This is a genomic window from Planctomycetota bacterium, assembly GCA_016207825.1.
Taxonomy (GTDB): domain Bacteria; phylum Planctomycetota; class MHYJ01; order JACQXL01; family JACQZI01; genus JACQZI01.
This window is the reverse complement of the sequence record JACQZI010000027.1, coordinates 57,672-114,234: the sequence shown is the minus strand read 5'-3', so window position 1 is coordinate 114,234 and position 56,563 is coordinate 57,672. Positions and strand designations below refer to the sequence as shown.

Here is a 56,563-nt window from a genome sequence, read left to right as displayed (position 1 = left end):
CATGCTCGTCTCGGTTACGGAACGGACGCGCGAAATCGGGCTGCGCATGGCAGTCGGCGCACGCAGCAAGGATATCTTATTACAATTCCTGGTGGAAGCCATGGTCCTGGCCGGAATTGGGGGCATTTTCGGGATAATCCTTGGCGGCACTGCAGCGCAAATCATCGCTAATTCCAACGGCTGGCCCGTCCTGGTTTCGGCGCAATCGGCTGTCCTGGCTTTTGTTTTCTCTGCAGCAGTCGGGATATTCTTCGGTTTTTTCCCGGCATGGAGGGCATCCCGGCTTAATCCTATAGAAGCTTTAAGATACGAGTAACCAACCCGGCTTTATTCAAAATCCCTTGAGGCAAATGAAGGAAGCTGGTTCACCCCGATATTGACAATCAATCCCATGGCAATATAAGAAGAAAGAAGCGAAGAACCTCCGTAACTGACGAAAGGCATGGGCAAGCCCGTAATCGGCGCAAACCCTATCGTCATTCCGATATTGATAAAAGTCTGCGCCGTTAAATAGGTGACCAAACCGAGTATAGCAAGCCGCCCGAAAGGCTCCCTGGTATTATAAGCGATAAAAACCGCCCCCAGATACATTATCAGGTATAAAACAATCACCAGCGAGCTCCCGACGAAGCCCCATTCCTCGCTTATGGTGGTAAAGATAAAATCATTATGCCGTTCCGGAACGAAGAGTGAACCGGAAGAATCACCTTCTCCCCATCCGCGCCCGATGATGCTTCCCGAGCCAACTGCCACTTTGGATTGAATCAACTGGAAACCTTCGCTCGAAGGTATCGTTGATGGGGTAAGAAATCCGAGCAAACGGTAACGCTGGTAATCCTTAAGCACAAAGAAATACCCTATCGGGGCAATAATTGCGATAACGACAAACATAATAATAATATTCCTGGCAGGCGTTCCTGAAACAAAAACCATCACGACAAATGTAGGCAGAAACAAAAGGGCCGTCCCTAAACTGGGCTGGAGAAAAACCAGTCCGAAAGGAATGAGCGTAACAATCAAAGGGACAAATAAATCCCTGAAGCGTTCGACATTGCGCTTATGCATCATTATCCGGGCAAGCATAAGAACCAGCACGATTTTCATAAATTCTGATGGCTGCAAAGCAAAAGGCCCCAGCTGGAACCAGCGACGGGCTCCGTGCGATACCCGGCCCCAGGCTATCAGCAATAAAATCAAAACCAAAAGTCCGATGTATAACGCATAAGTATAATCCTTCAGTTTATAATAGTTGACCAGAAGTATTATCCCGAAAGCTAGAAGCGCAACGAGCGTAAAAGCAATCTGCTTAACCGCCTGATTGGCAAATATTCTGGACAGGCCGGTTAACTTATCAGAAACATCCGGCGCGGCGCTCCAGATGGCGATGATGCCTATTAATGTAAGTAGAAGCATCGGGATGATTACGACTGAATTTAAACTGCGCGGCATATGTTTTACAGTATATCAGAACATCAGAGAATCAGAATACCAGATTATCCCGACTTCGGTCGGGATCCCCCGGTTATCTAGTATTCTATTCCTCATCCTTCTCTTTTTCGGAGGAAGTTTCCACTCCGACAACGTTCAAAGCGGTCTCCATAAAACCGGCGGTAATGGGCACCGAGGTCGCGCTTCCTTTTCCGCCCTGTTCAATCATTACCACAAAGGCAAAGCGCGGCTTGCCGGTTCGTCCTGAGGAATCTGAAGGGTCGTAGGGCGCAAAACCGGTAAACCAGGCGTGCGGCAAACGCTCTATCGTCGCGGTCCCTGTTTCCGCGGTGCTTGTCTTTCCGGCAACCGGAAACGCATTCAATCCCAGGCCGTTTGCCGTTCCGCCTGGTGAATGGACCACTTCATATAAACCCCGCCTTATCAAAGAAAGCGCTTCGTTTGAAATATTAAGCTCTTCCCCCCTCTGCTGGGTTATTTCGCCGGATGGCTCGGATAGGAATAACGATTTAACATCATTCTTTATGATACGCGGAGTCAAAAGAAGCCCATCGTTGGCAACCGCCGCCATCATCCGCACGACCTGTATCGGCGTTACCATTAAATCACCCTGTCCAATGGATATATTAAGTGTATCGGCTACGGCCCATTTTTGCTTATATCGATGCAGTTTTTGTTCCGGAGAAGGGAGCAATCCTTCCACCTCGCCTTTAAGGTCAATGCCGCTCTTCTTGCCGTAGCCGTAACGGGCCGCCCAGCCGAGGATGTTTTCCTCTCCGGTAACCCTGCCCGTATTAAAGAAAAACACGTTGCAGGAATGCTGGAGCCCGCTTACCACATTCATAGAACCGTGCTCACGGTTATGCTCGGCTATCCAGCACTTGAAGTGTTTGGAGCTTCTCGAATAATACCCGTCACAATTAAAATAAGTGGAACTGCTTATCTTGTTTTCCTGCAACCCAGCCGTCGCCGTGACAATCTTAAAAAGCGAGCCCGGCGCGTATTGCCCGGCAATCACCCGGTTAAAAAGCGGCTGTTTGGGATGGTGGAAAATATAATCGACTGTTTCCTTGGAAACCGGGCTCTGCAAAAGATTCGGATTAAATCCGGGCGCACTCGCCATTGCCAGGATTTCTCCGTTGGTAACGTCCATCACGATAACTGAGCCGGCTTTGGTATTGCCCACTTTATCCTTAAGAAGCGTTTCTATCTGTTTCTGCAAGCCTGCATCTATCGTCAGGTAAATATCCTTCCCATCGGTCGGAGGGAAACGGCTGAGTTCTTTTTCCACCCGGTTGATAAAATCCATCTCCACCGTGCGCACGCCGTCTACACCGGTAAGCTCTTCCTGAAAGCTTTTCTCCACTCCGAACCTGCCGAACTGCTTGGCAATAAACTCGCCCTTATCCTCCAGTATCTGGCAGGTGGTATCATCCACCATCGGGTTCATGTGCTGGACGAAATAATCCTTTTTCTTCAGATACTGGTACTCTTCTGAGGAAATCTGCCCCATATAGCCGATGATATGGCATGCCAGGTCGTCATAAAGATAAGCTCGCTTGACTTTTTCCTCGACAAAGACTCCCGGATAGCGCGTTGGATTGGCTTCTATCTCCACCACCGTATCCAGGCTGACATTCACCCAGATTTTATAAGAACCGCGCATCTCTCGCGTGATGATTTTCTTGGCTTCGCGTTCGGTTTTGCCTTCCGCCTTACGGTTAATCTGGTTTATGATATCTTTGAACTTCTTTTCTACATCCTCTTTCTTCACCCCCAGCACTTTTGCCAACGCCGGAATCGTATCCGGCTTCTTATTAATCTGCGCCGGGACAATATACATATCAAAAGCGGTTTTATCCTCTGCTAATATTTTGCCATTACGGTCAAGAATCTTTCCGCGTAATGCCGGAATCAATTCTATCCGCATGCTCCGTTTCTGCGCTTCCACCTTGTAATACGAACCGTTAAGTATTTGGAGAGAAAACAATTTCACCTCCAGTAAGCCGAAAAGCAGGAAGATGACAATTAGTATGGCAGTAATTCTGCGCTGGGACATAAGCTCCTTGGTTTAAAAGTTCAAGGGTTTAAAAGTTTAAGAGTTATAATTTCTTTATTTCTTTTATAAATTCCGGGACGATTTTTCCGCTTGGGACTTTGCGTATTCTCTTGCCATGCTTGAAGAGGAAAGCGAAATCCTTTCCTCCGGCGATTCCGATATCCGCCTCCCTGGCCTCGCCCGGACCGTTTACCACACATCCCATTATCGCAATCTTTAATTTCGGATTTCGGATTTCGGATTTCGGATTTTTGATTAGTGATTCCACTTGCTTCACAATTTTCACAATATCAATCTCGCATCTGCCGCAGGTCGGGCAGGCGATTATTTCCGGTTTACGCCTTTTGGCTAACCCGAGCGATTCCAAAATCTCATGGCCAATGCGCACCTCGTCATGCGGCGTGCCGGTTATCGAAACCCTTATCGTATCTCCGATGCCGTCCGCCAGGAGCGAGCCGATTCCGATTGCGGATTTTATTATCGAACTGTTTAACGGCCCGGCCGCGGTCACGCCAAGATGTAAGGGATAATCAGTTTTCTGGGCGATTAATCTATAGGCGTTAATCGTGGAAACGACATCGGACGCCTTTAATGATACCATGATATCACGGAACTTGAGCGATTCCAGGAACCGGCTGAATTCTATCGCGCAGGCTACCAGTTTTTGCTCCATCGTGTTACCCGTTTTACCCTTATAACCCCACACCGAACCGGAATTAAGCCCTACCCGAATCGGTATTTCCCGCTTCTTGGCTTGAGCCACCACTTCCCTTATCGCATCTTTGTTTGTGGTATTTCCCGGATTCAGGCGGACGGAATTCACCCCCTGCTTTATTACTTCCAAAGCCAGTTCCGGATTAAAATGTATATCCGCCTCTATCGGTATATGAATTTGTTTCTTTATCTTGGAAATCGCCTGCGCCGAGCTCATCCGCGGGATTGCCAGGCGTATAATCTGGCATCCCAAATCCTCGAGTTCGCGGATTTGGCGGACCGTGGATTTTATATCCTCGGTTTTGGTCTTGGTCATGGACTGGACGGAGACCGGGACGCCGCCGCCGACTTTGACCTTGCCAATCCAGACTGCTCTTGTTTTATGGCGTTTTATCATAGAGAAGTCATTTTACTTTTATTCGGATCGATTGTCTATTAAAATTTGTTGCCTTTTACTGGGGGAATGATAGAATCAGTAAAGTAAATGGATTGAACTGATAATAGATATAGAAAAATCTGCGCCCATTCAAGTAATAATTGTTAATCGGGCGTCCCCGAATCCCGCGAAGCGGGAAGAGTGGGGCTGAATCGGCTTAATCCGCTTACTAAAGATTTATATTTTATGAAATATTTCTTTCTTATCCTCTTATCAACTTATTTACTCTTTGCCATCGGCTGCCAGGAAATCCGTCCCGGAATGCTGACCGAAGAGCTCCGGATTATGAAAGGCTGGGAAAGGCCTAAGGAGACCATGAAAATCCGGTACACCAAATACGAAATCTGGCTCTATGTTAATAACTATATTGATAATATCGTTTTTATCAAAGGCGAAAAAGTAATCGAACGCCGCAAATACAGCCCTTCGGACAATATCTGGGAAACGGTCAGGGAATGGGTGCTCTTTGCCGAACGCGACCCGATATACCGGCGCAATATTGACGAGAAGGTGGAAAACATCATCAATGAAAAACTGGTTCTCACCATGAAACCGGTTGAGGTAAAGATGGCGTGGGGCGTGCCGGTAAGCACCAAGACGGACTTAAGCAAATACGGCTCGACCGAGGAATGGACCTATCAAAGGAGCCCCTATCAAACGACTAAGGTGGTTTTCACCAACGGCATCCTTACCGAAATAAGCGAGGAATAAGAAGCAAGTTTAATATGGTATCTGAACTGCCAGAAAAAAATACACAAGCAGAACAGACTTCGGCTAAGCCGAGGAGAAAACGGCTTTGGGTTCTGTTGTCTTTATTGATTATAACTACGCTAATTGTAATCTTGTTATTTACACCAACCGCTTTGGAGAGAAACGAAGCCGCGGTGCTGAAACAATTCCAAGCGTTTATTTCTAGTGTTTTACCTTTTAGATGTACGTCGAGTAGCGGTACCGGTCAATTAGACTTTTGGACGGCGGATGTAGCAGGATATTATGCGATAAGGAATGGATATATTGATATCGAATTAGCGCAGGCTGATTTTGCACCGCTCAGAGAAGCATATTCATGGGTGCCGCCAGAGAAACCGATTCCAAAACAAGGTTACTATTATATGGCCATAACTCTGGATGAAAATGGGGTTCCTTACAGGCAGGATTACGATAACGACGGTAAAGATTACACAAATCTAAACAAGTTCGGATTCTGCGCCTTCCCTGCTGACTATGGAAAAGACGGGAAGATGACATTTATAGGGAGTTATCATCTGGGTTTTTGGAGAAAAGATACAGGGGGAAAACCTGTAACACGATGGCCTGATGAATATTCTTTGGCGACTGAGTGGGAATGTGGGAGCTATAATGAAAACAAATGGAGAAAGATTACTCCTCCTGTCCGGGAATCATATCCGGATGGTGTTTGGGTAATTAAAGTTTGTGTTGCGGCTCACCATTGGACGACAGAAAATTCATATAAAGACCAGCTAACATTTACAGAAACTAAGATGAGTTCCAAGGTGTTTGCATCCCAAGGATACGCTCCGACAGATTATTCAAATGTAAAATATCGTAATGAAACTAAATGGGAAGCCGTTCAGAAGAACAAAAATGGTGACACGTCAACTTGGCGCGGCCGTGCCTCTGGTTCCAACTACATATATGGAACTTTAATAATAAAACCCGCTAATGGAAATGAAGACGAGTTTTTCTTTGAGAGTATCAAAACCGGTCCGCCTATTCCAAAGAAAGCAAGCGAGGCAAATCCCAATGGAGGAACGGAAAAGAAGTAGAGCGAAACATTAGCTATCATGCCGTTTAATCGACTATTTATAACTTTTTAAAACCCCCGCCCCTCCCTACAAAGGCTCCCTACCTGCCGTATGAAGGGTATATCCATACCGTATAAACCATCCATCCCCACCCAATAGAGGATTACTCCCTGCCGTACGGAACACTGCTCCCCACCCTGCGGAATAACCATCCCGTCCGTACGGAGGGCACTACCCGTCCGTGCAGAACACCCCTCCCAACCGTACAGAATATTCTACCCCGTCCTACAGAACATCCTACCCTGCCGTCCGGAATAACCATCCCCACCATACAGACCGCCCCTCCCTACCGTAGAAATACCCCATAGGGAGGGTGGGGATGGGGGGGTAGTGGTCAGAGAGGTGGAAAATCGCCCCAATTTCTTATAAAACAAGGAGATACAGCCTGCAGAGTTCATAACACCCTTGTAAATATGGAGTTAGGCGTACTACAGCCCCCAGAAATTTATCCACCCCTTGCGGAAAAAAAGACAATGGAATTAAGTATGACAGCCCTGAAATATACGAAGACGGGTGGAATAAAAAAGGCGTCCCGACGCAATCGTCGGGACGCCTTATCTTCTATTGGATAGGAAATGCGGCTTAAACCGATTCGACTTTCTTGATTTCCGGAATGGCTTTTTTCAATGCCTGTTCAATCCCGTTTTTCAGGGTCATCTGGCTCATCGGGCAGCATCCGCAGGCGCCGACCAGCTTTACCTTTACCACGCCGCTCGCCGCATCCACGGAAACAAGGTCCACGTTACCGCCGTCCGCAGCTAACATCGGACGGATTTTATTTAACGCTGCTTCCACCTTGGTCATCAGTCCGCCGCAGGTTCCTTGGCATCCGCAAGCCTCTTTCTTTTCTGCCATAACTATCCTTTCTTTTATATTTACTTTAACTTATAAGAGTATTATTATAACATAAATTTCGGTTTTAGCAAGGTAATTATGGTGGCAAATTAGCCACGGAGGCACAGAGGGCACAGAGGAAATTGTAAATAAAATGTTTGGTCTCCGTGTTCTCTGAGCCTCTGTGGCTGATTTAAAAGATTTATTATGTTGTGTATATCGATTAAAGCGACATCGTTCAGTGGCCTGATGGAGAAACTCCAACTGGCTCTCAAGGAAAAGCCGGATTTTATCGAGCTCCGCGCGGATGGGATTCCTGATTTCGATATAAAGCGCATTCCCAAAACCGGCCGGACCAGGTTAATATTCACTTGCCGCTCCAAGAACAATATCCGCCTCCTCCAATCCGCCATTGATTCCGGACGCTTTGACTATGTGGATGTAGCGTTTGAAGACATGCCCCATATCAAGCGAGGACTGCCTAAGATAATCGCTTCTTACCATGATTTCAAGGAAACGCCCTCGTTGGCTTTCCTTAAACGGCTCCATAAGCAAATGGCTGAAACCAGGTCGGATGTTATTAAGATAGTCACTTATGCTAATGATATATTGGATAACCTTAAAATATTCAATTTACTGAAACACACCAAAGATACTATACCAACCACAGCCTTTTGTATGGGAGAGGCAGGATTATCAAGCCGTGTGCTCTACCGCCGGTTCGGGGGATGGATGTCTTACGCCTCGCTTAACAACGCCGAAGGGACCGCAGAGGGGCAACTGGATTACCACGAGATGAAATATAATTACCAGGCAGATAAGATAAACAATAAAACACGTGTTTTCGGCCTAATCGGTAATCCCGTAAAGTATTCCCTAAGCCCGGTATTATTCAACGGATTATTCAAGAGATACAAAATGAATGCGGTTTATCTGCCGTTCCTTATACATAATATAAAGGTTCTGCCTGAACTGATGCGTGCGCTGGATATCCGCGCGCTTAGCGTGACGATGCCATTCAAAGAGAAAGTGATAAGGAATTCCGTAGTTAACACTATTTACCGCGACAAGAAAGGCGGTTTTATCTGTACGAATACGGACGGCAGGGGCGCAATTCTGGCTTTAGGCGCTTCGACAGGCTCAGTGCAAGATAAGCAGATTTTAATCCTCGGAGCGGGCGGGGCGGGGCGGGCAATCGCCCATGAACTTATAAATAACGGAGCAAGGGTTACCATTGCCAATCGCCATTATGACAAAGCCGTAAAAGCGGCCCGTGACTTGGGATGCAAGGCTATTCAATGGCATAAGATAAAAGAAACAATGAAGCAAACTGATATTTTAATCAATGCCACGCCTGTCGGGATGATGCCGAAACCAAACGCCGCTCCAATCCCGGCAAAGCTCCTGCATAAAGGATTAGCGGTTATGGATACAATATACCGTCCGCCTGAAACTAAATTGCTGCGCCAGGCGCGGGCAAAAGTATGCCGCATCATAAGCGGGCTGGAGATGTTTATTAACCAAGCAGGTCTTCAATTCGCATTATTCCAAAAATTAGCCACGAAGGCACCAAGACACTAAGAATTAAATTATTAGTTTTTCCTATTTGTGCCTTTGTGTCTTAGTGGCAGAATTGATTAAATCTTATTTTGATTGACCCAAAGGCAAAAGTTACTATAATTCAGTTTTAACATTTACCCGGTATCCTTAATAAAAACTATGAACAAAACAAGACCGCTATTGGTATTAGCATTGGGCGGGAATGCGCTCCTGACCGAGAAGGAAAAAGGGACTATCAGCGAGCAGGAAGCCAACGCCGCGCGCACTGCCAAGGAGCTATTTCCTTTACTTAAGGCAGATTACGACCTGGTTATCACGCACGGCAACGGCCCGCAGGTTGGCAATATCCTAATACAAAATGAATCCGCCAGTGAGCAGGTTCCGTCAATGCCCATAGATGTCTGCGTCGCCAAGTCCGAAGGGAGCATCGGCTATATTTTGCAGCAGGCAATACTTAATGAACTGAGGCGGCATAAAATAAAACGCTATGTCGTCACGATGATTACGCAGGTGGTGGTCAATAAAGACGACCCGGCATTTAAGAATCCAACCAAGCCAATCGGCCCCTTCTTTGACAAGGAAAAAGCGGGCATCCTGGAAAAAGAGCGCAAGTGGCAGATGAAAGAAGACAGCGGCCGCGGATACCGCCGTGTGGTGGCATCCCCGATGCCGGTAAAGATAATCCAGCGCCCGATGATACACGACCTCGCCGTGGACGGGCACGTGGTCATTGCCTTAGGCGGCGGCGGAATCCCCATCTGGAAAAAAGCGGATAATGATTATGAAGGCATCGAAGCGGTAATTGACAAAGATGTTGCCTCGGCAATACTGGCAAGCGAGATGAAGGCGCAAACGCTTTTAATATTAACCACGATTCCGAAAGTATATCTAAATTACGGAAAACCAAACCAGAAAGCGATTGACAAGATGTCTTTAACCGAAGCAAAGGCATATTTAAAGGAAGGGCATTTCGGGAGCGGAAGCATGGGACCGAAAGTGAAAGCAGCGATAATGTACCTCGAACAGGTGGACGGAAAGGTCATCATAACCTCTGCCGACAACCTTAAAAGAGCTCTGGTTAAACCGGAAAACGGGACTTATATTTATTCGGATTTGGATTATAAAAAAGAAGGGGACAATCTTTTGATTGGATTCTCAAATGATAAGAAAAAAGATTTTGTTAGGTAGAGGATATAAATTCGAAAAGAATACCGAAGTCGGCTACCAACCGCAAAGGAAGATTGCGGATAGTTCGCTGGTTATCGGGAAAAACGCCAAGGTCAGGCGCGGGAGCATCGTATATCTGGGCTCGAAAATAGGCGATAACCTGGAGACCGGACATAACGTCATCATCAGGGAAGAAAACTCTATCGGGAACGATTTTAAGATATGGAATAATTCGGTGATTGATTACGGTTGCAAAATCGGGAATGACGTCAAAATCCATTCCAATTGTTACGTGGCGCAGTTTACCAGTATCGGGGACGGCGCGTTTATGGCGCCCGGAGTGACCATCGCCAATGATATGCATCCGGGATGCAAGTTTTCCAGGGAATGCATGAAAGGGCCGACCATCGGAAAAGGCGCGCAAATCGGGGCGGGTTCGACCATACTGCCATTCGTGAAAATAGGCGAATACGCTTTAATCGGGGCGGGCTCGGTCGTGACAAAGGATATTCCGGCGCGGGCGGTTGCTTACGGTAATCCGGCAAAAGCACGGCGGAATATAAAAGACCTGAGATGCGTTACCGGCTTAACCAAGAAACCTTATTAAGATACCCGGGAGCCGGGAGGCACTTCTTTATCAGGGGTTAAAATTGTAACCAATCCTTCTGCCGAAGCCGCCAGCACCATCCCCTGGCTTTCTACTCCGCGCAGTATTGCCGGCTGAAGGTTCACTACAACCGCGACATTCTTATTAAGCAATTCCTCGGGTTTTAAATACGGTTTTAATCCAGCGACAATCTGCCTGATTTCCCCGCCGATATCAACCTTCAGCACATATAATTTATCGGCGTTGGAGTGGTTTTCCACGGATATTATTTTACCGGTTTTCAATTCTATTTTCCTGAAGTCATCAATGGTTATCATTATATATCTCCTGTTGTAGTTACTTGAAATATTCTATGGTTTGTTTTAACCCTTCTTCAAATCCGACCAGCGGTTTATAACCCAAATGTTTATTGGCAAGCGAAATATCAGCCCAGCTGTGTTTAATATCCCCTTTACGGGAAGGCAAAAAAGCCGGTTTTATATTTTTTCCCATAAGCTTATTAAGAATCTTTATTAAATCTAATATGGTGTACGCATTATTACAAGCGACATTAAAAACCTTACCAAAGGAATGCGGCCTGGCTTTTATAGCAATAAGATTGGCTCGAACCACATTAACAACATAAGTAAAATCACGGGATTGCCTGCCATCACCATGAACAGGAGGCTTTTGATTATTTAACAATGACGAAATGAACTTTGGGATAACCACAGCATACTGGTCATCCAACCTCTGCCTGGGGCCGAAAACGTTGAAATAACGCAATACAACCGTAGGCAACCTGTAAGATTCCCAGAAAACACGGCAATAATATTCTCCGGTCAGTTTATTGGCAGCATATGGGGAAATGGGCTGAGGGAAAAAGAATTCTTTTTTCGGAAAGGTTTTATCATTGCCGTAGACTGAGCTTGAAGAAGCAAAGACAAACCGCTTAATATCGTATTCACGTGCCGCCATAAGAAGATTTAAAGTGCCGGTAACATTTACTTCATTAAACTCTCCAGGATTATCCAGTGATTTAGGAACAGAGCATAATGCGGCTTCATGGAAGATATATTTAACGCCCTTAACCGCATGCCTTACATCGGGTTTACTGCGGATATCACCCTTTATCAACTGTATTTTATCGAGAATTCCTTTGAGGTTTTCCATGCGGCCTTTAGAGAAATTATCCAGAATCCGCACCTTCTTGCCCTGCTTAACAAGAGCTTCCGCAATATGCGAACCGATAAAACCGGCGCCGCCCGTAACCAAATACATTATCTCGTTCCTCCCACAATATTATCCATCAGTTGATAATACCGATTCTTCATTTTATCCCAGCTTATTTCTTTATAACAATCCGAAGCGGTTTTTACCAGATTATTCAATCTTTCCGGATGCCGGTATAATTCAATAATTCTATCCGCCAGAGATTGCGGGTCGCCCGCCTCATAAAAGGCAATTGTATTATCATTAAAATATTGTTTAACGGTTTTTCGGTTAGCGGTTATCACCGGTATTCCCATGGCAATGTATTCAACCACTTTTGTCGGAAAAGCAATCTGAGTAAACTCGCTTTTATCCAACGGGACAATTCCGATATCAACATTATTAAGCAATGGAATAACTTTCTCCTGAGGCATATGCCCTTCAAAAGATACGACAGATTCCAGACCTAACTTACAAACGGCATTTTTATATTCCGGGCCTTGCGGGCCTTTACCGATAACTATAAACCTTAGATTTGGAATCTTCCCCCTAAGTATTTTTAAAGCGGTAAAAACAACGTTAAGGTCATATATACCCGATAACAATCCGTGATAAGCCAATGTAAAAACTTTTTGCTTAACCTGTGTCGTTACACGCGGCTTAAATAGTTTTTCATCCGCGACATTCATTATTATCGTTATTTTATGAGCGGGGACGCCGCGCAAAACCAGTATTTCTTTGAGCGTATCGCTTACCGTAATCACATGGTCGGCAAACATGATTGACAACTTCTCGGATAGCTGAATAATACGATTTGCCGGGTGTTCTTTCGGAATGCCATAACGGTAGGAAAAGAATTCCGGCATGACCTCATGCATATCCAGTATAACTCTGGCTCCGAATAATTTTGGAACCAAAGAACAAAATACCAGAAAATCCGGCAAGGTATGTATTTGGATTATTTTGTAGCGCTTTTCGATAAATAGTGAAGAGGTTTTTAATAAGGCTAAGAAGAAAAAAGTCAAATACTCGGTCAAATAGATAAAAAAACCGCTTCCCCTATGCCTTTTAACAGGCAGGCGGTGAACGCCTATTCCGTTTACGGTTTCATACCGCCGCTCGTTATTCTCCCGCAAACAAACGACATCAACCTCAAACCCTTTATCATGCAGCGCAACCGCTTCGCGTTTTACGCGCGGGTCCGAAGGGTAATACGAGTGAACAACCATTAAGACTTTTTGCATGCTTTTTTATATGCTTCTATAATTTGCTGGGCGATATTATTTATATCTAAATGACCGATATGTTCTCGACCGTCGCTGCGTTCGCCCGAATCAAAAATCTGTATAATTCGCTCCGCCATTTCTTTCGGATCTCGTGAAGTGATGAAACAGTTTTTCGTATCCTTGATTACCTCGCGGACATCACCTACATCAACCGAAACTATCGGAAGGTTACAGGCCATCGCCTCCTTAATTACATTCGGGGAGCCTTCGTGTAAAGACGTAAGAATCAGCGCGTCGCAGGCGTTCATGTATAAAGGCATCGCCTCGCGCGGATATTTATTTGTAACAACCAAATCTGTATTGGGACGTTTTTCTTTTACCACATCAAATACTTTCCTGGCCAAGTTAAATTGTTTTACCGGAATAGAGGAATCGTTGGCAAACAAAATCCGTTTCTTACCGGAATTTATCTTTAAGGCTGCGCAAACATCGTCTTTATTAGTAAGATTGAACAGGTTTAAATCAACCCCGAACGGAATGATAAACGCGTCAGGTTTCCCCAGGCGTTTTTTCATCTCTTCAGACTGGACAATAACCATGAATGCTTTATTGGCATTAATCTTGTTTAAGGCAACCAGCAAACTCGTTCTTGTTTTATAACGTCCTGTTTTATCCGGGGTACCTAAAACATCATCCCCCCAGAAAGTTATCGCGAAGGGCAACTTGGCTTGGCAACAGGCAATCAAACCAAGAGAGCCATAATGCGCATGTATAAAGTCGTATCTGTTTTGCCTTATCTTTTTGTTTAGTTTGACAATTGCCTTCAAATAAGCGCCGTATTTATCCTCTTTTCTGTCGTTAACGACCAGCGTATCTATCTCAACGCCTTTAACCCTAAGCGAATCAATCTGCTCTCTGACAAAAACGCCGGTGCGGGGGTTATTTGCGGTGGGGAGAGCCGCTACCAGATAAAGCGCTTTCATGGAGAGCAACTCCTTATACGAATTGTAAAATATCTTTTAATGTCTGTTCAAGCTTGATTGCCGGCTTCCATCCGGTATCTTTACGGAGCGCCGAATAATCGCCCTTGTGGACCGGGATATCTATCGCGCGAACCTTTCGCGGATCAGGTTTTATAACCAGCTTTTTCACGCGGGCGATTTTCCCCATCATTTTTATAATATCTTTCATCGCGTATGCTTTCCCTGAACAAATATTATATATCCTGCCTATTTTTCCCTTGTTAATAATCGCCCAATACGCGCGAACCACATCACGAACATCAATAAAATCTCGTTTCGGGGTAATATTGCCGACATAAATAACCGGCTTTGCTGTGCGCTCCGCAATGCGCTTAATCTGTTGTGCGACGGAAGAGCAAAACATCGATTGCTTTTCCCCAGGCCCGGTCATATTAAACACCCTGGTTAAACAAACCGGCATTCCTCTGGTTATAAAATACTGGTATCCCAGCATCGTCTGCGCCAGCTTGCTGATGCCGTAAAAACCGATGGGCCGCGGCGGCGTTTCTTCATTAATAGGCAGCTCTTTGCTTGAAACTATTCCGTATTCAGCGGCCGAGCCGCTGATAAGGACTTTTGATTTTACGACATATGCCGCTTCAAGGATATTTTGCGTGCCTTGGACGTTCACCTTTAAAAACTCGGCAAGGTTATCACCCTTTAATAAACCAGCCAAGTGAAAAATATAATCCGGTTTTATATCCCGGATTACCTTTGATACCGCCTTCGCATCAAGGATATCAAGCTTTATGTATTTAATATCCGTCCTGATTTTATAGTGATGGGAAATCTTCGGAGAGATATCTATCCCGCAAACACTTACCTTTTGACCCAGAAGAAACTCCGCCAGATGAATGCCGCTGAATCCGTTTACCCCTGTGATTAAAGCTTTTTTCATTGTCTTAAAAACTTGCGCCGGTTCCTGCTGAATTCTTCCGCGGCCTGCGCGTAATCATCATGGCGCCCGATATCCAGCCAATACCCCTTGAATTTATACGCCATCACAGTTTCTTTATTTGCGATCAGATTACGAACCAAATCCGGCAAATCCAATCGCCTGTTTTTTGGGATGTGCTTCAGGACGGACGGATTGAAGGCATAAATTCCAGAACTGACATCATATTCCAAGGACGGCTTTTCTATATATTCCCTGATAATATTTTTGCTGTCGCTTTTTATTACCCCCAAATCTATCTTAACCGCTCTCTGAAAAACCCCTAGTGTGGCAATCGCCTTGGATTTGGTATGGCAATTCATAAAATCCCTGTAACTTAGCGTGGTAAGCAAATCACCGTTCATCACCAGAAACGGCGTCTTTAAATTCTTAACCAAGGATAAAGGCCCGGCTGTTCCCAGGGGCTTATCTTCCCTGGAATAATCGATCTTCACACCCCATTTTCTTCCGTCTCCGAAAAATGATTCTATCAATTCGGCCAGATGCCCGACGGCAATCGTCAATTGGGTAAACCCGTAAAACTTAAGTTGCCTGATAACCACTTCCAATATAGGCATGCTGTCTATCGGCATCAAAGGCTTGGGAAGGACGGTGGAATACGGCGCAAGCCTGGCGCCTTTTCCTCCGGCTAAAATTACGGCTCTTTTCATATCAAACGTCCCTACTTACACGTTATAAAGATCACATTTATAACGCTTAATATTTTGCCTGACCCAGCTTATTGTTTTCTTTAACCCCTCTTCCAAAGAAACGGTCGGTTCCCAGTTAATCAAATCATGCGCTTTATTATTATCCGCTAAAAGCCTTTCGACCTCGCTTTTAGGCGGTCTTATCCGTTTATCATCGAAAACCACTTTTATCTTCCGGACACTTAATTTAGCTATCAAATCAGCCAGTTCGCCGATGCTTATTTCCTTCCCTGAACCGATATTAATCACCTCACCCACGGATTTTTCCGATTCGGCAATCTTGATAAAACCATTTACCGTATCGCCCACATAAGTAAAATCCCTTTTCGGGGATAAAGAACCAAGGTGAATCATACCTTTTGTCAAAGCTTGCGTGATAATCGTCGGGATAATCGCCCGGGCAGACTGTCTCGGTCCGTAGGCGTTAAACGGCCTGATAACCGCCACCTTTAAGCCAAACGCCCGGTAATAACTTTCCGCCATCTTGTCCGCGCCGATTTTGCTCGCCGAATAAGGGGATTGCCCCCGCAAAGGATGCGCTTCATCAATCGGCACGTATTGCGCCGTCCCGTAAACTTCGCTGGTTGAAGTGTGGATAAACTTTTCCACTTTATTTTCCAACGCGGCGTTCAAAAGATTTACCGTCCCTGTTATATTGGTCTGTACAAAATCCAGCGGATGTATGTATGAATAAGGAATGGCAATCAACGCGCCCAGGTGAAAAATCGTATCACACTTCTTGGCGGTTTTCCTGACCGCATCGCTGTCCTTCAAATCCCCCATGATAATTTCCAGGTGGTCTTTTATTCTTTCCGGTAAAAACTCTATCTGGCCCCAATCGCCGCGCGAATTATAACGGATAAAGCACCTGACATCGGCACCCATTTTAACCAGCTCTTCAACCAGGTGGCTGCCGATAAACCCTCCGGCGCCCGTGACCAAGACTTTCTTGTTTTTCCAATTCATAAAACTCCTTATCGCGCTAAATCAAAATACGGAAAACAAATATCTGTGTTTAAAAACCTTTTTTACGAAGCAGCTCCTTGGCTCTTCCTTCCACCCCTTTTTGCGCGCTCTTCACGAATTGAATCAAAGTATTAACTTCCGGCAGGTTATCCTTCTGCTTTTCCAGCATTCTTATCGCCTGCATCGGCGTATTTTTGGAATGCCAGATAAGCTTGTAAGCACTCTTGATTGCCTTAACGGCTTCCGCGGAAAAGCCGCGCCGCTCCAGCCCGATAATATTCACCGCCCGGACCCTTGCCGGATTTCCGTGCACCATCATAAAAGGCGGGACATCCTGCACAATCCGGCTGACCCCGCCGACGAATGAATATTCCCCGATGGTGGTAAAATGATGCACCCCGGCCAGCCCGCTGAAAGAAACGCATTTCTCCACCTTGACATGCCCGGCCAGCTGGACGGAATTGGCCATCACGATATTGTCTTCCAAAATGCAATCATGCGCGATATGACTGTACGCCATGATAAGATTATTATTACCGATAACCGTTTTGCTTTCCCCCTTTACCGCCCCCAGATTAACCGTGACGAATTCCCTGATGGTATTGTTGTCCCCGATAATAACCTGAGTCGGCTCGTCTTTATAAGTCAAATCCTGCGGCGCCAGCCCGATTGCCGCGTAAGGAAGAATCTTGTTATTTTTGCCTATCGTGGTGTGGCCGGTAATGGTTACGTGATTCCATATTTTCGTACCCGCTCCGATAATAACATCGTCCCCGATAAAGGCATAAGCGCCTATTTCCACATCCGGATCCAGTTGCGCCTTGGGAGAAACAACCGCGGTAGAATGAATATTAGCCATACTTTAGTTTTCCTTATCTACCAGCATAAACTTAAAATCAGCCTCGGAAACGAGCTCGCCATCAACCAATATTTTCCCGTGGACTTCCGCCGTTCTTGTCTTATAACGGATAGTTTCAGCCTCGATAAACAGCTGGTCACCCGGAACGACCGATTTCCTCAGTTTTGCGCCATCTATCGCCATCAGAATCCCGAGTTTCTTCTCATTTCCCGCCCGGCGCAATAAAAGCACCCCGGCAAGCTGCGCCATCGCCTCCAACTGCAAAACCGCCGGCATTACCGGCTGCCCCGGGAAATGCCCCTGGAAAAAATGCTCGTTTGCCGTCGCGTTCTTCAAGCCAACCACCCGCGAATATCCTTCCATCTTGATTACTTTGTCTATCAATAAAAAAGGATAGCGGTGCGGCAAGATATTTTGTATTTCCCTTACGTCCAAAAGCGTTTCCCTTTTCGCCGGATACGCGGGCTGGATTGAATTTATCACGCCGTGCAGCGCCTTTACCAGGTTAAGATTATCCTCATGCCCGGTCTTCAAAGCAATGATGTGCGCTTTAAGGGAAACATTCAGTAAAAATAAATCGCCGATTAAATCAAGTATCTTATGGCGAACAAACTCGTTGGGGAAACGCAGTTCGTTATCCACGACCTTGTCTTTATCCACCACCAACGTATTTTTATATGAGCCGCCCTTGCCCAGCCCCATTTTGTTAAACTGTTCTATTTCTTCCGCCAGGCAAAAAGTCCTTGCCGGCGCGATTTCCCTCAAGAACTCGTCCTGGTTGACAGAAACCCTCATGTTCTGCGTCCCGATTATCGGCGCATCGTATTTTAAAGTATAATCAACGGTCAGCTTATCATCCGAAGGCAGTGCCACCAAAGAAACCCCGTTCTTTTCTATCGCCACGGGCGCTTTAAGGGCAAATTCCTTCCTGGCAGAATCCTGCATGACCTTACCCGCCGATTGAAGGAGCTTAATGAATTCATTCGCACTGCCGTCGCCCACCGGCAATTCAGGCGCGTCTATGGTTATTTCCAAATTATCAATCCCGAATCCGTGCAAGGATGCAAGTAAATGCTCGACCGTCTCAACCGATGCGTCATTGTTTACCAGGCAGGTATGGCGATATCTGGTCTGGGCAAAATCAACCGTCGCCGGGATGCGCGGGCTGTCTTTCAGGTCGCTTCGGATAAAAACAACGCCCGTATCCGGAGCGGCCGGCGCAAGGGTTATCTTGACCTTGTTCCCGGAAAATACGCCCACTCCTTCGAACGAAACCGCTTTTCCGATTGTTGACTGCATCATATAAACTAAATTACTTCCTGTTTTTCAAGGACTTATATAATTCGGGCAGTCTTCTGATTAACGCCTCCTGCTTCAATTGCTTCTTGTGCAATTGCGCAGGGAAGCCGGAAATAACCGCCCCCGAAGGAATATTCTTGGTCACCACCGACCGCCCGGCAACCATCACATTATCCCCGATGGAAATATGGCCGACCGTTGCCGACTGACCCGCCATGGTAACGTTCTTTCCCAAGCGGGCACTGCCGGAAATCCCCACCTGGGCGACCAAGACGGAATCCTCTCCGATAACCACATTATGTGCGATATGCACCAGGTTATCAATCTTGGTTCCTTTCCCGATAACTGTTTTATCAAACCGCGCCCGGTCAATGGTGACATTCGCCCCGATTTCCACGTCGTCTTCTATCACCACGATTCCCGTCTGCGGAATTTTATAGCGTCTCCGACCGATTTGCGCGTAACCGAATCCGTCCGAACCGATGACCGTCCCGCTATGGATAATCACATTGTTGCCGATGACGGTTCCTTCCCGTATGGATACGTTCGCGTAAACCAGGCAATTATCCCCGATGGTTACGTTTTTGCCGATATAAACATTCGGATATATTTCTGTCCGGCTGCCGATTCTCGTTCCTTCCCCGATTGTGACATACGCCTGCACGGCCGCCGAAGGGCTTATCCGGGCATTCGCCCCGACAATCACCGTCCGGTGGATGCCGGGCTTAAAGGCCGCCCGGTTTAAACTAAAATATTCCGCAATCTTAATAAATGCAAAATCCGGGTTCTTCGTGCGGATTAAAGGAATATTCGTCTTGGCTTTAAGCTTGGCGGAAACGACCACGGCCGAAGCCCTCGTCGCTTTAAGGCATCCGATATATTTATCGTTGGCGATAAAAGTGACATCGCCCTTGCGCGCTTCGTTTATGCCGGCAAACCCGCTTATCGCCGCATTCCCGTTCCCGGAAACCTTCCCGTTAACCAAACGGGCTAATTGCGAAACATTAACCTGCACAAATCATTCTCCGTTAAGTTTCTTAATGATATCGGCGGTAATATCAACGGCGCCCTGGCTGAAAAGAACCGTCCGGAAATTAATCCCCATCTGGGCGTCTTCATCCTGGTTATTGGAATTCACGATGCGGTCCGGTTCTGTTTTAAGTATCAGCGCAAAACCTTTTTCCTTGCCGTAAGCATCTATGGTTTCACGGACTTCATTATAAAGCTGCGCCATCTGGGTATTGATTTTCTTGTTCATCCGTTTACGCCACAACTTAATGCGCTGTTCCTTCTGCATCCTGAGCGTTTCTATGCGGCTGGAAAGGGTCGCCCATAAATCGCTGTTCGGGTCGTTGTTTTCTTCCATCAACTTCTGGTTTTCCATTATGACATCATCGTAATCCTTTTTCCAGCTCCTGTATTCTTCGGCTTCTTCCTTGCTTAGTTCTTTCTGGTAAGCATCGCGTTTTTTGAACTTGCTGAACACATCGAAAATATTAACCACCCCGATTTTAATCCCGGCCGGGGCTGGCGCGGGAACCGGCGGCACGGGCGGAACCGGCGGGGTTTCCGCTGCCTGTCCGCTTAACCAAGTCAGTTTACCGGCTGCCACTATCACCAGGGTTATCAACGCCATTGCTAATAGCTTTTTCATATTCTCCTCCTTAGAGGCTGTTAAGGCTTTGGATACGAAGTAGCCAAAGACTGTTACAGCGTCTTATCCCAACCGCAGTTTGGCTGGGATTTTCATTAACTAATCATTAATACATAAATCCGATATCAAACTGTATCGTATCGCGATCGTCGCCGTCTTCCATCTTCAAGGGGAATCCGGCAAAAAGGTTTATCGGGACCGAACCGCCCAGGTACATCCTGAAACCAAAGCCCCAGGAAACACGGTATGTATCCGCGGTCAGGTCTTGTATCTTATCGGCGACATTGCCCGCATCGACAAACATCACGAAGCGCGGTATTTCAAAAGGCTTGGTGGTTTCATCACCCCGGTATAAAGGATAAGTCACCTCCAAGTTTACCACGTTATAAACCAGCCCGCCAATCGATAAATCGTTATCACCGGGGTCCTTGGGACTGATGGTCCGGTAATCAAAACCCCTGACCGTATCCGTGCCGCCGGCATAGAACTTTTCGTAAAACGGAACTTCTTCCGTATCGGACGTATTCACAACGCGCCCTAACCTGAATATCATATTACAGATAAGCTTATTCTGCTCCTCGATAATCGGGAAGTAGCTTTCCGCCCGGAAGACGGTTTTCATGAAGTCGAAATCACCGCCCATAAACCCGCCGGTAAAAGAGTTTTCCAGGTGCAAGCGGTAGCCCTTGGTCGGCAGGAGCCGGAAATTACGCCTGTCAAAAGTGATTGCAGGAATGATTGCATTCGCGCGGTCCGTCCCTTCCAAATCCTGTATGATGGAAGAGGCATCGTCATCCACCTGGGAAATATCGATATACTGGAAATTCATGTCGCACCCGATTATCAGCCCGCCTTTAAAGCGCCGGTCGAGCGACAGCCCGGTCGTCGAGCGCGTTTCGGAATAATCTATCCAGTTGCGGTCCCATATCGAATAGTTAGCGCCCAGCATCAGGGGCTTATCGAATAAGTACGGTTCCACAAACTGTATGCTGAATTGGGTCAGCTTCACTCCCGGGCGCAGGGTAATCGCAAACCGCTGACCGCCCCCGGCAAACGAGCCGCCCGTGAAAAACTGGCCGACACTTTCCGGCGTCCGGGCAATATCGAAATTATTCTGCGTAATGGAAAGCATCCCGCCGAAGCCGCTGTTCGAGCTGAAACCGCCGCCGATATTGAGGCTGCCCGTGGGGCCCTCTTCTATTTCCAGGTTCATGTCTTTAACGTTTTCCCCGTAACCGTCATCGAACTCCGGCGGCTTTACCTGCTGGAAAAACATCGTCGCGCCCACCCGGTCGAGGCTCGCTTCCACCTTCTCATAATCCAAAAGCTCTCCCGGATGAATGGTAAACTCGCGGCGGATTACCTTATCTTTGGTTTTATGGTTGCCGGTAATATTAAGTTTGCCCAGGTATTTCTTGCCGCATTCGTCAATATGGAAAGTCAAATCCAGCGTGCCTTCCTGCGGGTAATGCATGCGCGGCTCTATCATGCAATCTATCATCCCCAGCTTCCCGTAACGGCGGCGCATCACCTTGATTGCCCTGACCACCTCTTCCATCCGGTAAGCCGAGCCTTCTTTCATCGTCAAATCCTTTAAAAGCTCCCCGGTCGGGATGCTCGCGTTCCCGACCACGTCTATTTTCCGGATAAAATAGCGGGCGCCTTCCACGATATTAATATTGATATTCACCCTGTCCTTCTTTTCCGTAAATACCATATCGCCGACAAAAGCGGCGGCATCCAGCCAGCCTTCGTCGCGGTAAAAATTCTCGATGAGCGAAAGGTCGACGAATACCTCGGATTCCACAAAATAATGGCTTCCATACCAGTGGCTTTCCTTGGTCCGCATCTTGCCCATAATCGGGTGCTTGGGGAAAATGAGCAGGACGCGCCTTTTGGGGAAAGACTTGTTGCCGGTGATGGTTATCCGGTTGACCCGGACGGCCGGCCCTTCGCGCACGGAATAGATGATAAGGACGCCGCGCAGGCCCTTGGATTTTTTAACGGTCACCTCGGCGAAATGGTAGCCTTTCTTCCGGTATTCCTCTTCCAGGAGCTTCTTATCGCTCAGGAGATAATACTCGTTGAAAGGGCCGTCTGTCTTAAGCTTTAAATCATTCACCAGTGTTTTGACGTTCACGTGGGCAAAGCCGTCGTAATAAATATTCTCGACTATTTCGTTTTCCTTGACGTAGATGATAATCTTTACGCCGTCATCCATGGGCATGATTTCCCAGTTGATGGAACTGAAGATGCCGGTGTCATTCAGGCGCTGGATATCTTCCTGGAAGGTCTTATAGGAAAAGGGGGCGTTTTCCGCGGACTGGATATGGGTGGCGATTTCGGATTGGGCATGGCGCTCCAGGCCGATGACTTCCACTTTCCTGATTATTTTACCCTCATCCTTTTCCTCCGCCCGGGAAAAAGGCAGGGCTAAGGCAACCAGGAAAAAGCAGACCCAAAACCATTTAAGCATATTATATTTCATAGGGCTTCTACACGAAAACACAGAAGCTATCACGAAAGCCCCACTCCGCTTTGCTTCGGGGACACCCGACCCCTCGGCGGTCAGCCCCGCACGTGGGGCGTACCGTAATAGGGAGTCCCAGAATGGGGCACGAAATAATTCTTCCGTGTTTCATATTCCAGTTTCGTGTTTTAGTGTTAAAATTATTGCGTATAATCTCAAAATAACGCTTATTTGTCAAGTGAAAGATGGCATATATTTGGTCCAAATCCTATAAAGAAAGAGGGCGGGATAAACCCCGCCCTCTCTTATCAACCCGCCTCTACCCGTTTAACATTTATCAGGCGTCCCCCGACGGATGTCGGGGGGCCGTCTCGCTACTCGCTACTGGTTTACACCTGACTAACCTTAACAGAAAGGAACAACTGCCCATTCTCCTTGATAAAGTCAAGATGGCTCGCCCCGCCCGGAGTAAAGGACTCCAGCCCTAAAGATGGGTCAAGATATCCCTGGACTACCGAATTGCCCACATTATTCATCTCCGTGATGATGGAGCCAGACAGAGCCGAATGGACAATCCGCATCCCGCTCTGGATTAAGCGGGTGGAAAGCGCCTGCCTTAAAAGGTTCCTTTTCTCCGGCGTGGTAACGCTGAAAGGCTCGCTCGGCGCCATAATCCGGTCGGCAGGCCTGATTAACCCGCGCGCCTTGGGGTCGCCGGTCAGCCAGAATATCACAATCCTTGCCGGGCCTGATTCCAGGCTCTTTATGCCGGTAAAGGCGAGGGTCGTTTCGCTTACCCTTTCCGCATAGGTATCCTGTGATGCCTGAACCCTGTCCTTAAACCGCTTGGCAGTAACGCCGTCAACGGTCTCGAACATATGGGTCCGGTTCCGCTGGTATTTTGGATAAGACTTCCTGATTTTATATGCCTGTGTGGCATTAATCTTATTCTTATCCTCGCCTTTACGGTTGGTAAAGGATGGGTCAATCACCCGGCGGAATTCCAGTTCGGAAGTATCCGCCAGCTTGGAAAGATAGGTCATTTCATCCGGGATACTTGTTTTGATGCGGTCATCCATTTTCTCCGCATTGTTACTCAAGCCGTCTGCCCATATCTTGCCGATTTTGGCGACTGCCTGGGTCAATGGGTTAATGGCTAAAATCAGATGCATTTTTATTATACTCATCGTAATATCCTCCCGCCCTGATACCTGACCACGTCTTTAGCGGGGGCATGGTTCAGGGCTTTTTACTTTGCGCTTTTGGCTAATTACTTTTTAGCCCTGTTACGAACCACGGTAAGAACGATTTCTAAAACCGCTCTTATGATTCGCTTCCAAAAACTCTTTTTCATAATAGTTTTCGCCTGTTTAGTTTCCATGACTTTGCCCGTAACAGGCATTAACAGGTAGCCATTCAAAAGTAGTCAGCCGGGCGGGACAGAAAGGAGAGCGCCTTCTATCCCGGCTCTCCCCGGCAGAACTCTTAATCGCAGATAATCTTCCCTCTTGGCATTATTATAACTTCTTTATGGAGCCACTTTCTTAGTTTCGGGATTGCTCCATTATAAAGCCGTTCTGCTACTTTAGTGGGCATACTCAATTCCAAAGAGATGTAAATAAAAGACCGCTCATAGCAGGCATTCTTTACTACTATCTCCGCCTCAATTTCGCTGATGATTCCCTTTTCCACCGCCTTGGCTAATATCCGTGAACCTATATAGTTCATCATAGGAACTCCTTTCTGGGAGAGTTATATCTCTCCTCAGTTATATAGGCGTAAAAAAGGGGGTAACGGAGAAAAAATGTATAGAAGCTGAAAAAAACATGCGAATTTTTATCTTAAGATGTAATAAGGAGTTATGAATATGTTTTAAAGCTCGATAGGATGGGAAAACGGTGTAAAGCAGTTTACACCGGGGGTAATATGTATTACCTTGAGACGGTTAATATAATATTATCAGTAGGAGGTTAATTGTTATCGTCGTCTGATTCTTCGTAAGCTTTCTTGCCTTCTCTACGTTTTTGAATACTCTCTTTGGAAGGATTAGCCGCATAATCTATTTTATCAGGGGACGTCGTAAAGGTTTTACTCTTGGGTGAAACAGTCTTGCTTTTCCTGACTTCTTCGCTGGTACGTCTGACGCTGGAAAGGTATGGCTGAATAAAATCTCTCAGTTCATTCGGAGATAACAATTTATTACTGCTTTCTTTCTGAAAATTAATATATTGTTCGCCTGCTTGTATCCACTCTGCATTCTTTTTATCCCACTTTATTATTGGCTGAGGAAATAGGCTGTTTATCCGTTTTATTTCCCGCCCTAAATTTTTCTTCTGGTTTTTGATGTCCCATTTAGTCCGTCCAACTTTACAATTAGGACGAAAGACATTACGCATAAACTTGGCGGATGCCTTTACTAAGGCTTCAGCGGTTTGCACTCCATAAGCCCGTGCGCAAATGATATTGGAAAGAAGTTTTGGAGTACTTTCTAATTTATCACCATTTACAGTTAATTTATGCCCTTTTTCAACAAGACGGATAGTAATTCGCGAACCCACTGGCGGTGTTTTTGTTTCTTGAGCCATTATATCTTTTTTCGCATAACTTACATTTATTATTTCATTCAAACGGTCAATAATGTTTGGGAATTGTTTATTAATAATATCTATTCGTCTGTCAAAAATAGTCTTTAATTGGAATATTCTATGAAGATAGTCTAATTTTTTATGTTCCTCTGTTCCGCCTTGTACACACCCTCCTATTTTTTCTCTCTCTTTATCAGGGCTGACTTTATTATGTAATATACTTATTCTCCCCTGAAATTGAGCGCCTTGCTTTATGCAATCATCTAAAGCACCAATTATTGAATTAATATCAGGAAACGCCGTTAAATTGTTTACACTGGATAAATTCCAAAGCAATTGTATAAGTGTAACATTGAAATTATATAGCTTATATGTTAAGTCATAAATATCATTTTCGGTAAAGCCCGATTTCTTATCAATCCAAATATAAGGTTCTATTGTGATTCCCTTAAAAAATCGGTCAAGGTCGCTAAATGCATTATCGCCTATTTGTATTAGAGTATTGGCAATGGGCGCATATCCCTGTAAATCTCCCCGTATGGTGTCGGCGGTTACATAATCAGTCATATAGATTTTAAGTATACCAAAATACTGTATAAAAACAATTTTTATCTTGACTTTTCTTGCCTTAGTTAATACCATTAAAGGCAAAAGAAAAAGTATTTCCATCCGCCAACAATTTGTGAATTCCAGACGGGGACTCTGCCCTTTGGGGCGGGGTGCCACTCATGCTGGTCCGTCTGGAAGTCTTGGCGGATGGAAAGCGGTAAAATCCAGCAGTGGTTCCTTGCCCTTTTTTATTGGGCTAAAAGGCGGGCAGAGTTTATGAGACAAATTACTATAATTCCCTCCCTATTCTTTTCCTCTCTATTAAACTTATTTCTATCAGTTTACCCAATTCATCAGGCGAAAGGAGGTGGTATTAATTAACATAATATCTCTGTAAGGCCTGTCCGTTTGAGGGGTTAAGTGTTGAAACCTCTTGAAAGCTCAACACATTTTAATTCAAGAAAACCAAACAAGTAAAGGAGAAATAGGTATGTCAAAAAACCGATTGGTTGTTTCGCTGATATTGCTTGTAATTGCGATGCTTTTAATAGCAAATATAAATTGTGCAACTATTCTAGATGGCACCAAAAAACCTCACGAAAGAGGAAATGTTCAATTTGGTTATGTTGTCCTTGACCTACTGACTAGCGGCGGTCTTTGGTTAATTATTGATTTCGCGGATGGTGCGATTTATGCGAGAAAATCAGGGTACGGAAGCGGTTTGGAACAAGACCTTAAAGATTATGCGTCAGGGAATACCCCTTGTTATGTCGTGCGTAACGATGGTTGCTACAAAGTTGAGGTGATTAATGGCTGTTTGAACGAAAGTAAGGTTGCTAAAAATGAAATATCGCCTCTTGTTTGGGAAACAATTGAAAAGGAAAAAGCTCAGAAATAGTTTATGGGCAAATAAAGCAAGAGGGTCGCATAGGGAAATGCGGCCTTCTTGCTAACCACGGTTGCTTTAAATTAAGTATTTAATGAAAGGAAATGGTATGAAAAAACTAATAGTTGTATTCGTCAGCATTGCGGTTTTATTCTTTTTATTTAACGGGTGTAGTGCGTCAAGCTCATCCAGTTATCGCCCTGCTGGGAGTACTTCCGCAGCATGGCAAATTAACGGAAATTGGAATAAAACAACCGGAGTAGTAACAATTACGATAAATGGAACAGAAGTTATTAAAAGTGCTGTAGGGGCTTTCTCTAGTTCGAAAACATTGGAAGGAACTCATGATGGACATAAAGTCACAGCGGTTTTAACTAAAACCACATCGTTGTTAGGACAATCAGGAATGGTTTGTATGGTTATGGTTGATGGAGAAATAGCGGCTAAATTTGAGTGGTAAAATCAAGCAGATATAACTATTTTATAACAAATTGCACATCTATAGGCTGGAATTAGCCTATGGCTGAAAATACAGAATTAGGTAGGAATAGGGGGTATACAGTTTAAGGAATACCGGTGTGGTTCGGAGTGTCCATTTCAATTATCGTATTCCACCTTTATTTCTTCCGGAATTCATTAGATTTCTTCTGGAAATATTTCTTCAGCGACTGCTCATCCGTGTTTTTTATTTCCGAATAGATTTTAATTCTGGTTTTATGTAATTCCTGAAGCATCGGGTCGTTTGCAAACTCAACTGCCGGGTTTACTTTTTGAAGTGTTTTAGACATATTTTCCTCCTCCTAATTCTTCCGGACTGGCAATATCAATTTCGTTATATCCTTTTACCAGGTTTATCCCCTTAACTTTCCTCCTGGTTTCAAGATTAACCAGGTGGACAAAGTTCCAACTTGCCAGAATATTTATCCCGTTTAATGTGGCAACGGCAATATGAAGCGCATCGTTAAAGTACTCGTCCGGTATAATATCATTTTCAATATACAATTCGGCTAACCCTTTTGCGTTGTCAGGTATTTCCAAAACAGGCAGATTTCCGACTAAATTACGCAGGTTTTCGCGTAAATGCAAATTTTTAGTCGCATTTAACTCGGTTTCCGTTACCTGTGATATATAAACCGTATAATCCCGCTTCATCACTTCGTCCCACCATTTTTGAGTAATCTTTTGACGCGCCGGTTTTTGCTTATCATAATAAGCGCTTGGAACGGATGAATCCAAATATATTTTTAGTTTCGGCATAGTTGTTTACTTTATCAAATCAGCGGAAACATGTCAACTATAATTTTCGGGAAAAAAGGCTGTGATAGGGGGGTAGGTAGGGTATATACCCCCCTACTAAAATCGCCTAATCCCCGTTTTAGCCAGGCGAGACTCCCCTCTCAAACGGCATAAACCGGCGTCTCTTGCCAGCCAGAACCCCCTCCCGTGCCGGCTATTTCCCTCCCCCAAATCAGCCAGACTCCCCTATTAAAAGATTTATTCCCGTCTCTTTGGCAGGCTTAATTCCCCATTGCGAATGGCCAGACCCCTCTCCCAAACGGCTTGTTCCCCTCTCACGAAAAGCCCACCTCCCCCTGCCGGAAAAACGATTTAAGTAAGAAGCAAAATAAGATTAAGAATAAGTGGAAGGATAAAACATTACAATGTTGTCATCTTCGACAAACTCAAGCATTTCTGTTGACAGAACGATACCCAGCTTCTATATTAAACTTCCATTCATTTAATAATTGAAAGGATTCGTTATATGAAAAAGGTTATGCTGCCCGCTTTATTAAGCGGATTGATTATCCTTAACGCCTGCCAGAGTAAACCCACCGCACCCGGCCTGACTTCGGAAGATTACATGATGCACGCCATGCAGGCGCGGGGTTTCCAAATGATAGACGGCGAATGGATGGCGGATGAAGAGTTAAAAGGCTTTAAGCTGGATGAAAACGGGGTTCCCAAGATTTTCTACTCCCAAGCCGCGCCGGTGGGACTCTGCATGAACGCGGCCATAAAATACGACGCCACCCCGGAAGATATTGATAAGCTCAAGAAAGGACTGCAGAGGTTTTCCCAGCTTATCTGGAACGATACCTACGGTAATATGTTCATAAAGAAAGTGATTCTCCTGAATAACGGCGACAAGGCATATCTAACACTCGAAAAGATGGCGCAGAATCAGGGCGGGCATGCCTATTTCGGCGGGCTGATTACCGTCGGCGTGAACCTTTTGGATATCGGCGGGGATAAATCACCCGATATCGGGCTAAGAGTTTTTGGCGCGGGAATCCTCCACGAGTTTAACCACTCCATGTTCCACCTGCCGGACGAGTATCCTTACAAGGGACAGCCGGATAAGCCGGTTAAGAAATGCGTGATGGACCCGCGGAGCCGCATTACACCGCTCTGCGCGGATTGTGAGGTCTTAATCCTGAAACGTTTTCCTTCTTTCAAGTTCCCGGCGGAAGCCGAACGGGCGGCCTGGCCGAAAGCTAATCCCGTCCCGGAAATCTATTTCGTGATTAAATAAGAAAGTTTGCTAAAAACCCATAAGTTCATACGTTGATAAGTTGATTAGACGTGTAATTCCGAGGATGCTCAAGAGAAGAGCCAGGAATATCAGTTTCTTCACACTTTATCTCCTTTTATTCGGCAGACGCTAATAACTGATTGCCGACAACTAATCGCCCCGCAGGGCTCATTCCTTTCTTTTCTTATTTATCATCTCCAGCAGGCTGTTCGCCATTTCTTTATTCAGCTTTTCGAGCGCCTCATATTCCTTTTCCGCTGATTCAATATCGTTTTTGGCCAGGTAAATGCTCCCCAGGTTCATATGGAGCGAATCCATCTTTGGGTCCAGCTTCACGGCCTTTTGGAAGACCGCGATTGCTTCGTCATATTTGCCCATGACGCTATAGACCGCGCCCAGCCCGCAATAGGCCGAAGTGAAATCCGGCTTAAGGCGGATGGCGTTTTCAAACCCTTGGATAGATTCCTTGAACGCGCCCAGCCTGCCGTAGGATAACGCCAGGTAGCGGTAATATTCATGGTTGTTTTTATCGGCAACAACCGCCACTTTGAAAAGGTCGCGCGCCTGCTTGTATTGCCTGGAATCATAATATATCACCCCCAAATGATAGCAGGCGATATCGTCTTTTGGGTTTATTTCTATTGTCCGCTTGAAGCAATCCGCCGCTTCCTTGATATTGCCGGCGTCCTTGTAAATGACGCCGAGATTACAGAGCGCGTCTGAATAATCCGGGTATAACTCGAGCGCTTCCTTGTAATACTTAAGCGCCATATCCGTCTTTTTCATCTTGCCGTAAATAACGCCCAGGGTGTAATACAAGCCGGAAAATTCCGGTTCGAGCTTAATCGCGCCTTCCAGGAGTTCAATCGCCTTTTGGGCGTTGCCGGAGGTATCATAAGAGGCGGCTAAATTCATTATCATCAGGGTATCATCCCGGCGCAATTCCACGGCCCGGCTGAAATGTTTAAAGGCATCTTCTTCTTTACCCAATGCGTCATACACCAACCCGAGATGGAAATATGCCTCTGCGTAATCTTTCCGCAAGCCAAGCGCCTTATTGTAACACTCCATCGCCTGCGGGTAATCCTCCTGCAGCTCATAAGCCTCGCCTTTCCAAAACCAGTATTCCGGGTAATCGCCGGTCAGCACTTCATCCAAAGTTTTTACTTTATCATTGTTTATTTTATCCTTGATAAGGTTTATCGGTATGGCAAAATTACGGCTTTGGACGACATCCGAAGCCTCGGAAACGATGCCGACGACCCGCCCTTCCCTGTCAAAGAGCGGGGAACCGCTGCTCCCGAATGAAGCCCCGGCGTTTATCTGGATGCAATTGGACATCCGGGAAGGGTCATTTATGCGGATTATCTTCCCCTTGGAAAATACATGTTTTTCTTCCATGCCGGGCGAGCCGATGACGTAGACTTCGTCATCTTTGCCCAGCTTATCCGAATCGCCCAATACCACGCAGGGCAGATTTTGGGCGTCTATTTTCAGGACAGCCAAATCCTTGGTAGCATCGGCAAAGACGACACCTTTGGCTTTATATACGCTGCCGTCGATTGCCTTGGCTTTTATGGATTTTGCCTCGCTTATCACATGGAAATTAGTCGCGACCAGGCCGTCCTCTTTCACGATAAAGCCGGTCCCTTTGCCGATAAAGGTGTCTTCCCCGTCATAGACCATTATAATCACGACGCATCTGTCGTTTTCCTCTTTGGTGATTTTTTCCTGTCCGATTGCGTCAGCCGCCATTGCCAAAACCAGCAAAAACACCGGTAGCATCTTAAAAAGCCTTGTCATCATGTTGCATCCTTTACGATTTGATTGTTTATTTCGCGCTTAATCCACCAATCAACTTTGTATTCCCGAACGGTTTTTATTCCCTTTAATCTTTCTTCAGAGGGGTTTTCCATAACTTTACCGTTTCGGACGGTATGTTTTCCATGGATATCCATTTATTGTTTTCCAATGCCATAATAACCGTAAACTTGCCGTCCGGGCTGTTCCATGTCACGGATTGTTTGGTTGAATCATCGCTTTTCTTCCAGTCAGGATTTTTCTCAACCACGATTTTTTGATACGCTTCAAAAGAATCCGCGGCGTCGTTATTGGTGTCCCAAACCGTGGAAAAATACAGCGCGTAATTATCACTCTCCTTGTTTTTGAGCAGGAAATACTTGTCTCCGTCCCATCCATCGGCGGCTTTGGCTGGGTCTTTAATCCCATAAACATCATAAAGCGTCCAGAAGCCGAATTCGCCGAGATTATCGGAATACGCCACTTCCCAAGATTCAGGCAATTCCGGCTGAGTAACCGCTGTCGGTTCGTCTTTTTCCGTTAACAGTTTAGCCGGATGAAAGATCTGCTCGGTAGAAACTAATTTTGCGCTATAAGCAATATCCACATTTTGCCAACCTCCGGTATAATCTTGTTTCTGGTTTTTGAGTTTAAGGCCGATGATTTCCGCGATGTTTGCCACGCCGGAAACATACGGGGCGCTAAGTTCCCAATAAAGAAAAGGAGGAGCGGTTTTGGCGCCATCCAGGCTTGCTTTTATTGCCGGATAGTCCCCGCTTAACTGGCCCATCTCTGCATCGTTCTGTTTTAACACGGCCTCCCGGCTCATGGATTTTAAAAGCATAAACTGCTGGAGTATCATCGGGTCATCCGATTTCATATCCATTCCCATGCCGGAAAGCATTTCTTTGGCCGCATAAAAATTCCCCACATAGCTTGCCTCGCCTTCATAAAGGAATCGCATGGCTGCCGAATAATCGTAGTCTCCCATGGAATCTTTCATGATTTTCGTAAGGTCAAAATACTGGTCCTGCAGTGCATGGCAAAGCTCATGGACTATCGCCATTTTAACGATAGAAGGCGGGAGGGCATCCGTTTTAATCAGATAAACCGTTTTGGTTTTATTATCATAATACGCACCGGCCTGGCTGACCACAAGATTTTCTAATCCTTTTCGTAAATCATAATCTTTAGGGATCAGCCCCAATTTTGACCAGGCGGCCTGGATTAACTGCGCCTTTTCTTTCGGGAGCTCCTCATCCAATCCCGCCTTAACGAATTGCTTAAATTCATCCATGGACTGGTTTTTTACCGTAGTATCGGCCTTGAATTTCTTACCCCTAATATCTTCCACTTCTTTCTGGTATATTTTGATGTCTTTTATGATTCGCTCCGCGGTAATCACTTCCGCCTTATCCTTTTTTCCCTGCGCCAGTATCGTGTGAACACCACCTATAGTTAATGATATGCTTACTGCAATTAAAGCCAGCAGGTTAAATTTCCATTTATTTATTTTCATTTTCCATCCTTTCTTTAAGTGCTTCCACGGCAAAACCTATTATATTTTGCATTGTACCGGGAAACATCCGAACCTTACTCTTAATTTTATTATATCTTATCCGCTTTTTTCAGGTGTATCGACTCGGCGTAATGGACCTTTTCCAGAACGGCGCCATCAAGGATGGATTTCAATCTGGATTTATCCGGCAGCGCCAGCGAGGTAAACTTCACGCCGACCACATTAATACGCAGTTCCGGGGCGGCCCTTAACCAGACCACCTCGCCTTTGACAGGGATAATTTGATCATAGAGATGCGGCGCGCTAATCTGCAGCTGGAGATGGGTGCCTTCCTTAAACTCTTCCTTGGTAACAAACTGCATGCCGGCGGTCGACATATCGAGCACGATGTATTTTCGGGAAAGAGAGCGAAAGAGGCTGAAGAAACTATCCGGCTTATACTGCACAGCCGAGCCCTTAACCCCATAGCGTTTGTATTTCCTGTGTTCGGTTCCATTTGACGGCATATTCGCCTCCTTTTCAAAATAAGCGGAATACCTGATACTCTAATCTTATTCTGCACCCGGAAGCCAGAGATACATAAAGCGTGTTGTCGTATTTTGCAGGAGTATCTGCTTGAGCTGGGCGATATCACTGTTTGATTGTATGCTGAAGGCGCTTTCCAACGCGCCCCTGGGCTTTTTATAGGTAACCACTTTGGCATCGGTAATCCCGGCAAGAGACTCGGCCTTGGTAACGGCATCTTCCTGGTAGCCGATAGCATCCACCAATTTATTATCCAACGCCTGGCGTCCCGTATAAACCCTGCCGTCGGCAAGTTCTTTCACCTTTTCAAGCGAAAGCTCTTTGCGGTTTTCATCTACGATATTGACAAACCCGGCATACATTTCCTTTATGATATTCATGAAGAATTCCTTTTCCTGCGGTTTCATCATGCGGAAAGGCGAACCGGAATCTTTCATCTCCCCGGATTTTATCACGATGACCTCTGTCTTTGCCCATTGCAGGAGGTCTTCCAGTGTAACGAATATGGAAATGACTCCGATACTGCCGGTGATAGTCGTGGGATGGGCAATGATATAATCCGAAGACATGGAAATATAATATCCGCCTGAAGCGGCGGTATCTTTCATCAGGGTAACAACGGGGATATTGTTATGGCTTTTCTTAAATTCCTTAAGGCATTTGTAAATGCGGTCGCTGGCCGTTACCCCGCCGCCGGGAGAATCCACGGAAAGTATGATGGCTTTAATATTATCGTCATTGGTGGCTTTGTTCAGGATTTCCATAATTTTTACCGGCGTGACGCAATTGCGCGGGGCGTCGTCTTCTTCGCCGAGGATGGTGCCGTGGATGGGGATGATAAGTATTTTTTCCTTGCCCTTTTGGTTGCCGGAAACGAAGACCTCTTCTAAATCTTCTTTTGGCTTCAAGTCCATGGTCATGAAAACGCATCCGTTTACCATGAGAACCGTTATGAATAAAAAGGCGAGAATAAAAATGGTTTGCCAAGCTTTCATATACTCTCCTTCTTTTATATTTAAAATCGGGGCGGCTGGACTTGAACCAGTGACCTCTGCGTCCCGAACGCAGCGCTCTAAGCCAAACTGAGCTACGCCCCGATTATCATTAACTACTAACCAATTACTTCTATTAAACCTCTTTAAACCCAGTGACCTCCCCGATGCCTATCGGGACGCTCATTATCAAACTGAGCTACGCCCCGTTAGAGATTGCCGTTCAACCCGGGGAAACCGAAAATATATTATTTTTCAAAGACAGCCCCCATTTAGAGAGTAAACATCCTTTTTTCCAAATCTCTAACGGGGCAAGCCCCTACAAGATTATTTATTCAATAAAAGCAACGGCATCGATTTCGACATCCACGTCTTTGGGCAACCGGCTGACTTCGACAGTCGCCCTTGCCGGTGGATTGGAAACAAAGTATTTTCCGTAGACTTCATTCACCTTGGCGAAATCACCCATGTTTTTCAGGTAAATGGTGGTTTTTACGATGGAATCCATGCTGCCGCCGGCTTTTTCCATGACGGCTTTCAGGTTATTCATGACCTGCTCGGTCTGCTGGGTAATGCCGGCCTTAACCAATTCGTTAGTCAACGGATTAATCGGTATCTGCCCGGAGGCAAAGAGGAACTGCCCTGCCACAACCGCTTGTGAATAAGGGCCGATTGCTTTTGGGGCTGAATCCGTGGAAATAATTTTCTTCATACGCAATATCTTATATTATTTTAGAATGGGGTCAAGGAAAATTCGTTGCCATCCCATTCCTTTAGTCAGGGACTCCCAATAATCGGCTACCCCTAGGTTTTAACATAATTGGGTGTCCTCGTCAGAGGGGTATCCCCGTAGCGGAGCGGGGCGAAGATACTAAGAATAAATCAGTCTTTTGAGGATAAGTGAAAGAATGAAGATTTGAACCTAAATCGCTTCCAGCTGCCAGTATTCCAGTTCGACCTCGGTAGAACGACCGAAAATAGTCACGAGCACCTTAACCAAGCCCTTGGAAGGAATAACTTCCTCCACGACCCCTTCGAGGTTTTCAAAAGCGCCTTCTTTTATGCGGACGTTATCGTTCTTCTTAAATGCTATTTTTATCTTGGGGCTTTCGCCTGATTCGACCGCATGTTCGAGCATGAGCATTTTTTCCACTTCGTGCTTCTGCAAGGGTACCGGGTTCTTGGAGCCGACGAAATCACCGATTCCCGGGGTTTCGCGGATAGCCACCTTAGTCTGGTCATTCAATTCCATTTCGACCATGATGTAACCGGGGTAAAGCTTACGACCGACGACTTTTTTCTTGCCGCCGCGTATTTCGGAAACCTTTTCCACGGGAACGAGTATGCGAGCAACGAATGAATCCAATCCTTTTTCCTTGATCTGCTTTTCCAGCATGGTTTTAAGGAATTCTTCCCTGCCGGTTTGAACCCTGACGACATACCACTTTTTATCCACTCTTCGTTTCTCCTTTAATATATCCTGATGAGTTTCATCAACTGCAAAAATATCCAATCCGCCGAGACCAGGAAAAGGCCCAAGACGACCACGGAAATAATTACGGCAACCGATGAGCCGGTATATTGCTGGCGGGAGGGCCAGGAAACCTTCTTAAGCTCGGCTTCGGATTCTATCAGGAATTCAGCGGTTTTCGGCTTATTTAAAACGACAAGATACACAAAGAAGCATGTGCCCAGGCATAAAAGAGCGGAAATAATCATACCGTAATTAATCCCGAAATCGAAGAACGGTATTTTAGTAAGAATGGTTCCCCAAAAAGTATAATTTCCATTTGCGGTATTTATGGGTGGGACAAAACGATAAAGCGAATAATATCCGTAACACACCATCAGGAACAAGCAGATAGCGGTCACGATGCGGATAACCTTACCCTGTTCTTTTTTATAATATTTTAATCCCATATTTTTTCAATATGAATTAATTTATTCAGGTCTGGAGGGATTCGAACCCCCAACATCCGGTTTTGGAGACCGGCGCTCTACCAATTGGAGCTACAGACCTATTTTAAGATTAAAGAGAATCACAAATAAATCTGCTACCGGATGAAGCCAGAACTATTTTTTTCTTTCTTTATGCACGGTATGACTGCGGCAAATTCGGCAGAATTTTTTCAATTCCAGCTTGCCCGTCTTTTTAGAGTTTTTAGTGACCCGGTAATAACGGTCTCCGCATTTGGTGCATTCCAAAAAAATACCTTCACGCATAGTTATAAACGTTCCTGGTTGTTTTAGGCAAGGACTTTAGTCACCACGCCTGCACCAACCGTTTTACCGCCTTCACGAATAGCGAAACGCAGTTTTTCTTCCATGGCAACCGGCACCTGCAACTCCACTACCATCTTGACGTTGTCGCCCGGCATGACCATTTCCACGCCCTGGGGCAATTCAACCTTGCCGGTAACGTCGGTCGTCCGGAAATAGAACTGGGGCCGATAGCCCGCAAAGAATGGGGTATGGCGTCCGCCTTCTTCCTTGGAAAGAATATAAATTTCCGATTCGAATTTAGTATGCGGGGTAATGCTTCCCGGAGCCGCCACGACCATGCCTCTTTCGAGCTCGGCCTTTTCAACGCCGCGCAGGAGGATACCGACATTGTCGCCGGTGATGCCTTCATCGAGTTCTTTATTGAACATTTCCACGCCGGTTACGACGCTTTTCTTGATTTCCTTGGAAAAGCCGATGATATCAACCGCTTCGCCGACTTTAATCTTACCGCGTTCGACACGGCCGGTGCCAACGGTGCCTCTTCCTTTAATGCTGAAGACGTCTTCAATCTGCATAAGGAACGGCTTCTCGACTTCGCGGACGGGCAGCGGAATATAGCTATCCAGCGCATCCATCAGCTTCCAAATCTGGCCGCACCACTGGCAATCGCGCTTGGCGCAGAGGCATTCCAGGGCTTTCAAGGCCGCGCCGCGGACAACCGGTGTCTGGTCGCCCGGGAAATTATACTTATTCAAGAGTTCCCTGATTTCCACTTCAACCAGGTCCAAGAGTTCAGGGTCTGTCACTAAATCAGTCTTGGAAAGGAATACCACGATTGCCGGGACCTGCACCTGGCGGGCCAAGAGGACGTGTTCCTTGGTCTGGGGCATCGGGCCGTCAGCCGCGGAAACAACGAGAATCGCGCCATCCATCTGGGCGGCGCCGGTAATCATGTTCTTAATGTAATCAGCATGCCCGGGGCAATCGATGTGGGCATAATGACGCTTTTCAGTCTGGTACTCCACGTGGGCGACCATGATGGTAAGGATTTTGGTTTCGCCGCGCTGCTCGCCGCCTTTTGCGATTTCAGCATAGCTTTTTGCCTTTGACATATTGGCTTTGGCTAAAACATTGGTGATCGTGCTAGTTAAAATCGTCTTGCCATGGTCAATGTGCCCGATAGTCCCTACGTTCAGGTGCGGTTTAGTTCGTTGGAATTTTTCCTTTGCCATTTTTAAATCCTCCTAATAATTTGTTTTTCAATTAGCTCTTATACCAAGCTGTTGATGGGACTTGAACCCATGACCTCGTCCTTACCAAGGACGTGCTCTACCAGCTGAGCTACAACAGCGTGTAAATAACAGAATTAAGAAGTATATTTATTTTAAGCAAAAGTGTCAAGATAAATATTATAATTTAGTTATAAATTTCTTCTGGAGCGGGCGATGGGAATCGAACCCACGTGACCAGCTTGGAAGGCTGGAGCTTTACCATTAAGCAACGCCCGCAATCTTCACCTGACAACTCGTAACGGAAAAAAAGTTTCGAGTTATGAATTATTTTATTATTAGTTAAATATTGGGCAGGGAGGGATTTGAACCCCCGAAGGCATCGCCAACAGATTTACAGTCTGTCCCCTTTGACCACTTGGGTACCTGCCCGTTAAAAGAGTAACCAGTAAGCAGTAATTAGTAATCAGCTTTATATCCGCCCCAAAGGAAAAACACACTGTTTACTGACTACTGTTTTCTGCCAGCTTCTTTATCAAAGCTGGGAGCGGGATTCGCACCCGCAACCACCGGTTTACAAAACCGGTGCTCTACTGTTGAGCTATCCCAGCCCCGTTATCCCGTCTTGGCGGAATAACGGGAACGGGATAAAAGCTCACTTTATACCAATATTATTTATTCCTGTCAATCTTTCTTGAATCTTTGGATTGACGAAGAACCCGGAAACATAGCGATTTAGGTTTATCGGCTCGAAGACGATTATTCCTTTATTAAAACTCTTTTTATCCTTTATCAACGCAACCGGAAGTGCCGGCACGGTATAAATCCTCAATAAAGCATTCAGATTTTGCCATATATTTTTTGCTGTTTTGTAATGGGGGAACGCTTTTGCCGACAACCCAACGACTTCTTTATTTCCCCTGATAAACATAAAAGGGCCGAAAACGGTATTCCCCTCTTTTATTCGCCGAAGCAAAGCAATAATTTCGCTTTCGTTAAAACCCGGCCTCATATTCTCCGGATATTTCTTACGGTAGAATACCGTGAACTCTTTGGTGTTATGCCTTCCGATACGGCTGCTTTCCAAAAGGCTTACTTTTTCCGCCCATAAATAATCTTTTAGCTTGTTATTATCATACTCTTTTTTAATCTGTTTTATCCATGTTTTGATTATTGTTTTATTATCCGTATTAAGATAGCCCTTTAAAAATGTCAGGCGGTCCGTATTGTTAATCCCTACGCTTAAACGGCTCAGTTTTGCCAGACTGTGTATTTGCTGGTTAAGCAAAAGCTTTTTAAGTATTTTTACCCTTTCAAAATCCACCAGGAAAAGATAGAACTCTGCGTCTCCCCCTTTAAACTGCAGGACAATATTGTTAGGGTCAAAATCATCTTGCAGGATTCCACGCTGATGTATCTTGCCTGCCATCTGTCCCCAAGCCTTAACCACCCTTCTCCTTATGTTCTGATTATACGGCAGGTATGCCGCAAGCGGATGGCGCGAAAGGTAGTTGTTTAATCCGCAGGCATTTTCAAGTTCTCTCGTTACCGCGATATAATACTTCGGCGTCCATGGCAATTTGTCGTTAAATCCGACGGCCACGGGAACGACATTGGGAATGCCAAGATAAGAAATCTTCCTGGCAAGAACCAAATCCCTCATTGCTTTATCTCCGCTTACCCTGTTTTTCAGCCAACTGAAAGGATGAATATCCTTATACATTTTTATAAGGTAACTGCGCCCCAAGGGGGTTTTAAATCTTACCAGCCTTTTTAGCCTGGTCTCTTTCAGCAATGTGCTTTCAAACCCCTGTTTGTAAGGCATCCGGTTTATATCAAGCTCTACCGGCAAATCATCCGTATCCAGATAGACATCCTGGATAACCCACTTAATAGGCACGGTTTTGGGCATTTGCTTAAGTTTTTCGCTGATTCCTTTCAGGCTCATCTCTTCAGGGCACCATAAAAGATGCCAAAGGAAAAGATAAGAATATGTATAGCATTGAATTCTTACATGTTTAACCAGCCCGATGGTAAAGACACACCCTATAAAGGTAAAAACAGACTGGCATAATAAACGGAAAGGATAAGTGATCCTGATTATCCGGTAAACAGAAAGAGAACTATTCTTGCGAAAATATTTGTAAAGAGACACGAGATATTCCACTTTTGCCGGTATCAGGGTCTGTTTTTTAGTTTCGCCCTGGAAATGGAACACCTTGGCTTGAGGGATAACCATTACTTTCAGACCAGCTTTGCGCATCCTGAGGCATAAATCTGTTTCTTCCAGGAAAACGAAATAATCCTGGTCAAACCAGCCTGTCTTGTCCAACGCCGAAGGCCGGATTATCATGCAGGCGCCGACCAGCGATTCCACTTCAAAAGGGATACCCTCATCACGGGCGATATTTTTACCAGCATAGCTGGATGGGAATAGCAACCGTAACACGCTTTTATTGAACAAGGTGGAAATAATTCCGGGGAAATTATCGAATGAGTTTTGCGGCTCTCCGTTTTCTTTAACCAACTGCGCGCCGGCCATACCGACGGACAGGTTTTCATCCATAAACCGGACCATTTTCTCCAAAGCGCCCGGGGTAAGCTGCGTATCGCTGTTAAGGCTCAGGTAATAACGTCCTTTTGCCTCCTTCAAACCCTGATTTACCGCATAGGCAAAACCGACGTTGGATTCATTTTCCAGTATTTTTACCTGCGGATGCTTTTCCTTTATCGCCTGAACGCTGCCATCCGTGGAATTATTATCCACCACTATTATTTCACAGGTAATTTCTTTAACATTATTTGCGATTGATGACAAGCACTCTAAAACAGAATCCCGGGTATTGCGGTTTATAATGACAACAGATAAATCAAGCATAGATTTATTTATGCCAAAGGAAACTTCTAAAAAGAGGCTGGTGCCCTTAAAGATTTCCCGCATCTGGCGGGAGCGTCTTTAAAGGCGCACCTTTAATGACTATCGGTAATGCGGATATATCCTATTGAGAATTTATTTATTAAACTTTTCCTTTAATATACCTTTAATCTGGCTGGCAAGCTCTGAATCAGGGGCGGCATTTAAGGCGTTTTCCAAATCCTTAATGCACGCTTCGTTATTCTTAAGCTGATAATCTATTCCGGCAATCTCAAAATAAACCTTTTGCGCAATTTTCCCTTTTTTGTTGTCTTTAATAAGCTCGTTCAAAGCCTTTTTTGCGCCTTCGAAATCAGGTTTCTGCCCTTGGAGGTATTTCGCTTCTATTTCCTCTATCTTAAAATCCATTTTTATACTAGAGGCTTCACCTTCGCTTAATTTTTCCACTTCATTCAGATACGCATTACTCTTATCGGGTTCCCCTGCTTTGCGGTAATAATATGTAAGTTCTACGGAATATTTAAGTTTCATCCCGTTTTTATTGTCCGAATCCAGGCCGACAATTTCTTCTTTTGTCTCAACATAAGCCCCATCAACACCCCACTCCTTAAGCTTGCCTATAAGCTCATCCAGCAATTTAAGGCTTTCTTCTTTTTCTGCTTTCTTTATTTCGGACATTATATTATCTCTTGTTTCTTTTTGCTTGGAAAGCTCGCCCAAGTGCTTGAGATAATTTTCCGGCCCGCCCTTCTGGTAACCGGTCTTGGCATAGGGTTTGCCATCCGAATCAACCAGGAAAATAGTCGGGAAGCCTTCTACACCGAACAGTTTCATTAACTTATCATTAGCTTTCTTTTCATCTTCAGGCATTTGCTTGTTGCGGGGGAAATCCAGGCTGACCATAACATATTTTTTGGAACCTTCTTTTTTCCACTTATCGGTTGAAAACACTTCTTCATGCAACTGGATGCACCAGCCGCACCAATCAGAGCCGGTAAAATCAACGATGATGTCTTTCTTCTCCTTCTTGGCAATTTCCTTGCCTTTATCAAACGAAGTAAGCCACCCGTCTCCGGCAAAAAGCGCGGATTGCGTTACGCAAATTAGTAACGCAGCGATTATTCCGCCGATAACGCTTTTCTTCACCATATTAATCTCCTTTACATATTTAATGTTGAGTTTAGATTTTAGGTTATTCCCATAGTAAGTCAAATAAAATAACTTATAAACATAGTCATTTTTTAATCCTGAGCGAAGCGGCCAACCGCGTTTTGTCAAAGTCGTAAAAAGCGATTTCTTCATTGCTGTAAGGCTTAAGCAGGTTTTTCAGGCTGTCTGTAGTATACTCCCTAACATGATAAGGGCTCGGCAGCATATCTTCTTTGGGAACCGTAATCACTAATAAACCGTTTGGTTTTAATATCCGACAGGCCTCGCGCAAAGATTTATGCTCATCCGGCAGATGTTCCAAAATCTGGCCGAGATAAACCGTATCAAACGAATTATCCTTAAAAGGCGTGCGAAACACATCGCTTACCGCAAACCGGACTTTCTTAAACCCAAGCCGTTTCTTTTCGCTTTGGGCAAATGAAACCGCCTCAACAGATATATCAATTCCTACAGCCGGTTTATTACTTAAAGCATTATACAACGCGGTAGCGCCCCCCAGCCCGGAGCCGATATCGCAAAAATCGCCTTCTGATATGGATGCCACGCCCAGATGGTATTTACGCGCCGGGAACCGTTTAAGCATGAAACGCGGAAATAATTTCGCCAGCACCGCATAGCGCTTGCGGCGGAACCAGCCGAAACGCTTGCCTTTTACTCCAATATGCTTTTGCCAGAAATCATTGTAATCTGATTGCATTATTTTCAATTAATCATTAATATATCAGAAACTCAAAGTAATTCTATAAATTTCTCTGGACACTCCGGTAATTTCTGGTAAAATATTGGCGTATGAACTACTATGATTTTCTTTCCTCTATTGCGCGGGGCAAATTACCGGCGCGGCCCGTATTCATGTTCAGCGGAACGGAAGATTTCCTGAAAGATAAAGGAATTGAGGCCATAAAATCTCTTTATCCTGATATGGACATCGCATCGTTTTTCAGGCAGGAAAATTATACATCAGCTAATCTACTCACCGAACTCTGCGCACTGCCTTTCTTCGCTAAAAAGAAGCTGGTCGTGCTTGAGCTGTCCGGCGACCCCAAATTCCGTGAGGAGGTAAAAACCACCCTGGACACATACCTCAAACAACCGTCTGGTTATATTATCTTGATTATCAAAACCAATACGGCTTTGAATCTGCCGGAAAAAACGGTTTTGCAAATAGAATGCCAATCTATCCCGGATTATGAACTGCCTAAATGGATTATTTTACAAGTATCCGGTTACGGCAAATCAATGGCGCGTTCAACCGCAAAATTAATTTCCGAATATACCGGAAACAATCTTACGCTCATCGACGATACTCTTAAAAAAATAATTCTCTTTGCCGGCACCCGCGCAACTATCGAAGAAAACGATATCCTGGGCTTAGTGGATTCCGGGATAGAAGGTGATATTAAAAAACTCGTCTCTCACATCAGAAACGGGCAAACGGAATCTGCCCTGGCGGAGCTGGACAGGCTTTTAGCTCTGGGTGAATCATCCGAAAGGATTATCGGTTTCCTCGGATGGCACTATAAAACAAATCCCAGTAAGAACCAGAAGGATAAAATCGCAAAGCTCATTCAAACGGATAAGGTAATCAAAACCAGCGTGATGCCAGACGATCTTGCTTTAAAAACATTGATTGTTAACTTAATATAGGAGAAAAAAATATGGTCACTTTCTGTATGCGTTGCGGAGTAAGCCTGCCGCCTTTTGCCATTACGGTTATTAAAGATGGCAAAGAATTACCGAGCAAACATTACACCTGTCCTTCCTGCGGCAAAAGCGCCGGTTCAAAGGAAGACCCCGCGGAAGAAAATAACGATATCGGCGAGAACGGATTGATTATCAAGAACGGAAAAGCGGAAAAGGCCTAAGCGGATTACTTGCCGAGGTTTCTGACTTCCATTCCTTTGATGATATTCGTAATCGTTTCGTTATAGGGCGTTTTAATGCCTTTAACCTGCCCGTAATCCACGATTTTCTTATTGATAAAATCTATCTCCGTCGCGCGCTTGGCCTCTATATCGATATGCATCGAGGTCTTGTGATGCCCGGCGTTTTTTAGATATCCGATGCAATGCTCAAAGAACTTCTCCCCGTAATCATAGCTCAATGCTTTGGCGACAACAATCCCTTCCTTCAGAACCTCTTCGACCAGGCGGTAGGTTCCCGGGAAATCCATCGCCTGCTTCATGGTCATTCCGGTAATCGCGCAAAGCGGACTTAACGCGGCGTTCAAAATCACCTTTTCCCATTCGTATTTCTTTATATCGCTGACAAATTCCGTATCCAAATTCGCCTTTGTCATAAGACCGGCAATTTCCTTTGCCTTGCCCTCACCCCTAGAATTAAATGAACCGATATAATTGGGCTTATTAAAGAAAGACATCTTGACCTCGCCCGGCGCGATGAGATTCCCCGCATAGTTAATCACCACGCGTATTACTTTATCTCCTCCGGCGATATCAGCCAGGTCTTTTTCCACTTCAAGCCCGTTCTGGAAGCTTACCCAGGTAATAGTTTGGAGTTCTGAATTAAGAGTTCGTAGTTCCGAAGCAATGATTTTCACGACCGGCGCTTTCAGGCAGATAAATATAATTTCCGGTTTGAATGATTTCAGCTCGCCTGCTTTGAGGTAAGTCCCGGCTATTTTGGCTTTAATTTCCGTCACGCCGGAAATAACAAGTCCTTTTGCTTTAACGGCATCAAGGTGATCCTTAAGAATATCGACAAAGGCGATTTCGTGTCCGCCCTTTGCCAGATACCCGCCCAGAATCGAACCGATTGGCCCGGCACCGATAACCGCCATTTTCATAATATAATTCTCCTTTTACGCCACTAAGACACAAAGACACCAAGAAAACCTTTTATAGAATAATCCGATTAATTCCGTCTTTAATAACAGGCACATTAAAATTAATAATAAATTCCAGCCTTTTACCTGTAAGTTTTAAGTAACTTAATAATTGCGCTTCCCAAACCGGATTCACAATGTCCACCGCTTTAAGCTCACAAATCACTGAATCTTCAACAAAACATCTAACCGCAATCCTTCATCAAAAGTCACTCCATCATAAACAATGGGCAAATCCACCTGTCTTTTATATGAAAGTCCTCTTTTGAGAGTTCACAACAGAAACAGGTTTCATAAACCTTTTCTAACAATCCAGGCCCAAGATTTTTATGCAGCACATAAGCGGCATCGACAATTTTCTTTCCGATTTCCTCTTCTTTATCAGATAATGACTTAAAATTCATTTGTGCCTTAGTGCCTTTGTGGCTAATATTTAATCAGCTAAAATCTTCATCGATATATCCACGGCCGGCGCGGAATGCGTCAAGGCGCCCACTGAAATAAAATCAACACCTGTCCGGGCAAAGCTTTCCACATTATCCAAGTTGACTCCGCCGGAAATTTCCAATTTGACGTTACGATTAAACTTATTCCGTAACTTCACCGCCTGCTTTATATTACCCGTTTTCATATTATCGAGCATAATAATATCAGGCTTTAATTTAATCGCCAAACTGAATTCTCCCAGGTTCCTCGCTTCTATCTCGACCGGAACTGATTTCATTTTCGGCAGCCTAATCTTATTTATCCCGCCCGCGATATCAATATGGTTATTCTTTATCAATATGGCATCATATAATCCCTTGCGGTGGTTGATTCCACCGCCTGTTTTCACCGCATATTTATCCAGCATGCGCCAGCCCGGAACGGTTTTCCTGGTATCCAGTATTTTCACCTTATATTTATTAGCCTTATTAACAAATTTATCGGTCAGCGTGGCAATACCGGAAAGCCGCTGGAGGAAATTAAGAACCGTGCGTTCACCGGTCAGAATTGGCCGGGCAGGTCCTTTTAGCGCTGCTAAGACTTTCCCCTTTTTTGCCAGTTTTCCATCCTGTGTTTTCAGGGAAATCTTTATATTACCGGATATCTTTTTATATATCTTATTAATCAAAGGCAGTCCGCATATGATACAATCTTCCCTGGCGATGATAAACGCTTTTACTTTCTTGCCAGCTGGGATGACAGATTTGCTTGTAATATCCCCCTTGCCGATATCTTCGTTGAGAGCAAGTTTGATTAAGTTTATAGTGTTTTTAGAGTTCATAGAGTTATTGGGTCTTTATAAGATACCGTCCAAAGGATGTAAGCATCTTAGATATTTCATCCGCCCTATCATATAATCCGGAAAATTTATCTTTTGTAATATACCCCTGATCTAAAGCAATGTACAAAGCGGATTGGACCTCCGCGCATGAGCCGTGCGCCTGGACAAGAAACCGGGCAAATTCTTTATTGGTCTTGCGGGCAAATCCTTCGGCAATATTAAGCATTACGGAAACGGATGCCCTGCGTATCTGATCTCTTAACCCAAAATCTTTGGCGAACAATCCTGTTGATGTGCTTTTATAAATCTCGTTGACTAATTCACGCGCTTTTTGCCATGCTTTAATATCTTCAAACCGTTGAATTGATCCCATATTGACTCTAAAAACTCTCCAAACCCCAAAAACTCTATGAACTGCTTAGACTTTTAAGACTTGAGCGAGTGTTTTTCCTATTTCCGCCGGGTTGGGGACCACGGCGATTCCGCAACTGATGAGCTTTTCCACCTTTTCCTGGGCGGTCCCTTTGCCGCCGGAGATAATCGCGCCGGCGTGTCCCATCCGTTTCCCCTTGGGAGCGGTTTTCCCGGCGATAAACGCCACGACGGGCTTGGTGACACTCTTTTTGATATAATCCGCGGCCTCTTCTTCCATTGTCCCACCGATTTCGCCAATCATGATAATCGACTTGGTTTCGCTATCCTTCTGGAAGAGCTCCAGCGCATCGATGAAATTCGTCCCGATAATCGGGTCACCGCCGATACCCAGACAGGTGGATTGCCCCATCCCGAGCTGTGTCACCTGCCAGACCGCTTCGTATGTCAGCGTTCCGCTACGGGAAACGATGCCAACCGAGCCTTTCTTATGTATATAGCCGGGCATAATTCCCAGTTTACACTCGCCCGGAGTAATCACGCCGGGACAGTTCGGCCCGATTAAGCGGATGCCTTTATCTTTATAAAACTTAAAGACCTTGACCATGTCAAGCGTCGGAATCCCTTCGGTAATGCAAACGACCAGTTTAACCCCACTATCCGCTGCTTCGTATAAAGCATCCGCGCAGAATGCCGCCGGCACAAAGATGATGCTTGTATCCGCTCCGGTAGCATCCACCGCCTGCTTGACGGTATCAAAAACGGGTATTTGAATCTCCCCCGACGGTTGTCGGGGTCCGCCTTTGGCGGAAAACTTAGTCCCGCCTTTTTTGGGCGTGACTCCGGCGACGATTTGCGTCCCGTATTCCATCATGTGGTGCGTATGGAAACTTCCCGCGCCGCCGGTTATTCCCTGGACAACCACCTTCGTATTTTTGTTAACCAATATGCTCATAAAATAGTTGATAAGCTTATAAGTTGATAGGGTTATTTTTACTTATCATCTTATTAACTTATTTTCTTATCAACCTCCTTTCGCTAATCGGACGATCTTAGCCGCCGCATCATCCATAGTGTCAGCGGAAATTATATTTAACTTTGACTCCTTCAGTATCTTCTTGCCGATATCTACATTCGTCCCTTCGAGTCTCACTACCAAAGGCAGTTTCAGCCCGACTTCTTTCGCCGCGATGGTTATGCCTTCCGCAATGACATCGCACTTCATAATCCCGCCGAAGATATTGACCAGAATCCCTTTGACATTCTTATTGGCCAGCAATAGCTTAAAGGCATTGGTCACCTGCTCGGTCGAGGCGCCGCCGCCGACATCAAGGAAGTTCGCCGGATTCCCGCCGTGAAGCTTGATTAAATCCATCGTCGCCATGGCCAGTCCCGCCCCGTTTACCATACAGCCGATATTCCCGTCGAGGCCAATATAGCTCAAGTCGTATTTGGATGCCTCGTATTCCAGCGGGTCTTCCTCGTTGATATCGCGCCATTCCAAAAGGTTCTTATGGCGGAAAAGACCGCGGTCATCCAGGTTTATCTTGCCGTCGAGCGCGACCAATCCGTGCTCCGGGCTTATCACGAGCGGATTTATTTCCGCCAGACTGCAATCGTTTTCTATAAAGAGCTTGGAGAAAGCCAGGAACGTGCTGACGCCCGTAGCGTAGAGCTTAGAGCGTATAGTTTCGCTCTTTGCTCCTTGCTCTAAGCTGCTTGCTAAAGCAAAGACTATTTCATTTGCCTGATAGGGCTGTAATCCGAGGTGCGGATGAATCCGGTATTTAAGAATCTTCTCCGGTGATTTACGGGCAAGCTCTTCTATTTCCATCCCGCCTTCTGCGGAAACCATGATTACCGGACAGGCCTCTTTACGGTCTATGACCATCCCGAGATACAGTTCCTTATCATATGTAGAATCTGTGACTTGACCGCGCCCTTTTCGACATTAAGACGTTTAAATATCTCAGCCGCCTTTGCCGGGCTATCCGTAAACTCGCCACGCGGTGTCTTTATCCCGTATTTGGCGAGTAAAGTCTTAGCCTGATATTCGTGCAGGTTCATATATTTATTCTCACCGAAAAGTCGCAAAGAATATTTTATAATATACACCATAACCATCAGTCTTTTCAATAAATTTTCATATAATTCCTTCCTTGCACCTGTTTACCAGCTAATAGGGTCGTAAAAGGGCTATTTTCAATTTTGCTTGTACAACCCTAAAAAATCCGTAAAATTTTATCTCCTTATCCACCAACTGGTTACAGCAAATCAGCCGAAAAATAATGCGCTTATTTTTCAAGAATGCCTGTAATGATGACCCCCTTATAGAGGGGAAAGGAGGGGATAAATAATGATAAATCTTCGTATAATTCCAAGATTTTCTGTGACATCGGGCAGACTCCTGCATGTACTTATGGAGGGAGGGAAGAAGAGAAAAGATATGAAAAACGAATTAAATAAAGAATTAGCCAGGCGGCCGAATCAGCAAGATGGAGGTGTCCACTCCGGGCGTACGCCGAAGCGGGACGTTTTGCCGGTTAGCTGGCGTAACATATATAAAGGAGGTGAATAACATGATAAGAACTAAAGTAAGATTAGTCGTCCCGGAAGAGGCGGAAGCGGCCCTGGATATGTCCGAGAAATGGGCAGACGTCCTGATGGTTAATGCCCTGCGCATTAAAGCACGTTTGGACGGTAAGATTCGTAATCGCCATGATTACGAACAGGAAATAGCCATGCCTTCCACGGAAAGAATGGCGGAGTTCATTAACCCGTCATTTGTTTCCGATTCTGACCGCAGTGCGGCTGATATTCTGAATGCGCATGAAATGAATACCGCTGAAGGATACAAGAAATGGCAAAAGGCGCTGGATTACATTTTTGCCACGGTGAATGGCGAGGACGCCAAGCGGTTTCGTGATGCGGTCAGCCAGAAGAAAGCTAATATTGCGGAAGAGTTGGGCCGTCGGGCATTGCGTTTCACGGGTGACCGGGCGCGCAAAATCGGGCTGGCGCCGATTTCCGCTTACTGGCTGGTCGGGTACAAACGGGCGGCTGGCATGCTCAGAGCAGGCGACGAGGCAGAAGGAGGACCCTTCAACATTGTCCGTGCCGGACAACGCACTGCCTTCAAAGCCGCGCTCCAGCAGATGGTTATTCAAGCCGGATTGCTCATTTATTTGGGTAAATACAGTTCCTCTGTATTCTCAACCCAGAATGACCGGTTGAATATGCTGGCACAGTCGTTTATTGACCCGTCACTTGGAATATCCTCATTCACCACGGGCGGTTTAAGCCACATTGATTTCAGGCTAATCAATGAAAGGCTAACCCTGGAGATACAGGTAGACCAGGTATAGGACGGCTGGTAAAGGCAAAGGGTGGAATACCGGGGTCAGCCCGGGCTGGCCCCGGCTCATCCTTCCTAAAAGAGAAAAGAGGTATCGGATTTATGGCAAGACCCTTCAAGGCTAATGGGGGTGGGGCATACGGTAGGGGGTGTTTCCCAAAGCGGAACCTTGCACCCTCCCCCCAATTGAAACGCAATTAAAAGGAGATTTGGAATATGTATATAAAATATGGGACGAATTTTAAGATGAATATTATTAATTATGCTTCACGATATGGAATAAGGTCTGCCAGCCGGATTTTCGGTTTAGACCGGAATACTATCCGACGTTGGGTAAGAGATTACAATTTAGCCATTGGAAAAGCAATGGGAAAATTACCTGCGGACTTCGGATACGGACGAAGCGCGCGGGAGGCGTGTTTATTGACTCAGGAACAACGGGAAAAATGGTGTAAACCTGAAAACTGCAAGCAATGGCACAACTGCCGAGTGCGGGTGAATGATATCTACCAGATGAGGATTTGGAAGTAAGGTGATCAGTAATTTCACCGCAAAGGACGCCAAGATGGTTGTTTAGAATTTAAGCATGAGGCCCAATTTTCAGACGGACTGCCTCGATACAGGAATTGGTTTAAGACATGGTGGGGGGCGTTCTGATTTATTTCGGGACGCCTCCCCCTTCATTTCATTACGGGGACGTCGCTGCTGCTCCGCTTTTATTTTGCCACTAAGGCACAAAGTCACGAAGAATACAGGAAAGATTATTTGGTTTCTGCCTTTTCGGAAATTACTATCTTGAGTCCAGATTCAACTGGCGGCTTAAATATAGAAATAACACTAAAAACTAAGACAAAAGGAATCATAATTGTTGTTAGGGTCGTGGCAAAAAATAGTAATTTAACTGAAAAACTTAAATGAATAATTTCCTCATAGATTTTAAAATGAATACGCGAGCTTTCGTATCCGTAGATTATCCCCACAATCGAGACAACCGAACAGATCAGGGCTGCAATTCTAGTAAGGGTTTTCCGGTTAGTAAAAACTCCCCAAGTAAGAATAAGAAATAAAAAAGCAATTATAGTTGCTATAATGCTTTTCCTTAAGACAAAGGAACTTCCGGATTGCAAAAACCTTTCACGGTCGGAATTCATTTCGTCAATAGTCCTTTTTATAAATTCTGGCGAGGAATTCTTGATCTTCATATCTGTTCTCAAGCTAGCGTTTGAAAAAGAAATATAATCATCATCAGAAAGAGTAAGCAGTAAAATATTTTGTATTATTAAGACTGCCGCGGCAATTGTTAAAATAAGTAGGACTGAGATTCTAATAATTCTCATGTAATTTCTATGGTTTCGTCAACTGCTTATGGAGTTTATGCAGGCATTCGGAAATCACCTTGGTTTTGCCGAGAATCGGCATGAAATTGGTATCCCCTGCCCAGCGGGGAACTATGTGAACGTGAATATGCGTTCTTAATCCGGCTCCGGCAATCCTGCCGATGTTTATCCCGACATTAAAACCTTCCGGCTTTAGGCATTTGCTGATTTGATGCTTCATCTTTTTAAGGAGTTCGAATATCTCAAGGACTTCCTCGCGGGTTAAATCCTCCAGATTCGCCTTGTGCTTGTTCGGGGCAATCAATAAGTGGCCGGTATTATAGGGATAGCGGTTCATGATGACAAAGGCGTGCTTTCCCCGTGTGATGATGAAGTTTTTGCCGTCCTTTTTCTCTTTTAACGCGGCGCAGAGGAAACAGCCCTTGGCATTAGCGTTCTTGACATATTCCATCCGCCACGGCGCCCAGATTTGCTTCATATATTCTCCTTAATTAGCCACAGAATCACACAGAATTTCACGGAACTAAAATACAAGCCTTTTATGTTCGCATTTTTGCCTACCAAAGTTTAAGAGTAACCCTACTTTTATTCCTGTCGCTTTCAGATAGTTTAATAATTGCGCTTCGTGAACCGCATTATATTCTTTCTCTGCTTTCAGTTCCACAATTATCTTATCTTCAACTATGATATCAGCTATATACTCACCAACCAAGCTTCCTTTATAACGGATTTTAATAGGGTACTGTTGATTGGTTTTTATCTTCCTTACCTTCAGTTCCTGCAACAAGGCATTCTCGTACACCTTTTCAAGAAAACCATAACCGAGAGTTTTATACACTTCGAAAGCCGAGCCGATTATTTCTTCTGTAATTTCCTTATATAAAAACTCTGTCATTTTTCTGTGTGCTTCCGTGTTTTTCTGTGGCTAATGGCACGTAGAACAGCTTCCGCTGGAACAGGAACCGCAAGACGAAGAAGAATGGCCGCCGGAAGAGCCGGAGGAGCCGCCGCCCTTGATTGCCGGAGCGGAGAACTCTTTGGCCACTTTTTTCGCCCCGCATTTGGGGCAGGATAAATCCGCTTCATCCTCCTTTTTGCGTATCAGGGCTTCAAAGAGGTTCTTGCATTTACAGCAGGTGTATTCGTATAAGGGCATAATCCATTAAACACTAATATCTAACAACTAAATTATTTTAAGTAGTAGACAGGATTAACGAGTTCCTCGCCTTTCAAGAGCTTGAAATAAAGCTGTGGCTCTTCGGCCCTGCCGGTCTGGCCGACGCGGGCGATGGTTTGCCCTTGCCTGACTTTATCGCCGGCTTTTACGGAAATCTCCGAGTTATAGCCGTAGAAGGAGGTGAATCCATCCGCGTGCTTGACGACGACTACCTTGCCGAATCCGCGCATTTGCTCATCCACGTAGGTGACGACGCCGCTTTTCACGGCAAGGACCGGTGTGCCGGAGGAGGCCTTAATCTTGATTCCTTCCTTGGAAGCGGTTCCCAAAAGCCTGCCCTGGACGGGCCAGATAAAAGTGTTTTCGTGCTCCGGCGGATAATCATTGGGAGTCGGCTTAATAACGGTTTTTTCAGATGAGAGAAAACTTAAATCCTCGTTAAGCTTTGCGGCGTCATCTTCCGGCAGGGAAGCGATAGTAACGCAGCCATTGAGCGAAAGGAAAAGGAACGCTGTCAACGCGATAATAATTCTCATCTTTATCTCCTAAGAGCGGGCGACCCCTACGTCACGTCAGGACGGCATCCTCGCTCCCCGACGTTATGTCGGAGAGCGGGCGACCGGGCTCGAACCGGCGACATCCAGCTTGGGAAGCTGGTGTTCTACCACTGAACTACGCCCGCCCCGTAAGAAGTGTGCTTAAGCGCACTTCTTACGGGGTACGCCTTATCTTTATTATATCGACAGTGAATTATTTTGCAACTATTAATAACTATTTTAATTATTAAACGGTTTGGAGGAGAAGGTGTATTTCCATAATATTATAACGCCTCCGATAACGCTGACAGTAAAAAGAGAAATCAAAACGGTTGAAAATTCAGCTTTTTCCGACGCCATATAATTAAAAATCAAACCAGCCAGAGACAGGGAAAACATAAGGCTTAAAGCACCGCTCACCGCCAGAACCGGTTTCATTATCTTCAATGGAGAACGTTTTGTGTATAATATCATGGCAAGCCATATCATATTGAAAAAAGTAATGATTGATGAAACCAGCATCCCGATTGACGCGGTAAAGTTAATTTCGCGGTCAGGCACCCAGGAATTAAAGTTGGCCAGAAAGATGATATTATCATAAATGAAATAAAGGCATCCGATGGTTGTTACCAGTATGAAAAATCCCTGGATGAAGGAAAATCTTTTCATTATCAGAAGGGCAATATTTCCTTTAAAGAAGACCAGACTGATTTCATCTTCAGCTTGGCGATTGCGCCGGACGGGTCAAGGTTTTTCGGGCAGGCAATCTGGCAGTTAAATATCGTGTGGCAACGGAACAGTCCTTTGTTATGAGCAACCAGTTGCAGGCGTTCCTTGGTGGATTTATCGCGCGAGTCATATACAAAGCGGGCGGTTTTAAGAAGCGCGTGCGGACCTAAGTATCCCGGTTCGCCGGCCGCCACCGGGCATGAGCCGTAACAAGCAGCGCAGAGGATGCAATCAACCATACCGTCTATTTTCCTGCGCTCTTTAGGTGATTGCACGAATTCCTTTTCCGGCAGTTTGCTGTCGGGAATTATATATGGCTTGATTTCATCATAATGTTTGAAGAAATTAGTCAAATCAACAACCAAATCTTTAAGAATAGGCAAATGAGCCAGCGGCTGAACCGTGATGATATCGCTTTTAAGGGTTTCCACCTGGGTATTGCAAGCCAGGCGGTATTTCCCGTTTATATGCATGGCGCATGAACCGCATACGGCGGCACGGCAGGAAGAACGGAAAGCCAGCGACCCGTCATGGTTTTCCATTATATAGTAAAGGCTTTCCAGAACGGTCAAGCCTTTTTCTGCAGGGACTTCAAAGGTATCAACCCGCGGCGCTTTATCCTTTGCCGGGTCAAACCTAAGAACCTTAAAAGTAGTCATTGATTAATACTTCCTTTCCTGGGGTTGATGCTTGGTTATGGTTACCGGCTTATAAGATAAAACCGGCCCGTCCTTGGTATAAGAAGCCAGGGTATGCTTCAACCAGTTCTGGTCATCGCGCTTGGTGAAATCACGGCGCGAATGGGAGCCGCGGCTTTCCTGCCGGGCCAACGCGCCCATGGCAATTACTTCCGCAACATCAAGATTGCCTTCCATTTCCAGGAGCCACAATAAATTATAATTAAACGGCGTTATCATGCCAGCCGAACGTATTTGCTTAAATCTTTTCTTCAACTCACGGACTTTATCCAGGGCTTCTTTCATGTCAGAGCCGGTGCGGAAAATACCAACTTTATCATCCATGACTTTAGCCAGTTCTAATTTTATCTGGTAGGGATTTTCATTTCCGCGGTTGTCACACATGCGCTGCAAATGGGCTTCCACCTGTTTTAAGGTCATTTTCAACGCATTGGCATCTATCCGGCACTTCGTTTTTGATTCGAGCGATTCCTGTGCGGCCTTTATTCCGGAAAACTTGCCGAAAACAATGGTATCAAGGAGCGAATTACCGCCCAGGCGGTTCGCGCCATGCACGCTGACGCAGGCACATTCACCGGCTGCATACAAACCTTTAACCGCAGTTTTACCGTTAGAATCCGTATCAATTCCGCCCATTGTATAATGCTGAGCAGGCTGGATGGGAATCGGGCTGTCAATGGGGTCAATACCTAAAAACTCCAGGCAGATATCTCTTACGCCGGGAAGACGCTCCATAATTTTCGCCCTGCCCAAATGGCGGATATCAAGGTGGACATATCCTCCGCCCGAACCGCCGGAAGCCGGGTCTATGGAAAACCCGCGTCCTTCGTTAATTTCGGTCTGGATAGAACGAGAGACTATATCGCGCGGGGCCAATTCCATTTTCTCCGCGGCATAACGTTTCATAAAGCGTTCATTATCTTTATTGATGAGGTAACCGCCTTCCCCGCGGCAACCCTCGGTCATTAATATATTTTTACCGATGATCGTAGTGGGATGGAACTGGATAAATTCCATATCTTTAAGATGTGCCCCTGCCCAGAAAGGAATAGACATACCCAATCCGGTCGAGGTCAGTGCGTTGCTGGAGCGTCCGTAAATCCGGCCCGCACCGCCGGTCGCAAAGATAACGGCGTGTGCCTCTATTGCTTCTAATTTACCTGTTCTTAAATTCTGGGCCACCACTCCACAGCAGGTGCCTTCATTAGCAATAAGCGAAACCACAAACCATTCCTCATAAACCGGTATTTGCTGTTTTACGACCTGTTCATAAAGGGTTTGCAGGATATAATGCCCGGTCCGGTCCGCGCCGAAACAGGTTCTTGGGTATCCGGCTCCGCCAAAGGGTCGCTGGGCAATGCGGCCATCAGTGGTGCGGTCAAACGGACAGCCCCAATGCTCCAATTCATAAATCGCCGACGGCGCGGTTGAGGTCATTAATTCCACGGCATCCTGGTCAGCCAGGTAATCGCTTCCTTTAATGGTATCAAATGCGTGTTTTGCAGGGGAGTCGTCTTTGCCGTCCGGATGATTTGCCAGAGGCGCGTTGATTCCGCCCTGCGCGGCGCCTGAGTGGGAACGAACAGGATGAATCTTAGAAATAATCAAGGGGCTCGCGCCGGATTCTTTGGCGGCAATCGCCGCTCTTAAACCGGCCAAACCTCCACCGACAATAATTACATCAAACATAGAAATATACTATAAAAGTAACTGCGATAATCGCAACAAGCAATAAAGCAACCGCCCAGAATAATATTTTTTGGGATCTAGTTAAAGCCAGAAAATCGGCAAAGATGACCCTTAAGCCGTTAAGCAAATGGAAAGCAACCGTTCCAATTAAGCCGATTTCCATCAGTTTAAAAAGCGTGATTTTGAATTGGCCCATTAACAGGTCAAAAGTACCCTTGCCAAAAAGGCTATCGCTACCCAGCACGCAAAGGTGCAGGCAAATATAAAAAACCAGGAGCAATCCGGTAATCCGGTGAAGGAACCAGGAAAAAGTTCCTACATTCTTATTGCGCAGAATATCGATTTTCAGGTCATTGATATTTTTTACAATATTCATTACCATGCCTTCCATGTTAAAAGCACATTCATTCCCCAGGCAAAAAGTATTAATCCGAACAGCCAGAAGAACCATATCATAAACCGTTTCAGGCCGGGAGACGGCGCATAATCACTGACCACTTCGTAAACGCCGTTAAAGCCGTGCCAGAGAGTTAGCAATAAAAATAAAGTATAGAAAAACAGCCAGAAAATACTGCTTTGAATACGCGTGACCACGGTATCAAAACTGATGACTTCGGAAACAGTAAAGTGCAAAGTAATGATATGAATAGCGAGTAAAGCAGTCAACAGTATACCGGTTATTCTTTGGA

60 protein-coding genes, 7 tRNA genes and 2 pseudogenes (2 of these 69 only partly in view) are annotated in these 56,563 nt (G+C 45.5%); 13 read left to right on the top strand and 56 right to left on the bottom strand.

The window, feature by feature from the left end:
- Positions 1-316: the final stretch of an ABC transporter permease gene (locus tag HY811_10270; protein MBI4835180.1), read on the top strand. Its footprint begins 908 nt before the window's first position; 316 of the gene's 1,224 nt are visible here — the last part of the coding sequence; the start codon falls outside the window, past its left edge; its stop codon occupies positions 314-316.
- An 11-nt stretch (positions 317-327) separates the two neighbouring features.
- On the opposite strand, the gene rodA is transcribed toward HY811_10270, so the two are convergent.
- The 3 genes from rodA to ispG form a co-directional block, all read right to left on the bottom strand.
- A complete protein-coding gene (rodA, locus tag HY811_10265; protein ID MBI4835179.1) occupies positions 328-1,449 on the bottom strand; it encodes a rod shape-determining protein RodA in 1,122 nt (373 codons plus the stop codon).
- A gap of 85 nt (positions 1,450-1,534) precedes the next feature.
- Positions 1,535-3,508: a penicillin-binding protein 2 gene (gene mrdA / locus HY811_10260; GenBank protein MBI4835178.1), complete on the bottom strand. Its 1,974-nt coding sequence runs from the start codon at positions 3,506-3,508 to the stop codon at positions 1,535-1,537.
- 43 nt (positions 3,509-3,551) lie between these two features.
- A complete protein-coding gene (gene ispG, locus HY811_10255; protein MBI4835177.1) occupies positions 3,552-4,619 on the bottom strand; it encodes a flavodoxin-dependent (E)-4-hydroxy-3-methylbut-2-enyl-diphosphate synthase in 1,068 nt (355 codons plus the stop codon).
- A 225-nt stretch (positions 4,620-4,844) separates the two neighbouring features.
- On the opposite strand from ispG, the gene HY811_10250 reads away from it, so the two are divergent.
- Both HY811_10250 and HY811_10245 read left to right on the top strand, forming a co-directional pair.
- Complete coding sequence (locus tag HY811_10250) at positions 4,845-5,369, top strand: hypothetical protein (GenBank protein MBI4835176.1); 525 nt, start codon at positions 4,845-4,847, stop codon at positions 5,367-5,369.
- 14 nt (positions 5,370-5,383) lie between these two features.
- Entirely contained in the window at positions 5,384-6,445 is a 1,062-nt protein-coding gene (locus HY811_10245) for a hypothetical protein (GenBank protein ID MBI4835175.1), read from the top strand.
- 621 nt (positions 6,446-7,066) lie between these two features.
- On the opposite strand, the gene HY811_10240 is transcribed toward HY811_10245, so the two are convergent.
- Positions 7,067-7,291 carry a NifU family protein gene (locus HY811_10240; GenBank protein ID MBI4835174.1) on the bottom strand — a complete coding sequence of 75 codons (225 nt, stop codon included), beginning with the start codon at positions 7,289-7,291 and terminating at the stop codon, positions 7,067-7,069.
- A 234-nt stretch (positions 7,292-7,525) separates the two neighbouring features.
- On the opposite strand from HY811_10240, the gene HY811_10235 reads away from it, so the two are divergent.
- The 3 genes from HY811_10235 (at position 7,526) to HY811_10225 (ending at position 10,652) form a co-directional block, all read left to right on the top strand.
- On the top strand, positions 7,526-8,899 hold the full coding sequence (locus HY811_10235) for a type I 3-dehydroquinate dehydratase (GenBank protein ID MBI4835173.1): 1,374 nt from the start codon (positions 7,526-7,528) through the stop codon (positions 8,897-8,899).
- A gap of 138 nt (positions 8,900-9,037) precedes the next feature.
- Entirely contained in the window at positions 9,038-10,066 is a 1,029-nt protein-coding gene (gene arcC, locus HY811_10230) for a carbamate kinase (GenBank protein ID MBI4835172.1), read from the top strand.
- Positions 10,038-10,652 (top strand): N-acetyltransferase, encoded by a 615-nt coding sequence (locus tag HY811_10225; protein ID MBI4835171.1) that lies wholly within the window; start codon positions 10,038-10,040, stop codon positions 10,650-10,652. Before arcC ends, HY811_10225 begins: the two co-directional genes overlap by 29 nt.
- Here the strand turns inward: HY811_10225 and metG are convergent.
- From metG to HY811_10150, 15 genes are all read right to left on the bottom strand, one after another.
- Positions 10,649-10,969, bottom strand: a complete 321-nt coding sequence (gene metG, locus HY811_10220) for a methionine--tRNA ligase subunit beta (GenBank protein MBI4835170.1) — start codon at positions 10,967-10,969, stop codon at positions 10,649-10,651. The two genes, HY811_10225 and metG, sit on opposite strands and share 4 nt — an antisense overlap.
- A 19-nt stretch (positions 10,970-10,988) precedes the next feature.
- Positions 10,989-11,912 (bottom strand): SDR family oxidoreductase, encoded by a 924-nt coding sequence (locus HY811_10215; GenBank protein MBI4835169.1) that lies wholly within the window; start codon positions 11,910-11,912, stop codon positions 10,989-10,991.
- Positions 11,912-13,087, bottom strand: a complete 1,176-nt coding sequence (locus tag HY811_10210) for a glycosyltransferase family 4 protein (protein ID MBI4835168.1) — start codon at positions 13,085-13,087, stop codon at positions 11,912-11,914. The genes HY811_10215 and HY811_10210 overlap by 1 nt, the downstream gene beginning before the upstream one ends.
- Complete coding sequence (locus tag HY811_10205; protein ID MBI4835167.1) at positions 13,072-14,052, bottom strand: glycosyltransferase; 981 nt, start codon at positions 14,050-14,052, stop codon at positions 13,072-13,074. The genes HY811_10210 and HY811_10205 overlap by 16 nt, the downstream gene beginning before the upstream one ends.
- 13 nt (positions 14,053-14,065) lie before the next feature.
- The gene (locus tag HY811_10200; GenBank protein MBI4835166.1) at positions 14,066-14,989 is read right to left on the bottom strand and encodes a GDP-mannose 4,6-dehydratase; all 924 of its coding nucleotides are present in this window, start codon (positions 14,987-14,989) and stop codon (positions 14,066-14,068) included.
- A complete protein-coding gene (locus HY811_10195) occupies positions 14,986-15,696 on the bottom strand; it encodes an NTP transferase domain-containing protein (protein ID MBI4835165.1) in 711 nt (236 codons plus the stop codon). The genes HY811_10200 and HY811_10195 overlap by 4 nt, the downstream gene beginning before the upstream one ends.
- Before the next feature lie 15 nt (positions 15,697-15,711).
- A complete protein-coding gene (locus HY811_10190; protein MBI4835164.1) occupies positions 15,712-16,701 on the bottom strand; it encodes a GDP-mannose 4,6-dehydratase in 990 nt (329 codons plus the stop codon).
- Between the two features lie 49 nt (positions 16,702-16,750).
- On the bottom strand, positions 16,751-17,560 hold the full coding sequence (lpxA, locus tag HY811_10185) for an acyl-ACP--UDP-N-acetylglucosamine O-acyltransferase (protein ID MBI4835163.1): 810 nt from the start codon (positions 17,558-17,560) through the stop codon (positions 16,751-16,753).
- 3 nt (positions 17,561-17,563) lie between these two features.
- The gene (lpxC, locus tag HY811_10180) at positions 17,564-18,862 is read right to left on the bottom strand and encodes a UDP-3-O-[3-hydroxymyristoyl] N-acetylglucosamine deacetylase (GenBank protein ID MBI4835162.1); all 1,299 of its coding nucleotides are present in this window, start codon (positions 18,860-18,862) and stop codon (positions 17,564-17,566) included.
- Between the two features lie 10 nt (positions 18,863-18,872).
- Positions 18,873-19,874: a UDP-3-O-(3-hydroxymyristoyl)glucosamine N-acyltransferase gene (gene lpxD, locus HY811_10175; protein MBI4835161.1), complete on the bottom strand. Its 1,002-nt coding sequence runs from the start codon at positions 19,872-19,874 to the stop codon at positions 18,873-18,875.
- A gap of 3 nt (positions 19,875-19,877) precedes the next feature.
- Complete coding sequence (locus HY811_10170) at positions 19,878-20,513, bottom strand: OmpH family outer membrane protein (GenBank protein ID MBI4835160.1); 636 nt, start codon at positions 20,511-20,513, stop codon at positions 19,878-19,880.
- 106 nt (positions 20,514-20,619) lie between these two features.
- The gene (gene bamA / locus HY811_10165) at positions 20,620-23,001 is read right to left on the bottom strand and encodes an outer membrane protein assembly factor BamA (GenBank protein MBI4835159.1); all 2,382 of its coding nucleotides are present in this window, start codon (positions 22,999-23,001) and stop codon (positions 20,620-20,622) included.
- A 371-nt stretch (positions 23,002-23,372) separates the two neighbouring features.
- Positions 23,373-24,170 (bottom strand): hypothetical protein, encoded by a 798-nt coding sequence (locus HY811_10160; protein ID MBI4835158.1) that lies wholly within the window; start codon positions 24,168-24,170, stop codon positions 23,373-23,375.
- Between the two features lie 298 nt (positions 24,171-24,468).
- Positions 24,469-24,714 (bottom strand): hypothetical protein, encoded by a 246-nt coding sequence (locus HY811_10155; protein MBI4835157.1) that lies wholly within the window; start codon positions 24,712-24,714, stop codon positions 24,469-24,471.
- A 239-nt stretch (positions 24,715-24,953) separates the two neighbouring features.
- Positions 24,954-26,237 carry a hypothetical protein gene (locus HY811_10150; GenBank protein ID MBI4835156.1) on the bottom strand — a complete coding sequence of 428 codons (1,284 nt, stop codon included), beginning with the start codon at positions 26,235-26,237 and terminating at the stop codon, positions 24,954-24,956.
- Positions 26,238-26,607: 370 nt separating this feature from the next.
- On the opposite strand from HY811_10150, the gene HY811_10145 reads away from it, so the two are divergent.
- Entirely contained in the window at positions 26,608-27,015 is a 408-nt protein-coding gene (locus tag HY811_10145; protein ID MBI4835155.1) for a hypothetical protein, read from the top strand.
- Between the two features lie 97 nt (positions 27,016-27,112).
- Positions 27,113-27,463 carry a hypothetical protein gene (locus HY811_10140; GenBank protein MBI4835154.1) on the top strand — a complete coding sequence of 117 codons (351 nt, stop codon included), beginning with the start codon at positions 27,113-27,115 and terminating at the stop codon, positions 27,461-27,463.
- Positions 27,464-27,620: 157 nt separating this feature from the next.
- Here the strand turns inward: HY811_10140 and HY811_10135 are convergent, their stop codons facing one another.
- Together HY811_10135 and HY811_10130 are read right to left on the bottom strand one after the other, a co-directional pair.
- Positions 27,621-27,791: a hypothetical protein gene (locus HY811_10135; protein ID MBI4835153.1), complete on the bottom strand. Its 171-nt coding sequence runs from the start codon at positions 27,789-27,791 to the stop codon at positions 27,621-27,623.
- Positions 27,784-28,260 carry a type II toxin-antitoxin system VapC family toxin gene (locus HY811_10130; GenBank protein MBI4835152.1) on the bottom strand — a complete coding sequence of 159 codons (477 nt, stop codon included), beginning with the start codon at positions 28,258-28,260 and terminating at the stop codon, positions 27,784-27,786. Before HY811_10130 ends, HY811_10135 begins: the two co-directional genes overlap by 8 nt.
- Before the next feature lie 505 nt (positions 28,261-28,765).
- Between HY811_10130 and HY811_10125 the strand changes: the two genes are divergently transcribed.
- The gene (locus tag HY811_10125; GenBank protein ID MBI4835151.1) at positions 28,766-29,536 is read left to right on the top strand and encodes a hypothetical protein; all 771 of its coding nucleotides are present in this window, start codon (positions 28,766-28,768) and stop codon (positions 29,534-29,536) included.
- A gap of 168 nt (positions 29,537-29,704) precedes the next feature.
- On the opposite strand, the gene HY811_10120 is transcribed toward HY811_10125, so the two are convergent.
- The 18 genes from HY811_10120 to HY811_10035 all read right to left on the bottom strand — a co-directional run bounded on the left by HY811_10120 (position 29,705) and on the right by HY811_10035 (position 42,566).
- Entirely contained in the window at positions 29,705-31,342 is a 1,638-nt protein-coding gene (locus tag HY811_10120) for a tetratricopeptide repeat protein (GenBank protein ID MBI4835150.1), read from the bottom strand.
- Between the two features lie 82 nt (positions 31,343-31,424).
- Complete coding sequence (locus tag HY811_10115) at positions 31,425-32,855, bottom strand: hypothetical protein (protein MBI4835149.1); 1,431 nt, start codon at positions 32,853-32,855, stop codon at positions 31,425-31,427.
- A gap of 89 nt (positions 32,856-32,944) precedes the next feature.
- Positions 32,945-33,361, bottom strand: a complete 417-nt coding sequence (locus tag HY811_10110) for a PilZ domain-containing protein (protein ID MBI4835148.1) — start codon at positions 33,359-33,361, stop codon at positions 32,945-32,947.
- A gap of 45 nt (positions 33,362-33,406) precedes the next feature.
- Complete coding sequence (sppA, locus tag HY811_10105; protein MBI4835147.1) at positions 33,407-34,375, bottom strand: signal peptide peptidase SppA; 969 nt, start codon at positions 34,373-34,375, stop codon at positions 33,407-33,409.
- Between the two features lie 26 nt (positions 34,376-34,401).
- Positions 34,402-34,477 (bottom strand) — tRNA-Pro (locus HY811_10100).
- 226 nt (positions 34,478-34,703) lie between these two features.
- On the bottom strand, positions 34,704-35,084 hold the full coding sequence (locus tag HY811_10095) for a RidA family protein (protein MBI4835146.1): 381 nt from the start codon (positions 35,082-35,084) through the stop codon (positions 34,704-34,706).
- Between the two features lie 210 nt (positions 35,085-35,294).
- Complete coding sequence (gene nusG, locus HY811_10090) at positions 35,295-35,828, bottom strand: transcription termination/antitermination factor NusG (GenBank protein ID MBI4835145.1); 534 nt, start codon at positions 35,826-35,828, stop codon at positions 35,295-35,297.
- A 14-nt stretch (positions 35,829-35,842) separates the two neighbouring features.
- Complete coding sequence (gene secE, locus HY811_10085; GenBank protein MBI4835144.1) at positions 35,843-36,292, bottom strand: preprotein translocase subunit SecE; 450 nt, start codon at positions 36,290-36,292, stop codon at positions 35,843-35,845.
- A gap of 26 nt (positions 36,293-36,318) precedes the next feature.
- Positions 36,319-36,392, bottom strand: a tRNA-Trp gene (locus HY811_10080).
- Between the two features lie 53 nt (positions 36,393-36,445).
- The gene (gene rpmG, locus HY811_10075) at positions 36,446-36,595 is read right to left on the bottom strand and encodes a 50S ribosomal protein L33 (GenBank protein MBI4835143.1); all 150 of its coding nucleotides are present in this window, start codon (positions 36,593-36,595) and stop codon (positions 36,446-36,448) included.
- Positions 36,596-36,618: 23 nt separating this feature from the next.
- Positions 36,619-37,827, bottom strand: coding sequence for an elongation factor Tu (gene tuf / locus HY811_10070; GenBank protein MBI4835142.1), 1,209 nt, complete (start codon positions 37,825-37,827; stop codon positions 36,619-36,621).
- A 46-nt stretch (positions 37,828-37,873) separates the two neighbouring features.
- Positions 37,874-37,946: transfer RNA gene (locus HY811_10065), tRNA-Thr, on the bottom strand.
- Between the two features lie 83 nt (positions 37,947-38,029).
- Positions 38,030-38,103: transfer RNA gene (locus HY811_10060), tRNA-Gly, on the bottom strand.
- A gap of 71 nt (positions 38,104-38,174) precedes the next feature.
- Positions 38,175-38,256: transfer RNA gene (locus tag HY811_10055), tRNA-Tyr, on the bottom strand.
- A gap of 107 nt (positions 38,257-38,363) precedes the next feature.
- Positions 38,364-38,435 (bottom strand) — tRNA-Thr (locus tag HY811_10050).
- A gap of 44 nt (positions 38,436-38,479) precedes the next feature.
- On the bottom strand, positions 38,480-40,702 hold the full coding sequence (locus HY811_10045) for a glycosyltransferase (GenBank protein ID MBI4835141.1): 2,223 nt from the start codon (positions 40,700-40,702) through the stop codon (positions 38,480-38,482).
- Positions 40,703-40,834: 132 nt separating this feature from the next.
- On the bottom strand, positions 40,835-41,848 hold the full coding sequence (locus HY811_10040; GenBank protein ID MBI4835140.1) for a thioredoxin family protein: 1,014 nt from the start codon (positions 41,846-41,848) through the stop codon (positions 40,835-40,837).
- Positions 41,849-41,933: 85 nt separating this feature from the next.
- Positions 41,934-42,566 (bottom strand): class I SAM-dependent methyltransferase, encoded by a 633-nt coding sequence (locus HY811_10035; GenBank protein ID MBI4835139.1) that lies wholly within the window; start codon positions 42,564-42,566, stop codon positions 41,934-41,936.
- A 92-nt stretch (positions 42,567-42,658) separates the two neighbouring features.
- Here HY811_10035 and HY811_10030 point away from each other — a divergent pair, with 92 nt between their 5' ends.
- Both HY811_10030 and HY811_10025 read left to right on the top strand, forming a co-directional pair.
- Positions 42,659-43,516: a hypothetical protein gene (locus HY811_10030; GenBank protein MBI4835138.1), complete on the top strand. Its 858-nt coding sequence runs from the start codon at positions 42,659-42,661 to the stop codon at positions 43,514-43,516.
- A gap of 11 nt (positions 43,517-43,527) precedes the next feature.
- Entirely contained in the window at positions 43,528-43,734 is a 207-nt protein-coding gene (locus HY811_10025; GenBank protein ID MBI4835137.1) for a hypothetical protein, read from the top strand.
- A 5-nt stretch (positions 43,735-43,739) separates the two neighbouring features.
- Here HY811_10025 and HY811_10020 read toward each other — a convergent pair whose 3' ends face one another.
- The 6 genes and pseudogenes from HY811_10020 to sucC form a co-directional block, all read right to left on the bottom strand.
- Positions 43,740-44,675 (bottom strand): 2-dehydropantoate 2-reductase, encoded by a 936-nt coding sequence (locus tag HY811_10020; protein ID MBI4835136.1) that lies wholly within the window; start codon positions 44,673-44,675, stop codon positions 43,740-43,742.
- Positions 44,676-44,727: 52 nt separating this feature from the next.
- Positions 44,728-45,118, bottom strand: a pseudogene (locus HY811_10015) (GxxExxY protein).
- Positions 45,119-45,147: 29 nt separating this feature from the next.
- Positions 45,148-45,981 (bottom strand): carboxylating nicotinate-nucleotide diphosphorylase, encoded by an 834-nt coding sequence (gene nadC / locus HY811_10010; protein ID MBI4835135.1) that lies wholly within the window; start codon positions 45,979-45,981, stop codon positions 45,148-45,150.
- Between the two features lie 4 nt (positions 45,982-45,985).
- Positions 45,986-46,354 carry a four helix bundle protein gene (locus HY811_10005; GenBank protein MBI4835134.1) on the bottom strand — a complete coding sequence of 123 codons (369 nt, stop codon included), beginning with the start codon at positions 46,352-46,354 and terminating at the stop codon, positions 45,986-45,988.
- A 45-nt stretch (positions 46,355-46,399) separates the two neighbouring features.
- Positions 46,400-47,308 (bottom strand): succinate--CoA ligase subunit alpha, encoded by a 909-nt coding sequence (gene sucD / locus HY811_10000; GenBank protein MBI4835133.1) that lies wholly within the window; start codon positions 47,306-47,308, stop codon positions 46,400-46,402.
- A gap of 69 nt (positions 47,309-47,377) precedes the next feature.
- Positions 47,378-48,420 (bottom strand): annotated as a pseudogene (gene sucC / locus HY811_09995) (ADP-forming succinate--CoA ligase subunit beta).
- Between the two features lie 512 nt (positions 48,421-48,932).
- Here sucC and HY811_09990 point away from each other — a divergent pair.
- Both HY811_09990 and HY811_09985 read left to right on the top strand, forming a co-directional pair.
- Positions 48,933-49,718, top strand: a complete 786-nt coding sequence (locus HY811_09990) for a hypothetical protein (GenBank protein ID MBI4835132.1) — start codon at positions 48,933-48,935, stop codon at positions 49,716-49,718.
- Positions 49,719-49,924: 206 nt separating this feature from the next.
- Positions 49,925-50,239, top strand: coding sequence for a helix-turn-helix domain-containing protein (locus tag HY811_09985; GenBank protein MBI4835131.1), 315 nt, complete (start codon positions 49,925-49,927; stop codon positions 50,237-50,239).
- 230 nt (positions 50,240-50,469) lie between these two features.
- Here HY811_09985 and HY811_09980 read toward each other — a convergent pair whose 3' ends face one another.
- The 11 genes from HY811_09980 to HY811_09930 all read right to left on the bottom strand — a co-directional run.
- The gene (locus HY811_09980; protein ID MBI4835130.1) at positions 50,470-51,045 is read right to left on the bottom strand and encodes a hypothetical protein; all 576 of its coding nucleotides are present in this window, start codon (positions 51,043-51,045) and stop codon (positions 50,470-50,472) included.
- A 7-nt stretch (positions 51,046-51,052) separates the two neighbouring features.
- Positions 51,053-51,523: an HIT domain-containing protein gene (locus HY811_09975; protein ID MBI4835129.1), complete on the bottom strand. Its 471-nt coding sequence runs from the start codon at positions 51,521-51,523 to the stop codon at positions 51,053-51,055.
- Positions 51,524-51,568: 45 nt separating this feature from the next.
- On the bottom strand, positions 51,569-51,940 hold the full coding sequence (locus HY811_09970; protein ID MBI4835128.1) for a GxxExxY protein: 372 nt from the start codon (positions 51,938-51,940) through the stop codon (positions 51,569-51,571).
- Positions 51,941-51,970: 30 nt separating this feature from the next.
- Complete coding sequence (locus HY811_09965) at positions 51,971-52,201, bottom strand: zinc ribbon domain-containing protein (GenBank protein MBI4835127.1); 231 nt, start codon at positions 52,199-52,201, stop codon at positions 51,971-51,973.
- A 32-nt stretch (positions 52,202-52,233) separates the two neighbouring features.
- On the bottom strand, positions 52,234-52,758 hold the full coding sequence (locus HY811_09960; GenBank protein MBI4835126.1) for a M23 family metallopeptidase: 525 nt from the start codon (positions 52,756-52,758) through the stop codon (positions 52,234-52,236).
- A gap of 74 nt (positions 52,759-52,832) precedes the next feature.
- Positions 52,833-52,904: transfer RNA gene (locus HY811_09955), tRNA-Gly, on the bottom strand.
- A gap of 94 nt (positions 52,905-52,998) precedes the next feature.
- Positions 52,999-53,427, bottom strand: a complete 429-nt coding sequence (locus HY811_09950) for a hypothetical protein (protein MBI4835125.1) — start codon at positions 53,425-53,427, stop codon at positions 52,999-53,001.
- 2 nt (positions 53,428-53,429) lie between these two features.
- Positions 53,430-54,146 carry a succinate dehydrogenase iron-sulfur subunit gene (locus HY811_09945; GenBank protein MBI4835124.1) on the bottom strand — a complete coding sequence of 239 codons (717 nt, stop codon included), beginning with the start codon at positions 54,144-54,146 and terminating at the stop codon, positions 53,430-53,432.
- A 3-nt stretch (positions 54,147-54,149) separates the two neighbouring features.
- Positions 54,150-55,880, bottom strand: coding sequence for an FAD-binding protein (locus HY811_09940; protein ID MBI4835123.1), 1,731 nt, complete (start codon positions 55,878-55,880; stop codon positions 54,150-54,152).
- Positions 55,867-56,250 (bottom strand): succinate dehydrogenase, cytochrome b556 subunit, encoded by a 384-nt coding sequence (sdhC, locus tag HY811_09935; protein MBI4835122.1) that lies wholly within the window; start codon positions 56,248-56,250, stop codon positions 55,867-55,869. The genes HY811_09940 and sdhC overlap by 14 nt, the downstream gene beginning before the upstream one ends.
- Positions 56,250-56,563, bottom strand: the 3' portion of a protein-coding gene (locus HY811_09930; protein ID MBI4835121.1) for a hypothetical protein. It continues 34 nt past the right edge of the window; 314 of the gene's 348 nt are visible here — the last part of the coding sequence; its start codon lies off the right edge, out of view; its stop codon occupies positions 56,250-56,252. The genes sdhC and HY811_09930 overlap by 1 nt, the downstream gene beginning before the upstream one ends.

What these genes read in the sequence shown, in the direction of transcription:
- rodA (MBI4835179.1), bottom strand. Translation starts at nt 1,449, where the DNA reads ATGCCGCGCAGTTTAAATTCAGTCGTAATCATCCCGATGCTTCTACTT.
- mrdA (MBI4835178.1), bottom strand. Translation starts at nt 3,508, where the DNA reads ATGTCCCAGCGCAGAATTACTGCCATACTAATTGTCATCTTCCTGCTT.
- ispG (MBI4835177.1), bottom strand. Translation starts at nt 4,619, where the DNA reads ATGATAAAACGCCATAAAACAAGAGCAGTCTGGATTGGCAAGGTCAAA.
- HY811_10250 (MBI4835176.1), top strand. Translation starts at nt 4,845, where the DNA reads ATGAAATATTTCTTTCTTATCCTCTTATCAACTTATTTACTCTTTGCC.
- HY811_10245 (MBI4835175.1), top strand. Translation starts at nt 5,384, where the DNA reads ATGGTATCTGAACTGCCAGAAAAAAATACACAAGCAGAACAGACTTCG.
- HY811_10235 (MBI4835173.1), top strand. Translation starts at nt 7,526, where the DNA reads ATGTTGTGTATATCGATTAAAGCGACATCGTTCAGTGGCCTGATGGAG.
- arcC (MBI4835172.1), top strand. Translation starts at nt 9,038, where the DNA reads ATGAACAAAACAAGACCGCTATTGGTATTAGCATTGGGCGGGAATGCG.
- HY811_10225 (MBI4835171.1), top strand. Translation starts at nt 10,038, where the DNA reads ATGATAAGAAAAAAGATTTTGTTAGGTAGAGGATATAAATTCGAAAAG.
- metG (MBI4835170.1), bottom strand. Translation starts at nt 10,969, where the DNA reads ATGATAACCATTGATGACTTCAGGAAAATAGAATTGAAAACCGGTAAA.
- HY811_10215 (MBI4835169.1), bottom strand. Translation starts at nt 11,912, where the DNA reads ATGTATTTGGTTACGGGCGGCGCCGGTTTTATCGGTTCGCATATTGCG.
- HY811_10210 (MBI4835168.1), bottom strand. Translation starts at nt 13,087, where the DNA reads ATGCAAAAAGTCTTAATGGTTGTTCACTCGTATTACCCTTCGGACCCG.
- HY811_10205 (MBI4835167.1), bottom strand. Translation starts at nt 14,052, where the DNA reads ATGAAAGCGCTTTATCTGGTAGCGGCTCTCCCCACCGCAAATAACCCC.
- HY811_10200 (MBI4835166.1), bottom strand. Translation starts at nt 14,989, where the DNA reads ATGAAAAAAGCTTTAATCACAGGGGTAAACGGATTCAGCGGCATTCAT.
- HY811_10195 (MBI4835165.1), bottom strand. Translation starts at nt 15,696, where the DNA reads ATGAAAAGAGCCGTAATTTTAGCCGGAGGAAAAGGCGCCAGGCTTGCG.
- HY811_10190 (MBI4835164.1), bottom strand. Translation starts at nt 16,701, where the DNA reads ATGAATTGGAAAAACAAGAAAGTCTTGGTCACGGGCGCCGGAGGGTTT.
- lpxA (MBI4835163.1), bottom strand. Translation starts at nt 17,560, where the DNA reads ATGGCTAATATTCATTCTACCGCGGTTGTTTCTCCCAAGGCGCAACTG.
- lpxC (MBI4835162.1), bottom strand. Translation starts at nt 18,862, where the DNA reads ATGATGCAGTCAACAATCGGAAAAGCGGTTTCGTTCGAAGGAGTGGGC.
- HY811_10170 (MBI4835160.1), bottom strand. Translation starts at nt 20,513, where the DNA reads ATGAAAAAGCTATTAGCAATGGCGTTGATAACCCTGGTGATAGTGGCA.
- bamA (MBI4835159.1), bottom strand. Translation starts at nt 23,001, where the DNA reads ATGAAATATAATATGCTTAAATGGTTTTGGGTCTGCTTTTTCCTGGTT.
- HY811_10160 (MBI4835158.1), bottom strand. Translation starts at nt 24,170, where the DNA reads ATGAGTATAATAAAAATGCATCTGATTTTAGCCATTAACCCATTGACC.
- HY811_10155 (MBI4835157.1), bottom strand. Translation starts at nt 24,714, where the DNA reads ATGATGAACTATATAGGTTCACGGATATTAGCCAAGGCGGTGGAAAAG.
- HY811_10150 (MBI4835156.1), bottom strand. Translation starts at nt 26,237, where the DNA reads ATGGAAATACTTTTTCTTTTGCCTTTAATGGTATTAACTAAGGCAAGA.
- HY811_10145 (MBI4835155.1), top strand. Translation starts at nt 26,608, where the DNA reads ATGTCAAAAAACCGATTGGTTGTTTCGCTGATATTGCTTGTAATTGCG.
- HY811_10140 (MBI4835154.1), top strand. Translation starts at nt 27,113, where the DNA reads ATGAAAAAACTAATAGTTGTATTCGTCAGCATTGCGGTTTTATTCTTT.
- HY811_10135 (MBI4835153.1), bottom strand. Translation starts at nt 27,791, where the DNA reads ATGTCTAAAACACTTCAAAAAGTAAACCCGGCAGTTGAGTTTGCAAAC.
- HY811_10130 (MBI4835152.1), bottom strand. Translation starts at nt 28,260, where the DNA reads ATGCCGAAACTAAAAATATATTTGGATTCATCCGTTCCAAGCGCTTAT.
- HY811_10125 (MBI4835151.1), top strand. Translation starts at nt 28,766, where the DNA reads ATGAAAAAGGTTATGCTGCCCGCTTTATTAAGCGGATTGATTATCCTT.
- HY811_10120 (MBI4835150.1), bottom strand. Translation starts at nt 31,342, where the DNA reads ATGATGACAAGGCTTTTTAAGATGCTACCGGTGTTTTTGCTGGTTTTG.
- HY811_10115 (MBI4835149.1), bottom strand. Translation starts at nt 32,855, where the DNA reads ATGAAAATAAATAAATGGAAATTTAACCTGCTGGCTTTAATTGCAGTA.
- HY811_10110 (MBI4835148.1), bottom strand. Translation starts at nt 33,361, where the DNA reads ATGCCGTCAAATGGAACCGAACACAGGAAATACAAACGCTATGGGGTT.
- sppA (MBI4835147.1), bottom strand. Translation starts at nt 34,375, where the DNA reads ATGAAAGCTTGGCAAACCATTTTTATTCTCGCCTTTTTATTCATAACG.
- HY811_10095 (MBI4835146.1), bottom strand. Translation starts at nt 35,084, where the DNA reads ATGAAGAAAATTATTTCCACGGATTCAGCCCCAAAAGCAATCGGCCCT.
- secE (MBI4835144.1), bottom strand. Translation starts at nt 36,292, where the DNA reads ATGGGATTAAAATATTATAAAAAAGAACAGGGTAAGGTTATCCGCATC.
- rpmG (MBI4835143.1), bottom strand. Translation starts at nt 36,595, where the DNA reads ATGCGTGAAGGTATTTTTTTGGAATGCACCAAATGCGGAGACCGTTAT.
- tuf (MBI4835142.1), bottom strand. Translation starts at nt 37,827, where the DNA reads ATGGCAAAGGAAAAATTCCAACGAACTAAACCGCACCTGAACGTAGGG.
- HY811_10045 (MBI4835141.1), bottom strand. Translation starts at nt 40,702, where the DNA reads ATGCTTGATTTATCTGTTGTCATTATAAACCGCAATACCCGGGATTCT.
- HY811_10040 (MBI4835140.1), bottom strand. Translation starts at nt 41,848, where the DNA reads ATGGTGAAGAAAAGCGTTATCGGCGGAATAATCGCTGCGTTACTAATT.
- HY811_10035 (MBI4835139.1), bottom strand. Translation starts at nt 42,566, where the DNA reads ATGCAATCAGATTACAATGATTTCTGGCAAAAGCATATTGGAGTAAAA.
- HY811_10030 (MBI4835138.1), top strand. Translation starts at nt 42,659, where the DNA reads ATGAACTACTATGATTTTCTTTCCTCTATTGCGCGGGGCAAATTACCG.
- HY811_10025 (MBI4835137.1), top strand. Translation starts at nt 43,528, where the DNA reads ATGGTCACTTTCTGTATGCGTTGCGGAGTAAGCCTGCCGCCTTTTGCC.
- HY811_10020 (MBI4835136.1), bottom strand. Translation starts at nt 44,675, where the DNA reads ATGAAAATGGCGGTTATCGGTGCCGGGCCAATCGGTTCGATTCTGGGC.
- nadC (MBI4835135.1), bottom strand. Translation starts at nt 45,981, where the DNA reads ATGAACTCTAAAAACACTATAAACTTAATCAAACTTGCTCTCAACGAA.
- HY811_10005 (MBI4835134.1), bottom strand. Translation starts at nt 46,354, where the DNA reads ATGGGATCAATTCAACGGTTTGAAGATATTAAAGCATGGCAAAAAGCG.
- sucD (MBI4835133.1), bottom strand. Translation starts at nt 47,308, where the DNA reads ATGAGCATATTGGTTAACAAAAATACGAAGGTGGTTGTCCAGGGAATA.
- HY811_09990 (MBI4835132.1), top strand. Translation starts at nt 48,933, where the DNA reads ATGATAAGAACTAAAGTAAGATTAGTCGTCCCGGAAGAGGCGGAAGCG.
- HY811_09985 (MBI4835131.1), top strand. Translation starts at nt 49,925, where the DNA reads ATGTATATAAAATATGGGACGAATTTTAAGATGAATATTATTAATTAT.
- HY811_09980 (MBI4835130.1), bottom strand. Translation starts at nt 51,045, where the DNA reads ATGAGAATTATTAGAATCTCAGTCCTACTTATTTTAACAATTGCCGCG.
- HY811_09975 (MBI4835129.1), bottom strand. Translation starts at nt 51,523, where the DNA reads ATGAAGCAAATCTGGGCGCCGTGGCGGATGGAATATGTCAAGAACGCT.
- HY811_09970 (MBI4835128.1), bottom strand. Translation starts at nt 51,940, where the DNA reads ATGACAGAGTTTTTATATAAGGAAATTACAGAAGAAATAATCGGCTCG.
- HY811_09965 (MBI4835127.1), bottom strand. Translation starts at nt 52,201, where the DNA reads ATGCCCTTATACGAATACACCTGCTGTAAATGCAAGAACCTCTTTGAA.
- HY811_09960 (MBI4835126.1), bottom strand. Translation starts at nt 52,758, where the DNA reads ATGAGAATTATTATCGCGTTGACAGCGTTCCTTTTCCTTTCGCTCAAT.
- HY811_09950 (MBI4835125.1), bottom strand. Translation starts at nt 53,427, where the DNA reads ATGAAAAGATTTTCCTTCATCCAGGGATTTTTCATACTGGTAACAACC.
- HY811_09945 (MBI4835124.1), bottom strand. Translation starts at nt 54,146, where the DNA reads ATGACTACTTTTAAGGTTCTTAGGTTTGACCCGGCAAAGGATAAAGCG.
- sdhC (MBI4835122.1), bottom strand. Translation starts at nt 56,250, where the DNA reads ATGAATATTGTAAAAAATATCAATGACCTGAAAATCGATATTCTGCGC.